The sequence below is a fragment of the Bradyrhizobium ottawaense genome (assembly GCF_002278135.3).
GTDB classification, from domain to species: domain Bacteria; phylum Pseudomonadota; class Alphaproteobacteria; order Rhizobiales; family Xanthobacteraceae; genus Bradyrhizobium; species Bradyrhizobium ottawaense.
Window position 1 is genome coordinate 7,987,891 of record NZ_CP029425.2, and the last position, 57,671, is coordinate 8,045,561.

Consider the following 57,671-nt stretch of genomic DNA (forward strand, 5'->3'; position numbering starts at 1 on the left):
GTGCCCGCGCCGACACCATCGGCCGGAACGATCGTGTATTGCAGCGACAGCGTTTGGCCGGCGCCGAGGAAATCGAACGCCTGTCCGTGCGAATTGAAGTTCCAGGTGAACTGCGTATGAGTCGCGGTACCGTCGAGGATGTAGCCCGAGGGGACAGTGAGATCCGCCAGGAGGTCGGCATTCGACAGCCCGCCGACGCTGTCCGTTTGCAGCACGCCGTCGAGATAGGCCTGCACGTGGCTGACCGACACCGTGACGTGATCGGTCGCATCGACGTCGGAAACCGTCAGCACGCCGTGAGTGTCCAGCCCCTCATTGGTTTCCTTGAGGTCGGCAAGGTCGATGTCGAGGCTTTGGGCGGGGTTGACCGAATTGGCGACCGTGTTGCCGCTGCCGCCGCCGAGCTGATAGTACGCGGCCAGATCCGTCTCGTGGCCGCTGAGCGCGGTGAAATCGATCGACTGGATCTGAACCTGCGTCAGCGCGTCGGTCCAGACGCTGACGTCGGCGATCGAGCCGAAGAAGCCTTCCGAGCCAAAGCCCGCCGCACCCGGCTCGCTCGCGCCGCCGATCATCATGTAAGAGTGCGACGGATTGGACGGGCTGCCGTCGATCGGGTTGACCGACCATGCCTGCGAATATTCGAGATGGCCGTCGAGATAGAGCGAGAAGGTGCCGTTCTCGCGGGTCAGCGCGATGTTGTGCCACTGTGACGCGGCGATTGCCACGCCGGTATCGGCGATCTGGACGCCGCCCGCGAGGATCTGCAGCTCCATCGTGTCGTTGGCATTGACCGTGCCGAGCAGGCCAAAGCCCGTCGTCGAGGTGTTGCCGTTGTAGAACAGGATCTGGCCGTGACCAGCCTCGGCGCCGCCGTTCCAGTTCACCCGGCCGTCCAGCGTCACGTCATCAGTGGCGACCGTCGGCGCGGCGCCGACCGCGATGGTGTGGCCGTCGAAGCCCATGTCGTCCGACGTGGCGTAGGAGACGGTCGGCGCATCGTTGGTGCCGGTGATGGTGACGGTCACGTCCTGGCTGATCTTGCCGCCGTGCTGGTCGTCGAACGTCACGGTGTAGACCTGGGTGATGGTCTGCCCTTCCGCGAGCGACTGCAGCACGGGATCGTTGTTGTCGAGCGTGAAGTGCCAGCCCAACGTCGCACCGTTGTTACCGTCAGTGCTGGATTCGGACACCGCATCGATCGTGAAGGTGCCGATATGCGAGCCGGTCCCGAAGCCCGGCAGGTTCGAGCTGACCGACGAAGATTTGAACGACCACGCCGCCGTGTGGGTGTCGGTCAGGTCCAAATCCTGGATCGCCAGCGTGCCGTCGGCCGTGAGCGAGGCGCACTCATCCTCGGTCACCGCGCCCGTCGCTGCGGCGGCATCGTTCGTGATCGTCGGTGCATCATTGACGCCCGTGATCGTGACGGTGACGTCCTCGCTGACGGTACCGCCATGATGATCGTCGAACGTAACGGTATAGACCTGCGTGATGGTCTGGCCCTGCGCCAGCGACTGCAGCATTGCATTGCTGTTGTCGAGGCTGAAGTGCCAACCCAGCGTCGCGCCATTGCTCGTGTCGGAGTTGTACTCGAGCACCGACTGATCGATCGTGAACGTACCGATGTGCGTGCTGTCGGCATCGAAGCCCGGCAGAGCCGAGCTGATGGACGACGACTTGAACACCGCCTGCGCCGCATGGGTGTCGATCAGGTCGAGATCCTGGATGGCCAGCGTACCGCCGATCGACAGCGTCAGGTCCGCGTCCTCGACGACATGACCTGTCGCCGCCGCGGCACCGCTGGTGACTGTCGGCGCGTCGTTCTTGCCCGTGATGACGACCGTGACGTCCCGGGTGACCGTCCCACCGTGATGGTCGTCGATCCTGACAGTATAGACCTGCGTGATGGTCTGCCCTTCGGCCAGCGACTGGAGCACCGGGTCGTTGTCGTCGAGCGTGAAGGTCCAGCCCACTGACCCGCGGGAGCTGGCGCCCGGGCTTTCAACCACCGGGGCAAGCGCGAACGTGCCGATATGCGAGGTGCCGTCGCTGAAGCCCGGCAGATGCGTGGTCGAAATCGTCGACTTCAGCGAAAAGCTCGCGGTGTGCGTGTCCGTGAGATCAGGATCGTTGAATGTGATGGTGCCGTTGGCGGCGAGCGTGGCCGCCGTATCCTCGGTCACCGCACCGGTCGGCGTGGTCAGATCTTCGACGATCGTCGGCACGTCGTTGGTGCCCTCGACATTGACGTCCGCACCGTTGATCGACACCGTGATCGGGGTGCTGACGACGCCGCCGTGTCCGTCGTCGACCTGCACCACATAGTTGAGGGTCAGTTTCTCGCCTTTGGCGAGGAAATCGAAAAGATGGTCGGGAACGCTGTAGGTCCAGGTGGCCGAGCCGTTGTTGCCGTTCCCCGCGCCCTGTACCACGGTCAGCGGCACCTCGACGGCGGCAATCGCCGCGAGTTGCTGCGGCGTCAGCGTCGACGTGATATCGTTGCCTTCGGCATCGAGATATTTGAACGGCTGCGTGGACGAGAGCGCGGCATTCACGATCGGCCGGTCTGTCAGGTCGACGTCGGTGAAGGTGACGGTGCCTGTGATGGTATCCAGAGTCTCGTTGCCGGTCCCGACCTTCTCGATGACGGTTCCACCCGACGTCGCGACGGTGGGCTTGTCGTTCGTGCCCGTGACCGTAATGGTGATCGGGATGAGCTTCGACTCTGGGCTGACTGAGAAATTGGTGTCGACGCGGACCATGTAGGTCAGCGCCAGCGTTTCGCCGGCGGCGAGGAAGTCGAAGACTTTGTCCGGGATCGTGTAAGTCCAGACCGCCGAGCCGTTGTTTTCGTTGGCAGCGTCGGGGGCGACGTTGATCTGGATCTGCGTCGCCGCGATGTCCTGCTTCTGGAGCGCCGAGAGCGAGCCGGTGACGTCGTGCTGGCCGGCGTCCTTGTAGACGTAGTTCGGCGCTTCGGCGAGGCTGATGCTCACCGTCGGCCGGTCGCCGAGGTTTTGATCGACGAATCTGATCAGGCCGGAAATCGTATCGGAATGCGTGTCGCCGGTCGCGTCAGCACGCTCGGTCAGCGCGAACGCCGTCTTCACATTGCCGCCGGCGTCGAAGCTTTGCACAATCGGCTGGCCGGGGATACGCACGATGGGCGGCGTAGACGCGCCGGGCGCCTCCGATCCCTGCGAATTGAGATTGACGAATGTCGCGGTCGCGACGGCGCCGCCCCCCGACTTGAACACGACGTCCAGGCTCATCGGCGTGAGCGTGTCGGTGAAGTTCGTGGTCAGCTTGGTGTTGGTGTTGTTGTCGGTGAACTTCAGCGTGAACACGTCCGTGATCAGCTTCTGAACGTCCGGCGACATCAGCGCATTGGAGATCGAGACGTTGCCGCCGCTGATCTGGATCATCTGGCCGGCCTGGTTGACCGTCGCGATCGGCAGCAGCGTGACCTTGTCAAACAGGATGTAGGAGCCCGTCGTGCCGTTCGGCTCGACCAGCACCTGGAAGCTCGCCTGCGGCTGCGGATCGCCGCCACCGGCGGGAACGACGAAGTTGATCTGGGTCAGCACGGCGGTGCCGCGGATGCCCATGGTGGCGACCGGCGTGTCGATCTTCATGTCGCCGTGCTTGGCGGTCTCGCCGGCGACGAAGGTGATGGTGCCGGCGACCAGGCTGAGCAGTGAGGAATTGCTCGACCCGTTGGGGTCGTAGACCATCTCGTTCAGCACCATCCGCGCATTCGAGGACAGGCCGAACACGGTACCGTCGATGAAGGTGATGCCGAGCGTGGAATCCGCGCCGGTCGAGACCACGTCACCCTTCTCGACGTTGTCGCCGTTGTTCAGGATGACCGAGACGCCGTTGCGGATCGCGGTCGCGCTGCCCACGAGCTTGGTGACGTGGCCGATGACCTGGGCCGCAGCAGCGCCGCCGGGGGCGGCTTGAGCGACCTGGACATGGCCCGTGAGCGCGTTGACGATTTCGCCGGTGAGATGGGCGCCGTCGGGTGAGGCCAGCGCGGCACGCTTTTCGCCCCGGAAATAATCGTGAACGACGAATTCGTGACCCTCGTGGGACAACACGAGATCGAGACCCGTGCGCTTGAATTCGCCGTTGAAGATCAGGTTGGGGTCGGGAACAACGAACGCGCCCTCAGGCACGTGACCATGCGCCTTCGCCGTAAAGGAATCGACATGACTGCCCGCGGGCGAACGGGAACCCTGGCCGTCCAAGGAAATCGCGGCGTCAAATTGGCCAGCGTAGTTCAACCGGGCACCGTAAAAAGGGTTAAAATTTAAGTAAGTATCGACCGCCTAAGCTTGCATAGCATTAGCAAGTCCTTAGCGATACCATCTATTGCTTGTGTGATTTCGCATCACTTGGCCCCAAGAGGCCCCACGGCTTGGCGCCGCTACAGAGAAGCGAAAGTAATCTCTCAAATATTCGGAAGTCGAGTTCGGCCTGTTTCCACGCATTTCCAGTCATCCAAAGTAATCTGACATAGTAACGAAACAGATACTTGCGTCATCTTTCCTTCGCGAGGTTCCGCGGCATCCTGCGGCAAATACGGAGTTAAATCTGTGACCTAACTAACAGAACCCCATGAAATAGGGGGGCGTTAGCCATAGGACCCAGATTCGGCACCCCCACAACCTGTGTCTGCAATTGGCTCCATTTCGCGGCAGCCGGACACTCCTAGCCGGCGAATCGTAAAGTTTTACGCAATTTGGGCAGGTCCATTTCAGGCTGTTCCCCGGTTTTGGAACCCCAGCCGGGCGCGTTAAGCAGAACAAAACGGCCCGTCTCGCACTATCTCCGCGAAAGCAACAAAGCCCGGCACGTTCAGGTCGAGGGGGATCTGACGAAGCTCGGGAAGGGGATGTCAGATGGAGACCGCTGCTCGCTCGCGCGCCTGGCGCGCAATCCTTGTCCTGTGCGGATTGGTCCTGCTCGGATCAGCCGCCGAGCTTCGCGCCGGCACGCTGCTGTCGCCGGGCGCAGGCCTGCTCGTGCGCAAATCCGCCGAGCCGTTCGGCGTGTTCGCCTTCGCCATCTCCGCCGGCAGCCTGCAACAGAAATGGCTCGCGCTGAAAGACAAGCTCGACGGCGACATGGTGCAGCTCGCGTTATGCGACGGTGACCGGGACAATTGCGCTTCGCCGGCGGCCCTGAAGCTGCTCGCCATCGTCGACCAGGCCCGAGCCCGCGACGGCCGCGCGCGGCTCGGCGAGACCAACCGCGCCATCAACCTTGCCATCCGGGCCGCCAATGACGGCATCGACGACGTCTGGGGCTCGCCGCTAGCGACCTTCGCGCGCGGCGCCGGCGACTGCGAGGACTATGCCATCGCCAAGCTGGCCGCGCTGCGGTTGGCGGGCGTGGCGCCTGAGGACCTCCGCATCCTCGTGGTGCGCGACGTCAGGGCCGGCGAAGAGCACGCGGTTGTCGCCGCGCGCCTCGACGGCCGCTGGCTGATGCTCGACAACCGCCGCATGGCGATGGTCGAGGACGACGCTGCGCGGAGCTACCAGCCGCTGTTCGCGCTCCATCAGTCGGCCGTGATGAAATATGTCGACGAACCGATGCAGGTTTCGATGGTCGCCGCCGAGGCGCGCTGATGGAGCGCAGCGCAATCCGGGGCCGCTGTCGCTTGTCGTACGAGTCCCGGATTACGCTTCTCTCCATCCAGGCTACGAACCTCCGTTCACCAAAAACTCATTCCACCACGCGATCCGGGCGGCTAGCATGGCCACGGCTTTGCGGGGGCGACGGGAATGCGGTTCATCGTGCTGACTGTGATTGCGCTGCTGGCGCTCGCCTTACCCGCGTCAGCGCAGTCCGACCGCTCCATCGCCGATCGGCTGCCGCTGTTCGCCAGGAACAACTGCCAGCAGATTCGCGACCCCGGCAATCAATTGTTCTGCGGTGATGCCACGCTTGCCGCCGCCGCCGAGAAGCTGAACACCGCGATCGAGGCGCGGCTCGCCCGCCTGCCCGATCGCCTTCCCGCGATCGAGGAGAATGCGATCTGGATCCGCCAGCGCAATCTCGGCTGCGGCATCGTCGGCCAGACCGCGATCCGCACTGACGATTTCGAGCGGGTGAAGGCGTGCCTGCTCAAGGTGACCGAGGAGCGCGCCGCGATCCTGCGCGATCCGGATTTCGACTGCCTCGCAGCCAACACCGCGGCGGGCGCGGTGATTTGTGCGGACCCGTCGCTGGCCCTTGCCGAAACGGAGCTCAATGGCCAGGTGCTCGGCCTGATCGGCAAGCTGGACCCGACCGCAGCGCGCTTTGCCTTCGCCGAATATGGCAGGTGGACACGAGAGCGCGATCGCAAATGCAATCTGGTCGGCAAGGAGAACGTGCCGCTCCAGGAGCTCGAATCCGCAGAGGATTGCCTCGCCGATCATTTGAAGCACAAAGCCGACGACATTCGCGCGGCGAAGGGCGATCCCAAGAAGGTGTTCGGCCGGCAGATCGCGGCCCGCATCCCCGACACCGACGCGGTCGACTTCTGCGCGGCGCGGATCCACGCGGCCAATTCGTGCGGCAGCTTCCTCCGCATCAACCGCGTCTACGCGCTCGACAGCCAGGTGACCGAGCAGGAGGCGCAGGTCACCGGCGAAATCGAGATGGCGGTGCTGGCGCCCTTCACCATGTGCAGCAAGGTCGCATCCAGCTGCACCGGCACCTGCTGGGACGCCAGGACGGGTCTTCCGCAGCCCAGCGCCGCCAACAAGGAGCGTTCGGCAGAAGCCTTCAACGTGACGCGTCGCGTGAGGATCCAGCGCACTTTTGCGTTCGTCAAAGCCGCCGACGGCTGGCGCTGCAGGGAAGACGAACTGGCCCCGGTGAATTCGGGGACGGCGAGCGGGGGATCGTAGGTGCTTCTTCCTTCTCCCCTTGTGGGAGAAGGTGGCGCGCGCGAGCGCGACGGATGAGGGGTTCTTTCCACTCGCTAGACTATTCGTGAGGATAGAGACCCCTCACCCGGCTCGACGCGGCGAGCCACCCTCTCCCACAAGGGGAGAGGGTGCACTGAACTCGCCGCGAGAGAGTCCGCATCAAAACATCAGATTGTCCTTCACCAGGACCCAACGGCCGTTCTTCACCTGCTGCACCTGGGTGACCGTGGTGGCGAGATGGTTGGTCTTCGAGAACACGGTCGGCGGCGAATTGAAGATATCCTGGAACTTGTCGCCGGACTCCAGCGCGTCGAGCATCTTCTGGCCAGTGAGATCCTTGCCAGCCTTGTTGGCATAATGCGCAAACGTCATCACCGCATTGTAGCCGATGATCGCCTGAGTGTTGGCGTCGGCGTTGAACATCTTCTTGTAATTGACGAGCCAGTCCTTCACCTTTCCCTTCGCGGTGTCCTCGTAGGGAATTTCGAAGTTCGAAGCGGCATACAAGCCTTCCACCACTTCCTTGCCGAGCGCCGGCACTTCGAGCACGTTGACGGGCGTGGCACCGAGGAAGGTGACCTCCCAGCCGAGCTTCCTGGCCTCGGTCATGGTGCCGATAGGCTCACGAAGGACCGCGCCGAGCACGACGAGGTCGCAGCCGTCGGACTTCATCTTGGCGACCTGCGCCGAGAAGTCGGAGGCGCCGCGCTTGTAGCTCGTGATCGAGGCCGGCTGCACCTTCATGGCGGCGAGCTGCTGGTTAAAACCATCGAGCACATTTTTTCCGTACTCGTCATCCTGATGCATGATGCACGGCTTCTTGAAATTCTTTGCCTCAATCATGTATTTGAGCGCTGCGCGCGTGCTCTCGACATAGGGCAGGAGGTTGTTGAACTTCAGCCGCTCCTGCGGCTTGGCCGCATCGAACTTGAAGGTGAACTCGGCCGCCGTCAGCGGGAAGAGCTGAAGCACGCCGGCGTCGAGCAGGATATCCTGCGCAGCGAGCACGGTCGGCGATCCCATTGGTCCCACCATCGCGAAAATCTTGTCGCGCTCGATCAGCTTTTGCGAAGCCAGCACGGCTTTCTTCGGATCGTAGCCGCTATCCTCGACGACAAGCTTGATCTTGCGACCCTGGACACCGCCCGCCCCGTTGATCTCCTCGACCGCCATCTTCATGCCGTTGGAGACCGGCACGCCCCAGCCCTTGATCGGCCCCGACAGGTCCTGATGCGTGCCGATGACGATCTCGGATGCCGAGATGCCCTCATTGGTGACCTTGGTTTGAGCGGTGGCCGGCAGACAGGTCAGCGCAAGGGCGCTCACCGCGAGGCCCAGCGCCTTCAGCGATTTCGACATTGCAGTCTCCTCCTTCAGTGGCCCGTGTTGAGCGAAGGATCGGGCCTCTCAAGCCTTCGCCGTTTTCTCAAATCCATCTCTCTTGAGCATGATCCTCCGGATCATGCTCAAGCAACCGCGCGCTCGCGATACATCGCCTCGATCTCGGCGGCGTAGCGCTTGTTCACGAAGCCGCGCTTCAGCTTCATGGTCGGCGTCAGCTCCTCGTCCTCCGGGGTGAGCTGGCGCTCGATCAGGTAGAACTTCTTGATGGTCTCGACGCGGGCAAAATTGCCGTTGACCTGCTCGATCTCGCGCCCGATCAGATCCTGGATCTCCGTCGCCCGGCACAGGCTCGCATAATTGGTGAAGGGAATGTCGTGGTCCTGGGCGAACTTCTCGACGTTCTCCTGGTCGATCATCACGAGGCAGGTCAGATACGGCCGCTTGTCGCCGATCACGACGGCATCGGAGATGTAGGGCGAGAATTTGAGCTGGTTCTCGATCTCGGACGGCGTGACGTTCTTGCCGCCGGAGGTGATGATGATGTCCTTCATGCGGTCGGTGATCCGGACGAAGCCTTCATTGTCAATGGTGCCGACGTCGCCGGTGTGCAGCCAGCCGCGCTGATCGATGGTCTCCGCGGTCTTCTCCGGCTGGTTGAGGTAACCCATGAACAGGAAGTCGCCCTTGATCAGGATCTCGCCCTCGGGCGACAGCGTGACCTCGCCCCAGGGCACGGCGGTGCCGACCGAACCGAGCTTGATCCGCTCCGCCGGCATCATGGTGGCGACGCCGCAATTCTCGGTCTGGCCGTAGAGCTCGTGCATGTCGATGCCGAGCGCGAGATACCAGCGGATCAGCTCCGGCGCGATCGGCGCTGCGCCGGTGAAGGCGACGCGGCAGCGATCGAGCCCGATCATGCGGCGGATGTTGCGGAATGCGAGCCGGTAGGCGATCCGGCTTGCGAGGCGCAACGACAGCGGCGGCGCCTTGCCCTCGATCCGGTAGTCGACCATGCGGTAGCCGATGCCGATGGCGCGGCGATAGACCCATTGCTGGAGCGGGGTCGCATCCTTCAGCGCGATGGTGATGGCGGAGTAGAATTTTTCCCAGATGCGGGGGACCGCGAGGAAGACGGTCGGCTGCACCTCGCGCAGATTGTCCGGCACGGTTTCCGGGCTCTCGGCGAAATTCATCACCGAGCCGAGTGCGACCGAGATGTAGTAGCCGCCGATGCGCTCGGCAACGTGGCACAGCGGCAGGAAGATCAGGCGATCCTCGTCCTCCTGCGCCGGGATGAAGTCGTTGGCGTGACGCATCTGGTGCGTGACGCTGCGGTTGGCGTGCATCGCGCCCTTGGGGGGACCGGTGGTGCCGGACGTATAGACCAGGATCGCGAGATCGCCGGCGCTGCGGCTGTCGATCATCTCCTGCCACAGCGCCTCGCGGCCGACCATGTGATTGCGGCCGAGCGCGCGAAACTCGTCGAGCGACATCACCATGTCGTCGGAGAAGCCGCTGAGGCCCTCCATGTCGAACACGATGATCCTCTGCAGGCTCGCGCAGCGCGCGCGGCAGGCGAGGATCTTGTCGAGCTGCTCCTCGTCCTCGGCGAAGATCACTTTCGTCCGGGAATCGTTGACCAGATATTCGACCTGGGACGACGCATCGGTCGGGTAGATGCCCGAAGCGACGCCGCCGGCGCACAGGATGCCCATGTCGGCATGGACCCATTCCGGCACGGCGTTGGCGATGATGGAGGCGACATCGCCGGGCATGAAGCCGGTCGCATGAAGCGCGTAGGCGATCTCTTTCGATATCGCCAGCCATTCGCGCCAGCTTGTCGGCTGCCAGATGCCGAATTTCTTCTCGCGGATGGCCGGCCGATCGCCCCGCGTCTCCGCAGCGCGCAAGAAGCTCTTCGCGATCGTATCAGCGACCGTCAGCACCGCCGGTCGGGCCATGCACGTCTCCTCCTTGTCGCCTGCCTCCGCTGCCTGCCTTGCCGGCGGTCTCTATTGCGGATGGCGAGCTCATCTTACTGCCAGCTCTTCCTCACCGCCACGTCTTCTTCTTTTTCCAGCGGCGCTCGCCTCGCGCGCCCGCTTCCTTGGCGCCAAGGTAGAACTCCTGGATGTCCTGGGAATGCATCAAGCGGTCGCAGGTGTCGTTCATGACGATACGGCCGATCTCCAGCACGTAGCCGTAATGCGCCGTCTCCAGCGCCACCTTGGCGTTCTGCTCGACCAGCAGGATCGACATGCCCTGCTCCTCGTTGACGCGGCGGATGATGGTGAAGATCTCCTTCACCAGCAGCGGCGACAGGCCGAGCGAGGGTTCGTCGAGCAGCAGCAGCGTCGGCCGGTTCATCAGGGCGCGTCCGATCGCGAGCATCTGCTGCTCGCCGCCGGAGAGCTGGCCGGCCGGCTGGTTGATGCGCTCCTTCAGCCGCGGAAAGTAACCATAGACGCGGTCGAGATCCTCCGCGACGCCATCACGGTCCTTGCGCGGATAGGCCCCCATCATCAGGTTCTCGCGCACCGACAGGAACGGGAACACTTCGCGTCCCTCCGGCACGTGGCTGAGGCCCAGCCGCACGATCCGGTCGGCCTCCATGCGCTGGATCGGCCTGCCCAGGAATTCGATCGAGCCCTTCTGCGGATCGAGAATGCCCGAGATGGTCTTCAGCACCGTGGTCTTGCCGGCGCCATTGGCCCCCAGCAGTGTGACGATGCGGCCGCGCGGCACCTCCAGCGAGATGCCGCGGATCGCCATGATCGGCCCGTAATAGCTCTCGATGTTGGAGAGTTTCAGGATGATCTCGGGCGTGACAGCGGCGTCCATGCGTCAAGCTCCCAGATACGCGGCGACGACGTCGGGGTGCTGCTGCACTTCGGCGGGCGAGCCCATCGCCAGCACCCTTCCATAATTCAGCGCGATGACGCGATCGGAGACGCGGTTGACCAGCGACATGTCGTGCTCGACCATCAGCACGGTGACGCCGAGCTCGCTCTTCATGTCGCGGATCCAGAACGACATGTCGTCGGTCTCCTCGACATTGAGGCCGGACGACGGCTCATCGAGCAGGATCAGCTTCGGCTCCGAGCACAGCGCGCGCGCCAGCTCGATCACCTTGCGCACGCCATAGGGCAGGCCGGAGATCAGCTTATCGCGATAGGGTTCGAGATCGAGGAACTCGATGACCTGCTCGACCCTGCGGCGGTGCACCTTCTCGTTGGCCCGCACGCTCGGCAGGAACAAGAGCTCCTGCCAGAGCTGCGTGGTCGAGTGCCGGTGACGGCCGACCAGGAGGTTGGAGAGCACGGTCGCATTCTCGAACAGCTCGATGTTCTGGAAGGTGCGGGCGATGCCGAGCTTGGCGATGTCGTAAGGCGGCTCTTCGGTGATATCCTGATCCTCGAAGAAGATGCGGCCCGAGGTCGGCCGGTAGATCCGCGAGATCAGGTTGAAGATCGAGCTCTTGCCGGCGCCGTTGGGACCGATAATCGAGAGGATCTCGCCCTTCTCGACCGCGAACGAGACCGCGTCGACCGCTTTCAGCCCTCCGAAATGCAGCGACAGATTCTCGGCGCGGAAATAGCTCATCGGTTCCGTTCCGACTTCACGTAGATCTTCTGCCGCTTGAAGGTGGCGCGCTTGTAGAGCGGGAATAGCTGGAAGAAGAGTTTTATCTTCAGCCAGCGGCCATAGAGACCCAGCGGCTCGAACAGCACGAACAGCACGATGATGATGCCGTAGATCGCGCCTTTGAGGCCGTTGAGCGAGGCGAAGGCCGCGACCTTCGACTGAATGTTGCCGGCGGTGGCCGGGCCGGCGCCGAACGTCGCCGCGATCCCGGCGATCATGCCGGGCATGTCGTCCTTGAGATAGGTCAGGAACGGATCGATCATCACGATGAAGATCGCCCCCAGCACCGCGCCGTGCAGGCTGAAGGTGCCGCCGATCAGGATCACGATGATGAACTCGATCGAGAGCTGGAGCGTGAACATCTCCGGCGAGATGAAGGAGAGCTTGTGGGCGAACAGCACGCCGGCAAAGCCGGTGATCGCCGCCGAGATCGCAAATGACTTCACCTTGTAGAGCGCGACATTGACGCCCATGCTGCGCGCCGCCGTCTCGCTGTCGCGGATCGCGACGAAGGCACGTCCCGTCGGCGAGCGCAGCAGATTGAGCGTGCCGACGATGGTCAGCACCAGCACTGAGAGGCAGAGGAAATAGAAGGTGGGGCTATCGCGCGGGACGGTGACGCCGAGCAGCGACAGCGTCTTCACCCGCATGCCCTCGTTGCCGTGGGTGACGCTTTCCCAGCGCGCCAGGATCTCCTCGACGATCAGGGCAAAGGAGATGGTAGCGATGACGAGGTAGATGCCGGTCAGGCGCAGGGCGGGAAAGCCGACCATCGCGCCGATGATGCCGGTCAAACCTCCGGCGGCGAGGAAGTAGATCGGGAACGGCACGTTGTACTTCTGCAAGTATGCCGCCGTGTAGGCCCCAATGGCGAGGAATGCGGCGTGGCCGAGCGAGGCCTGGCCGGTAAAGCCGGTGAGGATCAGCAGCGCGACGCCGACGATCGCATAGATGCAGACGAAGACGAGCTGGCTCATCAGATAGCTGGAGAGCACATAGGGCGCGATCAACAGCAGCGCGAGCAGGATGCCGTAGGAGACCAGATAGCCCGAATGCGGGAACAGCTTGATGTCGTCCTCATAGTCGGTCTTGAACAGGAAGCGCATGCGTTCAGACCTTCTTGCGGACGTGGTGGCCGAACAGGCCTTCGGGCTTCAACAGCAGCACGGCGAGCAGCACGAGGTACGGCGCGACATCCTTCCAGCCTTCGGGCAGATAGAAGCCGGCCATGCTCTCGATCACGCCGATCAGGACGCCGCCGACCACGGCGCCCGGGATCGAGCCGAAGCCGCCGAGGACCGCGGCGGGAAATGCCTTCAGGCCAAGCACGAGGCCGACATTGGAATGGATGAAGGTGATCGGCGCGAGCAGCACGCCGGCGCAGGTCGCGACCGCCGCGCTGATCGCCCAGACGATCGACACCACGCGTTTGACCGGGATGCCCATGTAGTAGGCCGCGAGCATGTTCTCGGAACTGGCGCGCATCGCGGTGCCGAGCGTGGTCTTGTTGAAGAAGAGATAGAGCAGCGTGCACAGGATCATCGTCGCCGCGATCACCGACAGCTTGTCGTAAGCGAGCACCAGCGAGCCGATGCGGAGCACGCCCTGGCTGAACGGGGTCTCGATCTTCAGATCATCGGTGCCCCAGATCATGCCGGCGACCGAGCGCAGGAAATAGCCAAGGCCGATGGTGGCCATGATGATGGAGAATTGCGGATAGCCGAGGATCGGCCGCACCACCACGCGCTCTGCCAGCATGCCGAACAGCGCCATCGCGGCCACCGCACCGGCAAAGCCGATCCAGTAGTTCAGGCCCATCATGCCGATGAAGGTGAAGGCGAAGAAGCCGCCGAGCATCATCAGATCGCCCTGGGCGAAATTGACGACCTCGGTGGCCTTGTAGACGAGCACGAACCCGAGCGCGATCAGGCCGTAGACGCAGCCGAGCGCAACACCGCTGACCAGCTGCTGAACGAAATCCAGCATTGACGCGCGTCCTCCCGATGCAACCGGCGGTTCTTCCCGACCGCCTTGCCGCATCTTGTGTCCAGTCGCTACGCAGTCGTTTCGCTGCGTTAGCGCCATTTGTCCGGAACCAATTCAGCCTGAACCGCTCCTTACTGTCAACAAACGGTGACTTGCCATTAGTCGAAACCGGATGGCGGAATTTGTGGGCCGTAGATTCACGGTGCCGAAATATCTTGGGATCATGGTCGCGAGCGATGCAAAACCGGATAGTGTGGCCGTCATGAAGCGGGACAAGTCGGCGCTGGAAGTCCTGGGGTTAACGAAGCGTTTTGACCGTCTGGCGGTCGACAGCCTCGATCTCACCATCCACGCCGGCGAATTCTATGCGCTGGTCGGCCCCAACGGCGCCGGCAAGACCACCACCTTGCGCATGGTTGCGGGCCTGCTGCGCCCTGATGCCGGCGCGGTCTCGATCTTCGGCATCGATGCGCTCGAAAATCCCGTCGCCGCCAAGCAGGTGATGGCGTGGGTCTCCGACGAGCCCATGATCTACGACAAGCTGACCCCGCTCGAATATCTCGAATTCGTCGCCGGCCTCTGGGGCATCGCGCCATCGATCTCGGAGCCGGTCGCGCAGGACCTGCTCGCCTCGCTCGGCCTGGAGCCGCACCGGCACGAGCGCTGCGAAGGCTTTTCCAAGGGCATGCGCCAGAAGGTCGCGCTCGCCGGCGCACTGGTGCATGATCCCAGCCTCATCATTCTCGACGAGCCGCTGACGGGGCTCGATGCCGTCTCCGCACGCCACGTGAAGGGCCTGCTCAGCGAGCGTGTCCGCGCCGGCTGCACCGTCATCATGACCACGCATATTCTCGAAGTCGCCGAGCGCATGGCCGACCGCATCGGCGTGATCGCCTCGGGTCGCCTGGTGGCCGAAGGCACGCTGACCGAGCTGCGCCAGCAGAACGGCCATGCCGATACCAGCCTGGAAGATCTTTTCATCGCGCTGGTGACGCTTCCGGAAGCCGCATGAGCTCGGCAACCGCGCTCTCCTGGTTCGCACGCCACGAGCTCCGGCTCGCCTGGCGCGAATGGTTCGCCATGATGACCGGCGGACGACGCAAGCGGGCGCGCGCCGCAATCATCGGCCTACTCTGCTTCGCCGCGCTGCTGCATCTGCCGGCCTGGGCGGTGATCGGCCGTTTCGCCGATCTGCAGCTGCCGCTCGACAAATCCTCGCTGATCGTGATCTCGGCGACGATCGTTCTCGCCTGGACCTTGATGCTGTCGCAGGCGATCGAATCGGTGACGCGGGTGTTCTACGCCCGCGCCGATCTCGACCTGATCATGTCCTCGCCGGCGACGCTCGCCAATCTGTTCTCGGTCCGCATCGCCGCGATCGCGCTGACCGTCACCGCGATCGCGCTGCTGTTCTCGACGCCGTTCATCGATGTGCTCGTGATCGGCGGCGGCGCGCGCTGGCTCAGCGCATTCGGGGTGGTCGTCGCCATGGGCCTGTCGGCCGCGGCGGTCGCGATCGCCGTCACCATCCTGTTGTTTCGCCTGATCGGCCCAGCGCGGACGCGCCTGATTGCCCAGATCCTCGCCGCGATCATCGGCGCCGGCTTCGTGATCGCGCTCCAGGTCGCCGCGATCGTGTCCTACGGCACGCTGTCGCGCTTCACCATCCTGACCTCAGGCAGCGTGGCCGCCCATGCCCCCGATGTCGACAGCATCTGGTGGTGGCCGGCACGGGCGGCGATGGGCGACAGCGAAGCGCTGCTGCCGCTCCTGGCGCTCGCTTTGGTGCTGCTCGGAAGCGTCATGGCGATCTTCTCGCACCGCTTTGCCGACACGGCGATCGATGCCGCGGCTTACGGCAGCTCCGGCAGCGAGCGCGCGAAGGAGCGTCCGTTCCGCGGCGGGTCGCGGCAGCAGGCGCTGCGGCGCAAGGAATTCTCGCTGCTCTGGCGCGATCCCTGGCTGATCTCGCAGACCCTGATGCAGCTGCTCTATCTGGTGCCGCCGGCGCTGCTGCTCTGGCGCAGTTTTGCCGACAGCTCCGCGGCGCTGACGCTGATCACGCCTGTGATCGTGATGGCGGCCGGACAGCTTGCCGGCGGGCTGGCCTGGCTGACGATCTCCGGCGAGGACGCCCCCGACCTGGTCGCGACTGCGCCGCTGACGCCATCCGCCGTCGTCCGCGCCAAGATCGAGGTGGTGCTGATCGCGATCGCCGTGATCTTCTGCCCGCTGATCGGCGCGCTGGCCTTCGCCGCACCGATCCAGGCTGCAGTGAGTGCCGGCGCGATCATCCTCAGCGCGGCCTCCGCGACCGCGATCCAGCTCTGGTTTCGGGTGCAGGCCCGGCGCAGCCAATTCCGGCGCCGCCAGACCTCGTCGCGGCTTGCGACCTTCGCCGAAGCGTTTTCCTCGATCGGCTGGGCCGCAACCGCGGCACTGCTGCTTGCACTCCCCATCGCCGGCCTCATCAGCGGCCTGATCACCGCGAGCCTGGTTGCGATCACCTGGAAGTTCAGCCCAAGGCGGGACTGAAGGCGGGACTGATAGCCGGAGTGAGAGGTGCGACACTGACGCGCTGTTGATCGCAGCCCATTGGCCCCGCGCCGCAATGCACGCTAGACTTTCCCTGACATCATCGGGGACGGACTTATGCGGCGACTTGTTTCGACGGCCCTGGCGCTGTTCGGCGCATTCCTGACCCCTGCCCTTGCCCAGCAGCCACAGCGCAGCGAGTGCCTGGCGATGGCGAACGCGGCCCCGCGCGCTCTGCCGGTCGCATTCCGGCCGGCGGCCGGCACAGGCGAGGTCGAGATCACCTATGTCGGCCACTCCACCTATTTCATCGACACGCCCGGCGGCTTGCGCATCGCGACCGATTATAGCGGCGCCTACCAGGTCGGGCGGCTGCCCGACGTCGTGACCATGAACCGGGCCCACAGCACCCACTACTCTCTGTTTCCCGATAAGCGCATTCCTCACGTGCTGCATGGTTGGGGCGAGGACGGAAAGCCGGCGATCGTTTCAGAACGCATCAGTGACGCCTTCATCCGCAATGTCACGACCGACATCCGCCGCTATTTCGGCGACGACGCCGGCACCGACATGATCCGCGACGGCAATTCGATCTTCATCTTCGAAGTCGCCGGCCTCTGCATCGGCCATCTCGGCCACCTCCATCACAAGCTCGACGACAGCCATTTCGCCCAGATCGGACGGCTCGATATCGTGATGGTGCCGATCGACGGCACCTACACCATGTCGCTCGAAGGGATTTCTGACATCACCAAGCGCCTGCGCGCCTCCGTCGTGCTACCGATGCATCGCTTTGCCACCCCGCTCGACGATTTCATGCGCCGGATCGGCCAGCAGTTCGAGATCGACCGGCGCTCCGGGCGGTCCTTCCGGATGTCGCGGGACGCGCTGCCGTCGATGCCGACGGTGATCATCCTCGACGGGGTCTGAGGCGCAACTTTCTCCAAGCCTTCTGCCGTCTTCGGTGCTGATCTCCGCGCAACAGGAGATCGACATGAACGACTTTGCGCGACTATTGCACGCCGATGGACCGAATTCCGAGCACGCCGCGGCGCTGCAGCTCTACGGCCGCTTTGTCGGCGATTGGGACGCCGAGATCACGGCCCACGGCCTCGATGGAACCAAACACACCGCGCGCGGCGAGATCCATTTTGGCTGGGTGCTGGAGGGACGCGCGGTCCAGGACGTCTGGATCATCCCGCGCCCCGCGGGCAGCCCGGCCTTTCCGATTGCGGGCAATTGGTACGGCACGACGCTGCGCCTCTACGATTCGACCATCGATGCGTGGCGGATTTCCTGGTTCGATCCTGGACGCAGCGTCTTCCGCCAGCAGATCGGCCGGCCGCGCGGCGCCGACATCGTGCAGGAAGGCACGACGGAGGCCGGCGAATTGACCCGCTGGAGCTTTACGGAAATCACCGGCGATTCCTTCCACTGGCTCGGCGAGACCAAGCCGGCCGATGCAAGCGATTGGCGGCTTATGGTCGATGTGAAGGCGAAGCGGCGGAAGGGCTAGAGATCTGATGGCTGTTGGTTGAAGCCGTGGGCCCCAGGCTCGCTGCAACCTCTCCCGCTTGCGGGGGAGGTCGGCGCGTAGCGCCGGGTGGGGGCTCTCTCCACATCGGGAGTGTCCCATTGCGGAGACGCCCCCACCCCAGCCCTCCCCCGCAAGCGGGAGAGGGAGCGCACCTGCTCCGCCGCGGCTGTGGTGCTCTGAGCAATGCGCGCTGCTGTGCGTGCGTGTGAGATGTTAGGCTCCTCTCTCAAAAGACAACAGGGAGCGGACACTGATGGCTGCAAGCAGTGTGCCCGGCAATACGAGCGGGCTGTTCGTCGAGCCGCGCGAGGACTGGCTCGCGCTGCATCAGGAGCCGATCATTGATCCCTTGCGGCCGATCGTCGATCCCCATCACCATCTCTGGAATCGCGGCTACCGCTATCTGATCGAGGAAATGGCGGCCGACATCGCCTCCGGCCACAACGTCATCGCGACCGTCTATGTCGATTGCCGCTCGATGTATCGCGCGCACGGGCCGGAAGCGTTCCGGCCCGTCGGCGAAGTCGAGTTCGCCAACGGCGTCGCCGCCATGAGCGCAAGCGGCGCTTACGGCAAGGCGGCGATCTGCGCCGGCATCGTCAGCCACGCCAATCTGCTGCTCGGCGACGCCGCAAGGCCGGTGCTGGAAGCCGAGATCGCGGCCGGCAATGGCCGCTTCCGCGGCATCCGCCATTCCTCGGCCTGGGACGAGGACCCGGTCGTCGCCGGCATGTATGCGAACCGGCCGAAGGGCCTGTTGCAGGATCCAGCTTTCCGCCAAGGCTTTGCCTGCCTGGCGCCACTGAACCTCAGCTTCGATGCATGGCTGTTCCATCCGCAGATCGGCGAGCTGACCGAATTGGCGCGCGCCTTCCCCGACACCAGGATTGTGCTCGACCATTGCGGCGGCCCAGCTGGCGTCGGCCGCTTTGCAGGACGGCGTGAAGAGGTGTTTGCACAATGGCGCGCCTCGATCCGCGAGATCGCGACATGCGAGAACGTGGTGGTCAAGCTCGGCGGCCTCGCCATGTGCCTGCTCGGCTACGACTTCCATTTGCGCGAGAGGCCGCCGTCATCCGAGGAGCTCGCCGCGGCCTGGCGCCCTTACGTCGAGACCTGCATCGAGGCGTTCGGACCCAAGCGCGCGATGTTCGAGAGCAACTTCCCGCCGGACAAGGGCCAGTGCAGCTACCAGGTGATCTTCAACGCCTTCAAGCGCATCGCCTCACCCCTGAGCGAGGCCGAGAAGACCGCGCTGTTCTCGCAGACCGCCACCGACGTCTACCGGCTCGAGCTGCGTCATGACGAGAAGAGGGGCCGGGATGATCCCGCCCCCTCTTCCGTCGTGGCCGCTGGGAAGCGTTCTTGAATTGAGATTATTGTTTGAGCATGATCTTTTCGGAAAACCGCTGCACACTTTTCCGGATCATGCTCTAGCCGGCACCCATCAGGGAGGCCGGACGGCGCTCTCCGGTGGAGGCGAAGATCTTCTTCAGCTTGTTGACGACGCGGATCAGGAAGCCGATCATCACGGGATTGGTCTTGCGGCAGAAGGCGATCTTCTTGACGTGGCCTTCGACATGCCATTTGGCATGCGCGCCGTCGCGGAAGAAGATCACGTCGCCGGGGCCGTAGCGCTTGGGCGGCATGCCGTCGCTTTCGAGCACGATCGATCCTTCCATGATCATGATCGTCTCGTCGATATCGTAGTACCAGTTGAAGCGGCCTTCGGTGCACTGCCAGATGATGGTCGATGCGGTGCCGTCGGCACTGGTGGACAGGATGTGCGAGCGCGACACGGGATTGCCCTCGATGATCCAGGACGGCTCGATCGGCCGCAGCTCAAGCTCGACATTGCAACTACCGATTTCAATCAATGCGCGCGACATCTTCTTCCCCAGCGGGTATAATAAAATATTGCCGGATCTCGGCCCGGATTGCTTCGAAAGATGCCGGGAACGCTAGTCATCGGTTTTTAATTCTTTCTTACGCAGGCCCCGACAATCAGCCGGAAGTTGCAGGCGCGAAGCGGTTAACGCGGCGATTTCCCTGCAAATTCGAGCACATGAACCGATCTTTTCCGGGGTGCGACAAAGTGCGCGGAAGCATAAAATGGAGCCACGCCGATGCCCCTCACGCCCGAGGTTCTGACAGCCAATCGTGAGGCCGTCGCCTGGCTGGTCAGCCTCGATGTCTCCTTCGCGCCGGACGAGGAGCCCTGGTTCACCATCGACGGCATCGAAAACCCCCAGCAGATGGGCAGTGACGGCTCCGGGGGCGCCTTCGTGCTGCTGCCGCCGCAGAATGTGCTTTACGTCTCATCGGAGGGCCGCGCCGGGATTATCGCCGATACGTTCGAAGCGTTCGTCCAGCTCATCGTCGCCCGTCCCTATTGGCTCGACATCCTCAAATTTTCCGGCGGCGGCGACCTCGCGGAGATGCGGCGTGCGGCGGAGGCGCTGGAGGCGACGCTCGACGACGAGGACGAGATCAACGAGGCTCGCGAGGAGATCCTCAAGAGCCTCGACCTGGACGACGCGGACGATCCCGTCGGCGCGCTCTACGAGGCGATCGCCGCTTCCGACGCCATCGTACGAGCCACCGACGGCAGCCCGTTCACGACATTGTTCAACCGCTTCAGCATCGACAACAATCCGATGCTGCGCAACGCGGCGGCGTGAGGGGGCTAGACGCGAGCACTTGGACCTTATTTATTTGCACCGTCATGGCCGGGCTTGTCCCGGCCATCCACGCCTTGCGGCACAAAGAACGTGGATGCCCGGGACAAGCCCGGGCATGACGAGCGGCGGCCTACTTCGCCCACTCGCCCTTGCGGAATACCGGTACCTTGCTGCCATCGGGCAGGATGCCGTCGATATCAGTCTCGGCCGAGCCGATCATCCAATCAATATGGATCAGGCTCTGGTTGCCGCCTTGCGCGGCGATCTGCTGCGGGGTGAGCTGCGCGCCGTTGATGAAGCACTTCGAATAGCACTGGCCGAGCGCGATGTGGGACGCTGCGTTCTCGTCGAACAGCGTGTTGTAGAACAACAGCCCGCTCTGCGAGATCGGCGAGGAATGCGGCACCAGCGCCACTTCGCCGAGGCGCCGGGCGCCCTCGTCGGTGTCGAGCACCTTGTTCAGCACCTCCGCGCCGCGCGAGGCCTTTGCATCGACGATCTTGCCGTCCTCGAAGCGCACCGCGATGTTGTCGATCAGCGTGCCCTGATAGGACAGCGGCTTCGAGCTCACGACATGGCCGTAGACGCGGCGGCAATGCGGCGTGGTGAAGACCTCTTCGGTCGGGATGTTGGCGTTGCAGCTGATGCCGTTCTTGGAGAGCGAGGCGCCGCCCTCCCATTCGTGGCCATCGGCAAGGCCAATGGTGAGGTCGACCCCCGGTCCGTTGTACTGGAGCGCGCGGAAACGCTGGCCGTTGAGCCAGTTGGTACGCTCACGCAACACCGCATTGTGGCTCGCCCAATTGCCCATCGCGTCCTCGCGATCGACGCGGGACGCCGCGAAAATCGCATCCGCGAGCTTGCCGACCGCGACGTCCTCGGGATCATCAGGAAACACCTGCCTGGCCCAGGACAGGCTCGGATAGGCGATGATGTTCCAGTTGGTGTCGAAATTGACGATCTTTTCCAGCGCAGGCTGATAGGCCATCGAATTCGCCTTGCTGGCGCGCGCCACCTTGGAAGGATCCTCACCCGACAACAGCATCGGATTGTCGCCGACGATGGCGAGCCGCGCGGTGTTGTCGGAGAACGCCTTGGCCATGCCTTCGTAGAGCCAGCCGGCGGCACGATCGAAACTGCTGTCGTGGCCGTGGCGGTAGCGCGCCAGCGTCATCTCCTCGTCCGACAGGATCGGTGTCACGATGCCGGCGCCGGCCTTGTAGGCATGAACGGCGATCCGCCGCACCAGCGGCAGCGCGATCGCGGGCGCCGTCAGAAGCAGATCCTGTCCCGGCCGCAAGCCCAGGCCCACCTTCACCGCCACCTCGGCCAGCCGGTCGAGCTTCACGGGATCGATGGGAGTGGCGGAATTGCGGTGATCAGTCATGCGGGGCCCTCTGCCGAAAGTCTGTCGTTCAATCTAAGTCTAGCATCGCGGGACGCAAGTGCGCGAGCACATTGCGACATGGAGAAGATGCGCAGTTTCACGCATTTTGGTTTTCAACGCGTTGCCGATTTCAGCACCCGGTCAACCATGGCGGGCGCGAGGCCGAGGTAATTTTTCGGTGAGGTGAGCGCCTCGATTGTGGCGCGATCGATGCGGCTCGATATCCGGGAGTCCACGGACAGCGCGTCGGCCAGGCTCATTCCCTTCTCGTTGGCCTGACGGCAGGCATCATAGACCACGTCATGGGCCTCCTGCCGGCCGAGTTGTGGCGCGAGCCCCATCATGACCGCCTCGGCCACGATCAGGCCGCGGCTGACCGCAAGATTGTCGTTCATCTTCGCCTCATCCACGATGAGGCCTGCGAGTGCGAACTTCGCCTGGTGCAGCGCGCCGGCAGTCAGCACGAAGCTCTCCGGAATCGCCATCCACTCGGCGTGCCAGGGGCCCGTGGCGCGTTCGAAATCCTGCACCATGGCGTCGAGCATCAGGCCGGCGTGCTGGCGCACCGCCTTGGACGCCGCCAGCATCAGCTCCGACGAGATCGGGTTGCGCTTCTGCGGCATGGTCGAGGAGGCGCCGCGTCCCTTCACGAAGGGCTCGTAGACTTCGGCGAACTCGGTCGAGGCCATGATCATGATGTCGAGTGCGATCTTGCCGAGCGAGCCGGTGACGAGCGCAAGGAAGTTCACGGCTTCTGCAAAGCCGTCGCGAGCGACGTGCCAGGTCGAGGCGGGAATGCCGAGCTTCAGCTCCGCGCAGAGCGCCTCCTGCACCTCAAAACCCTTGTCGCCGAGCGAGGCCAGCGTACCTGCGGCGCCGGCGAACTGGCCGACCAGCACGCGCGGCTTCAATTGCGTCAGCCGCTCGGCGTGGCGGTCGAACATGGCGAGCCAGATCGCGGTCTTGTAACCGAAGGTCACTGGCAGCGCCTGCTGGAGATGGGTACGGCCCGCCATCGGTGTGTCCCGGTATCGCTTCGAGAGGTCGGCGAGGATGCGGCGAAGTTCGGCGATGTCGTGCTCGACGATCTCGAACGCGGCGCGCAGTTGCAACACCACGGCGGAGTCCATGATGTCCTGCGTGGTCGCGCCCCAATGCACGTAGCGGCCGGCCTCGCCGCACTGCTTCACCATCTGATGCACCAGAGGGAGGATCGGATAGCCGACGATGTCGGTCTCCTGCCTGAGCAGATCGAAATCGAAAGCGGCGACGTCGGTCCGCGCCGAGATCTGATCGGCGGCCTGCTGCGGGATCACGCCGCACTTCGCCTCAGCCTTCGCCAGCGCCACCTCGACCTCGGCATAGCGTGCCACCAGCGCGACGTCGGAGAACACCTCCCGCATCTCGGGCGTACCGAAGGCGTCGCGGAACAGCATGGAATCGAGCACGGTGGTGGAGGCAGGAAAAGCAGGCATCGGCGATTCTTCGTGGTTGGTGTTTGTGTGGGCGACAGCTTACGCAGGGCACGCGCTCCGGCAAAGGACATTCGCGGCTCGTCGCACATTCGTCCCGCACGACGACATACGACGCACATCGCACGATCGCCCGTCATCCCGAGGTGCCGGAGCGAAGCGGAGGCCTCGAAGGATGGACGGCCCGGCTGCATCGTGGCCGTCCCACCTTCGAAGCTCCCCACGCGGCGCCTTGCGCCGCGCGGCTCGCCCCTCAGGATGACGGGTCGATTTCGGACGGAACATCCGATCAACAGGTCGCCCACAGCGTCTACCCCAATCGCACGGCATGGCTGCCATCACGCGATCGCGATGAACCAAGCGGCCCCTTCGGCAGACTCACAGTTTTCGACCCAAATTTCATTTTGTTTTTTTGCTAGCCCCAATTCGTAATGAGGCCTGAGTTTCGACGTGCAGTTTCTGTTCCGGGACCACCTTCTCGATACCGACCGGCGCGAGCTGAGCCGCGAGCAGGTTCCCGTTGCCGTAGAGCCGCAGGTTTTCGATCTCGTGGTCCACCTGATGCAGAACCGCGATCGGGTGGTCAGCAAGGACGAGCTGATCGACAAGATCTGGCACGGGCGAAGCGTCTCCGAATCCACCTTGACCAGCCGGATCAACGCGGCGCGCAAGGCCGTCGGCGACAGTGGCGCGAGCCAGGCGCTGATCCGCACCATCGCCCGCAAGGGCTTTCGCTTCGTCGGCCATGTCGAGGCCAAAGGTAGCACGATGGGTGGCGCAATCGCGCCGGAGCCCGGCTACGCCGCGCGGGTGCAGCGCGCCGCACTCACGCTTCCCGAGCGGCCGGCGATCGCCGTGCTGCCCTTCACCAATATGAGCGGCGCGGCCGAGCAGGATTATTTCTCCGACGGCATCAGCGAGGACATCATCACCGCGCTGTCGAAGCTGCGCTGGTTCTTCGTCATCGCGCGCAACTCCTCCTTCGTCTACAAGGGCCGCGCCGTGCACATCCGCGAGGTCGCGCAGGAGCTCGGGGTTCGCTACGTGGTCGAAGGCAGCGTGCGGCGGAGCGGCGAGCGCCTGCGCATCTCAGCCCAGCTCAACGACGTCTCGACCGGCAGTCATCTCTGGGCCGAGCGCTACGACCGCGAGCTCGCCGACATCTTCGCCGTGCAGGACGAGATCACCGAGGCGATCGTCGCCGCAATCGAGCCGCAGCTCTACGCTGCCGAAAGTTTTCGCGCCCAGCAGAAGCCGCCGGGCAGCCTGGATGCCTGGGACCTCGTGATGCGCGCGCTGTCGCATCACTGGCGCAGCACGCGCGAGGACAATGCCGCCGCGCAAGGGCTGCTCGAAAAGGCCGTCGCAATCGATCCCGCCTATGGCAAGGCGCTGGGACTGCTCGCGACCAGCCATATCTTCGGCGCGCATATGGGCTGGGCCGACATGGCCGCGACAGTGCCGATCGCAGAACGCGCGGCGCTCGCGGCGGTGGAGGCCGATCGCGAGGATGCCTGGGCCCATCATGGCCTTGCCTACACCTATCTGTTCCGCCGCCGCTTCGACGACGCGCTGGCGGAGTTCGAGCTGGCGCTGACGCTCAACCCGAACTTTGCGATGGCGCACGCCTTTTACGGCGTGACGCTGTGCTACGCCGGACGATGGCAGGACGGCGATGCCGCCGCACGTCGCGCGCTGCGGCTGAGCCCGCGCGATCCGCTCGCGGCGGTCTATTGCGGGGTTGCGGCCTATGCCAGGTTCGTCGGCCGTGACTATGACGGAGCCGCGCAGATGGCGCGGGAATCGATGCGGCAGCGCGGCGATTTCGTCGGCGCGCACCGCGTGCTGACGGCCGCCGCCGGGATGTCAGGAGATCCGGCGCTGGCAGCGTCCGCCCTGGAAGGCCTGCGCCGCGCCCAGCCCGAAGTCTCGCTCGCCTGGATCACGCGCGAGCTACCGATGCTGCGGGACGAGGACCGTGCGCACTATCTGGAAGGATTGCAGCGCGCGGGAATGAAGTGACCGCGTCGCGCCTTCTCCCATCGCAGGCGCGATCGCGAGCTAATTTAGGCGCTAGTCGTCGTCGGGCCCGAACAGCCTGATCTGCGGGAAGCCGCCGCGCGGCCGGCTGGCGTAATCACGCACATCGGAATCTTCGCGGATGTTGCGCGCGACGTCGTCCCAATCGGTGCGATCGCGCAAGCCGCGCTGCTCGCGGGAATCGTAGTGGCGGCGCTCGGTCCAGCGCTCGCGGCGCTCCATCCGGCGCCGCTCGGACGCAGCGCGCTTGGCGTCGGAGTCCCTCGCCTTGGCATAGGCGTTCTCGGGTGAAGAGGCCGGCTCGGTCGAGGCCTGCTGCTCAGCCGGCTTTACGGCCTGCGGAGGCGATCCGATTGCTGACTTCGACTGTTCCTTGGACTGTTCCCTGGGTGGCTCGACCGCGGCCGCTGGCGAAGGCGGCGGCGCCGGCGGTCCGGCATTCGCCTGAGTGGTCTGCGTGTCGGGCTTTACAGCTTCCGGCTTCGCTTCGGCTTGCGCCGGCGCGGCAATCATTGCGCCGAAGGCTTGCGAGCCGGTGAGATAATTGACGCGTTCCGGCGCGCTCGTCTGTGCCGGCGCGCCCGCGGACTCCGCGCGCTGCGCCATCTTGCTGGTGTCCGGGCCCTGTTTGGACGCGACCGGGTTCATGATGTTGCCGGCAACGATGCCCCCGCCAAGACCGATGGCAATGGCCGCGATAATAGTTCCGGCACCGACGAAATAAGCTGTCGAGGCGCGCATTGATCCACTCCCTCTTTGGGGCGAGCAACGCACGTTGATTGCCAGATGTTCCTGATGCAGGAGCGGTTCCCGGAGGAACCCCGCGTGTCAGATCTGCTGCGCGACTTTTTCGAGCCCGATGAGGCGGGCGAGCTTGCGCACTTCTTCCTTCTGATCGTCACGCAACTGGAACAGCAGCGGCATGGCGGCCGACTTCAACTGCTGGACCTCGTCGCAATTCGGATCGATCTGCGCGTTCGGTGGCGCGTTCGGATTGGAGAGTTTGTTGGCCGAGATCTTGCGGACGACGTTGCGCAGCGCGGTCTCGACCGAAGGCCAGTAATATTCCTGCGACGAAGACAGCTTCAGCCGATCCCGGATGCCAGAGATCTGTGCGTCGGATAGCAGGGTATAGTGTTTCTGCGGCTGCGGCTTGGCGACAACCTTCGGCTTGGCCGGAACTTCGACGGCGGGAACTTCAGCCGCGGCGGGCGCTTCGGATGCATTCAACGACGCCTTGGGCATCGGGAAATCGGATGGCGTGGCGGCGGCAAAGGCCTGGCGCAGCGGCTCGGCCAGCACGGGCGCCCGCGAAAGCCTGTCGGCCGGCACCTGGACCGGCTCGATCGCGGCCGAAGCCAGGGCCAGGGTCGGAACCAGACGGTCGGCCTTGGCGGCGCGGTTGGTGGCGAGCGGCTTGGCTGGAGGCGTCTGCGCGATCATCTCTTCGCTGGCGCTGGGCACGCTGTCCCGGCCAAGAATGGCGGTGGTGGCGGCACCCAGGACGAGGAAACAGGTCAGCACAACGATGGTGATGGCTTTGGACAAACGTCTCTCCGCGCCCAACTTCAAGTCCACGTGATCACTGCCCGACAACTGGGCAATAATTAAGGCTTAACCGTGCCATCGCGGCGGCAATCGCGCGGACTGCGGCGACATCGCCCGGAAAACTCAAGGAAATCAGGCAGCTGCCGAAAGGTCGTAGGCGTCCTGGATGTCGGCGACGATCTCCGAGGCCTCCCACACCGCGCGCGGCTCGACCGATTGCAGCGTCACCGTCCAGTTGCCGCCCCGGCGGGTGCGGGGGACGCTGACGATGTCGAACCGGACGTTGCGGCACAGCGGGTGGCGCGCCAGCGCATGAGCGACGCGGACGCGGATTTCGTCCAGCGAAGCCGCTGTCTTGCTGTTGAGAAAATCGAAGTCCATCGCCTGTCCCTCTCGGCCCTGATTGGCGGGCCGTGAGGGGGATTCTTGGCCGGCGTTGGTTAATCTGCCGTTAAATAAGGGGAGCAGCCCGGGATTAACCGTGATCCACACCGTCGTGGCCCGGCTCGACGGGCTGCGCCTACGGCCCGCCCGCCGCACGATATTCGGCGAGCGTCCGCGCAACCAGCTCGTCAAGCGCCGGCACGTCCGTCACCCCCGAGGTTGAGTGCCCGCCGCTCCAGATGTCGCGCCAGCGCTTTGGCCGGCTCTCGCGCGCGGCAACGTCGATATCCTCAGCGATATCGATCGCGCCGCGTGCCGGGAGATCGTCGGGATCGAGGCCGGCGGCCACGATCGACGGCCTCAGCATGCTGGTCTGCAACCCCGTGAACGCAGTGGTGAGCAGAATGTCGTCGGCGCAGCTCTCGACCAGCATGCGCTTGTAGCGTTCGTCCGCCATGCTCTCGCGCGTCGCGATGAACTTCGTGCCCATATAGGCGAGATCGCAGCCGAGCACTTCGGCCGCATGCAGCGCTTGGCCGTCGCTGATGCCGCCGGCGAGCACGATGATGCCATCGTAGAATGCGCGCACCGCGCGGACGAAGGCGAACGGATTGAGCCAGCCGGTCTGCCCGCCCGCGCCCGCCGTGAGCAGCACGAGCCCATCGGCACCTGCTTCCGCCGCCCGTTCGGCGTGGCGGATCGAGGCGACGTCCGCCAGCACCAGCACGCCGGCGTCATGCAGCGGCTTCAGCACAGGCGCGGGCGAGCCGACCGAGGTGATGACGATCTCCGGCTTGTGCCGCAGCAGCACGGCGAGATCCTGCGCGAGCCGCGCATTGGAGCGATGCACGATCAGGTTCGGGCAGAGCGGCGCAGCCTTGCGGCCGGATTGGTCTTCGTGCCGGCGCAGGCGCGTCGCGATCGCGGTGAGCCATTCATCGAGCTGCTCCGTGCTGCGGCAATTGGCGGTGGGGAAGCTGCCGATCACCCCATTGCGGCAGGCCGCGACCATGAGCTCGACGCCCGACACCAGGAACATCGGCGCTGCGATCAGCGGCAGAGCGAGACGATCGCCGAAGCGTTGCAGTCGATCTGATGGCACGCAAATCTCCTCGTCACGCTTGCCTCCCAGTGCGGGCTTTGTCGTTTCCTCCCGCAGTCTCTGTGCTAGCGTCATCAGCAACATTGGCACGCCAGAAGCCGGTGACAAAGCAACGAGGAAACATATGTCCGATCCGCTCCACGCATCGTCCCCGACTTGTGCGCAGACGCTACGGGCGTTGTCGCGCTATCCCGGCCGCACCGCGTTCGCCTGGCCCGAGGGATCGCTGAGCTATCAGGCACTCTCGACCTGATCGGACGCATCCAGGGCGTGTTCATGCGGCTTGGCCTGCAGGCGGGCGCGCGCGTCGCCTTCCTCACCGCGAACCGCGCCGACAGCTGGTGCGCCGGCGTCGCCGCGCAATTGTCGCGGCTCTGCATCACCTGGCTGCATCCGCTGGGATCGCTGGAGGACCAGCTGTTCCAACTCGAGGATTCCGAGGCCGTGATGCTGGTGGTCGACGCGGCCGCCTTCCGCGACCGCGGCGGCGAGCTCTCCGCGAGGGCAACCCGGCTGAAGGCGGTCTTCACCACGGGGCCGGCCGGTTACGGTGTCGATCTGCTGGCGGCGATCGAGAGCGCGGGACACGCCAGCGCGCGGTGCCTCGCCGGTCTCGACGATCTCTCGACGCTGAACTACACCGGCGGCACCACCGGCAAATCCAAGGGCGCGCTGCGCTATCACCGCGAGAACGCCGGAGCCGCCGCTGCGATCCTCGCCGATTTCGAGATCCCCGACGCCGCCCGCTACCTCACGGTCGCCCCGATCAGCCATGTCGCGGGCACGAAAGTGCTGCCGACCTTGATGCGCGGCGGCACCGTGCACATGCTGAAGGGATTCGATCCAGAGGCCGTGCTGACCACGATCGCGCGCGAGCGCATCAACTTCACGCTGTTCGTGCCGACCATGATCTACGTGCTGCTCGATCATCCCTCGCTTGATAAGACTCACCTGTCCTCGCTCGAGCTGGTGCTCTACGGGGCGTCAGCGATGTCGCCGAGCCGGCTGGTCGAGGGCATCGAGCGGATCGGGCCGGTGTTCTCGCAGCTCTATGGCCAGACCGAATGCTACCCGGTCTCGGTGCTGCGCAAAGCCGACCACGATCTTAAGGCACCCGAGCTGTTCCTGTCCTGCGGCTTCCCGATCGCAGCCTGCGAGGTCAAGATCCTCGACGACAACGACCAAGAGGTGAAGACGGGCGAGGCCGGCGAGATCTGCGTGCGCGCCCCGCACGTGATGGCGGAATACTGGAAGCGGCCCGGCATCACCGCCGAGACGCTGAAGAACGGCTGGGTCCACACCGGCGACATCGCGCGCAAGGACGAGCGCGGCTACATGTTCATCCTCGACCGCAAGAAGGACATGATCGTCTCCGGGGGCTTCAACATCTTTCCGCGCGAGGTCGAGGACGTGCTGTCGCAGCACGCCGATGTCGCCATGGTCGCGGTCGTCGGCATTCCCGACGAGAAATGGGGCGAGGCCGTCACCGCCATCGTCGTGCCGCGCGAGGGCGCAAGGCCTGATCCGGACGAGCTGATCAACCTCGTGAAGACGCGAAAAGGCTCGGCGCATGCGCCCAAGCAGATCCAGTTCGTGAAGCAGCTGCCGATGACCGGTGTCGGCAAGGTCGACAAGAAGGTATTGCGTGCGGGGTTCTGGAGCGGGCGGGACCGGATGGTGGGGTAAAACCCCGGGATTTTACGGTGTGATTGTGGCCCCGGCACCACAACGAGCAACGGAGTATGCGCCGGCGATGGCCGCCCGATTGCAGGCGAATCAGGGAATCACCTAGACCGCTGACGGGGCTGGGAAGCGGAGTAAGCAATGAGAGTCGCTTCCCTGGAAAGTGCAGTCGCCGCGGTCACCTTGATCACGGCTATCGTCGTGGTGCTGTGGGAGATCAAGATCTTCTACGGAATGTGAACTGGCAGGATGCCTCGTCGCACACGATCAAGCATCCCTTCCGCGGCGGCGGAAGCCTGCCGTTCAATCGGCTCACAGAGCGACAGCAGCAAAGGCCGTCACGCTCACCGCTTCTCGATCACCAGGCTCTGCACCGCGCGGCCGAAATAGCCTTGCCGGTCCGCCAGCCGCGACATTGCGAGCCCGGCGCCGTCGGGTCCGATCCAGGAGTCGCCGTCGAGCAGGATCCAATCGCCAATGGGCTGGCGCGAAAAATTCACGGTGAGGTCGGCGTTGATGTAGGTCCAGGCGCGAAAATCGAGCGTCGAGGCGGTGCCGTTGGAAAAATCGGCGGCGACCACGGCGCGCATGGCCTGCGAGATCGCTTCGCCCTCGATGAGCGGATGATCGACGCGAAACCAGATCGCGCCGGCGCCGGCCTGGCCGAAGCGGCCACGCGCGGCGCGCATCGAGACCGAACGCACGAACGGGCTGGTGGCGGCGTGACCGTCCTCGACCAGCGAGTCCTCCGGCATGGGCAGCGTCACCGGCAGCGCCTTGACGTCGGCGGGCAACGACAGCGCCTGGCGCCTGATCTTGAGCACGGTGGCGCCGACGACCTGCAAACCGTCGGCGAGCAGCTTGATTTCGCAGAGCTGGATCTTGCGGCCCTCACGCAAGACGTCAGTCACGATCGTCAGCGGCGCGACCGGAACGGGCCGCATCAGATCGATGGTGACGCGCGCGATATCCATCGGAGCAGGCGTCGGAATGCGTTCGGCCGCCCATGTCACCAGCGAGGCCGGCGCCGAGCCGTGCTGCATGCGCCGATCCCAGGGACCGGCGGCGTCCGGACTGGTGACGACGCTGTCGCCGTCGACACGGTAGATGGGGGGCATGTTTTAATCAGTCTTGGTTGACGTTCCCCGGACGCTGCGCAGCGCGTAGCGGTGCGCAGCTGATCCGGGGTCCGTGCCTTGCGGCGATGGGTCCCGGCTCTGCGGAGCAATGCTACGCACTGCACCGCGTCCGGGACACGAGAAACTACAACGGCGGATCGATCGCCTCGTCGTATTCCTTCTTGAAGCGCGCGATCAACTCGGCGGCAGGCATAACCTTCTCTACGCTGCCGATGCCCTGGCCCGAGCCCCAGATTTCCTTCCAGGCCTTCGGCTTGGCGCGCTCGCCGGAAGCGTCGGTGCCGAAATTCATCTTGGAGGGATCGGAGGTCGGCAGGTTTTCCGGATCCATGCCGGCGGCAAGGATCGAGGGCTTCAGATAGTTGCCGTGCACGCCGGTGAAGAGGTTGGAATAGACGATGTCGTCGGCGGTCGAGCCCGCGATCATCTCCTTGTACTTCTCCACCGCATTGGCTTCCTTGGTCGCGATGAAGGCCGAGCCGATATAGGCGAAGTCGGCCCCTAAGATGCGTGCGGCGCGGATCGCCTTGCCGTTGCCGATCGCACCCGACAGCGCGATCGGGCCGTCGAACCATTTTCGCGTCTCGGCGACGAAGGCCAGCGGCGAAATGGTGCCGGCATGGCCGCCGGCACCGGCCGCGACCAGGATCAGGCCATCGGCGCCCTTCTCGATCGCCTTGTGGGCGAATTTCTGGTTGATCACGTCGTGGAAGACGATGCCGCCCCAGCGGTGCACGGCCTGGTTCAGCTCCTCGCGTGCGCCGAGCGAGGAGATGATCATCGGCACCTTGTACTTGGCGCAGAGCTGCATGTCGTGGTCGAGACGGTTGTTCGACTTGTGCACGATCTGGTTGACCGCGAACGGCGCCGAGGGCTTGTCGGGATGCGCGCGGTCATAGGCCGCGAGCTCCTCGGTGATGCGCGCCAGCCATTCGTCGAGCAGCTCCGGCGGCCGCGCGTTCAGTGACGGAAACGAGCCGACCACACCTGCCTTGCACTGCGCGATCACGAGATCGGGCACCGAGATGATGAAGAGCGGCGAGCCGATCACGGGGATCGACAGGCGTCCTTTGAACAAGGCAGGCATGGACATTGCGGGACGATCCTCTGTTGGCAGGTCAATGGAAGGTTGACCGCCATACCAACAAGGCAATCTTTCCACTGTCAAGTATTGCGTTTTGGCGCCGTAGGCGGCACCCGCGACACTATTCCAAGATGCGGAATTCTTTCCTCGTCATTCCAGGGCGACGCGTCAGCGTCGAACCCGGAATTCATCGGGCATCAATGCGCGTAGCGAGATGGTTCGGGCTCGCGCTACGCGCGCCACGGAATGACAGCGACCGCCTACCCCAGCAGATCCGGATTGATCAGCCGCTCGAACGAGAACATCTCGTCCCACTTCTCTTGCGTCAGCAGCTTGCGTTCGGCCACCACGATCTGGTGCAGCGACTTGCCGCTCTTGTAGCCCTCGCGCGCGATCTCGGCGCATTGCTTGTAGCCGAGCAGCGGCTTCAGCACGGTGACGATGCCGAGCGAGTTGAGCACCATGTTGCGGGTGTGCTCCTCGTTGGCGGTGATGCCGACGACGCAATTCTCGCGCAGGCTGTTGACCGCGCGCTCCATGGTGCGGATCGAGAAGAACAGCGCGAACGAGATCACCGGCTCCATCACGTTGAGCTGGAGCTGGCCGGCGCTGGCGGCCAGCGTCACCGTGGTGTCGAGGCCGATGACGAGGAAGCTGGTCTGGTTGACGACCTCGGGGATCACGGGATTGACCTTGCCCGGCATGATCGAGGAGCCCGGCTGCAGCTGCGGCAGGTTGATCTCGTTGAAGCCGGCACGCGGGCCGGAGGCGAGCAGGCGGATGTCGTTGCAGATCTTGGTCAGCTTGCTCGCGGTGCGCTTCAACACGCCCGAGAGCTGCACATAGGCGCCGGTGTCGGAGGTCGCCTCAACGAGGTCGCCGGCGAGAATGAAGTCGACGCCGGTCAGCGCGCTGAGGTGCCGGACCGCGAGCTTGGGATAGCCGACCGCAGCCGTGACGGAGGTTCCGATCGCGGTGGCGCCGAGATTGATCTCGCGCAGCAGCGCACGCGCTTCCGAGATGCGGTCGACCTCCTCGCCGATCGTGGTGCCCCAGCCCCGGAATTCGGCCCCGAGCGACATCGGCACGGCATCCTGCAGATGCGTGCGGCCCATCTTCAGGACACGATCGAACTCGCGACCCTTGGCGAAGAACGCTTCCTGGAGCTGACGCAGCGCGGTCATGTAGCTCTCGAGCCGCAGGATCAGCGCGAGGCGAAAGGCGGTCGGATAGGTGTCGTTGGTCGACTGGCCGTAATTGACGTGATCGTTGGGGCTGACGTGCTGATAGTCGCCCTTGCCGAAGCCGAGCGATTCCAGCGCGAGGTTCGCGATCACCTCGTTGGCGTTCATGTTGGTGGAGGTGCCGGCGCCGCCCTGGATGAAGTCGGTGACGAACTGGTCCATCATGTCGCCGGCGATCACGCGGTCGCAGCCGAGGATGATCGCGTCCGCGACCTTGGCCTCGATCGCGCCGAGATCCCGATTGGCCATGGCGGCGGCCTTCTTGACGTAACCGAGCGCCTTCACGAAGTAAGGCTCCTGGTTCATCGGAATGCCGGTGATGTGGAAGTTCTCCTTACCCCGGATGGTCTGGACGCCGTAATAGATGTCGTCGGCGATCTCACGCTGTCCGAGGAAGTCCTGCTCCGTACGGCTCATGGGCGCTCCTTGTTGCTCGCGCGACGTCCTCTAGTTCTGGCACAGCGCGCTGGTCACGAAAGTGTCGGTGCGGCAGTCGTCCGGCTTGCGAGCCCTGCCGGGAATCAGGACCTTGGCCGAGCATTTTTCCGCGGAGTCGGCATTCAGGCTCTTGCCGTCCTTGTAGCCCTTGCTCTGGCAGAGCTGGTCGGCGGCCTGCTTGCAATCGGGCGCGCCGTTGGACGAGGGCGGACAGGCCACCCGGCCCGACACCATGGTCGAAGGCTTCGCCAGCCGCGACAGATCGTTCATGGTCTCGCTCGGGCTTTTGATCGGCGGCAGGATCGAGGGCAGCTTGTCGAACAGCTTGCCCATTTCATTGATCAGCCCGGGATTTTCCGCTGCCGCCGGCGGCGCCGATGGAGCGGGCGTCGACGGCTGAGGCGCGGCCTGCGGCCCCTGCTCCTGCAAGCCAAGCACCGGCGGAGCGGATTGCGGCCATCCGGTCCCGGCGGCACCGAGCAGGACCAGCAGCACTGCTGATATCAGCGTCCCGAGCCGCAAGGTCGGATTGCCGGATCGAACCATCATGACGGCAACCGTAGCCGAACCCGGCCCGGCGGCAAAGCGCGGGTTACCAAGTGAGCATGATCTCCGCGCAAACGCGTTCCGCGTTTGTCGCGAGGGAAAACCGCTTCACACCTTGCGCTGACGCGGCCCTTCGGATCCGGATCATGCTCTAGATCAACTTGATCGCCACCACGAAGCCGAGCACCAGCACGGCAGCACCGACCGCCACCACGAGACCGAGATGCTTCTCGATCTGGACCCGGATCCAATCGCCATAGCGGTTGAGCAGGATGGCGACGATGAAGAAGCGTCCGCCGCGCGCGACGATCGAGCAGATGGTGAACAACAGAATGTTGTAGCCGGCAAAGCCCGAGGTGATGGTGACGAGCTTGTAGGGGATCGGCGTCAAACCCTTGAGCAGGATGATCACCGCGCCCCACTCCGCATAGGAGGCACGGAAGGCGTCGACCTTGTCGCCGAGGCCGTAGACCTGGATCAGCCAATGACCGACCGAGTCGAACAGCAGCGCGCCGATGGCGTAGCCCAGGATGCCGCCGAGCACCGAGGTGATGGTGCAGACGGCCGCGTAGAGCCAGGCGCGCTGCGGGCGCGCCAGCGACATCGGAATCAGCATCACATCCGGCGGCACCGGAAAGAAGGAGCTTTCGGCGAAAGACACCGCTCCCATGATCCAGAGCGCGTAGGGCTTGTGAGCGGCGTCGATGCACCAGTCGTAGATACGTTTCAGCATGGCGCCGCGATGAAGCACCATGGGACGGATTTGTCCATGCCGAGATTGAGGCGAATTATGACGTTTCTAGTGGCGCTTGCGCGCGGCACGCCCCTCGAGCGCGACAATTGGCCGCCTGGCAGCCACGCGCGGTGACGCGACCTTGGGCAGCTTCATCGACGATTTCGGCAGCTTCTCGGCAATGCCGAGCATGTCTTCCCGCCGCGTCATCTCGCGCCAGACGTCCTCGGGGCGCACGCCCGCAGAGGCCCAGAGCACGGTGAGATTGTACAGGAGATCGGCGCTTTCCCGGATCACGGCGTCGGTATCGCCATTGACGGCATCGATCACGACCTCGATGGCCTCTTCGGCGAGCTTCTTTGCCATTTTCGAGGGCCCGCGCTGAAACAGCCGGGCCGTACGCGATGTTGCCGGATCAAGATCCCTGGCCGCGAGCACAGCCAGATATAGCCGCTCAAGCGAATCACTCATGGTACTCAAAACTACTCTAAACAAATGGCGAGCGTGTTAACGCGCGGCAATAAAAGCAGAAAACAGGCCGGCGCGGCAAGCGCGACGGCCTGTCATGGTCAACTCCAGCTGCCAGAGCTAGTAGCAGTTCTGGTAGTAACCTTGGCCGCAGAACTCGGACGGAGCGGTGCCGCCGTAGCGCTGATATTGGAAGTTCGGGCCTGGACCATAATAGGGCCCGTAGGAAGGGCCGCTGTAATAGGCGGGACCGCCGTAATAGCCATAGCCCGGACCGTAGTCATAGGCATAGGAGTCACGGGTCGCGGCGATGGCAAGACCGGTGCCGATGGCCGCGAAAGCCGCAGCTGCGGCCGCGCCGCCTCCGCCACCATGCCAGTGACGGCCGCCTGCATAGGATGCGGTCGGGGCAAGCGCGGTCAGCGCCAACACCGCCGCGGTGGCAAGAACGGCCTTTCGGCCCGCAAACTTGGAGAATCGCTCGAACATGTCTTGGGCCCTCCTTGGGACCTGGAATGGACGCCTGCGGACAGGCTCATGCCTTTCAAACCCGCACAGCCTAAGTTGGGTTCCCCAACCCCAACACAAGCTGAACGGGGTTGCGTAATCGTGCCGCAACCGCCGCTCATCTGCCGTTCATGTTGGCGCGGAGAAACTGGCCGCAGCCGGCTGCCGTAAAGCGTCACGAAACCATAACAATGCGGAACCCGGCGCAATCGATGTCAGGATTCAAGACGACCGCCCTGCGTTGCCTGCTGGCTCTCTCGATCTCGCTTGCAACGCTCGTTGCACGCGATGTCAGTGCGGCCGAGACCGCTGCGCCGTCCGTTGCGATCCATTTCACCTTCGACCGCCCGCTCGACGCGAGCATGGCGCCGTTCTTCCTAGCGGCGAAGGACGGCAGGTTCAGCGCCGAACGTCTCAACGTGTCCTTCAACAGCGCAGCCAGCTCGCCGGAGGCGCTCGCACGCGTCGCCAAGGGCGACAGCGAGCTTGCGCTGATCGACATCAACGAGCTGATCCGCCTTCGCGACAAGGAGGACTCGACGCCGGTCAAGGCGGTGTTCGTGCTGTTCAACCGCGCGCCCTACGCGATCGTCGCGCGCAGGAGCCGCGGCATCCATCTCTTGCCCGATCTCGACGGCAAGACCGTCGGCGTTGCCGACGGCGACCTGTCGATGCGGCTGTGGCCGGCGCTGGCGCAGCAGAACGGCATCAAGGCATCGCGCGTCAGATTCCACAAGATTGGCGCTGCGGTCCGCGAGCCGATCCTGTCCGCAGGGCAGGTCGATGCCGTCGCAGGCTTCAACTATCTCTCCGCGGTGAACCTGCGCGACCGCGGCGTGCCCGGAGCCGATCTCGTCGTGCTGCGTTATGCCGACTATGGCTGCGAGGCCTATGGCTTCGCCGTGGTGGTCAATCCCGCCTTCGCCGCGGCGAAGCCGGACGCCGTGAAGGGCTTCGTCCGCGCCTTGATCGCCGGCATCAATGCGACCATCAAGGAGCCGGCACGTGCGGCGGACGAGGCCGCTGGCCGCATCGACGACGGCGACCGCGACCTGGAGCTGGAGCGCCTGCGCACCGTCCTCGTCGACAACATCCTGACCGACGAGGTCAGGCGCAACGGCCTCGGCGGCATCGAGCCCGCGCGCCTGGAACGCTCGATCGACCAGATCGCGCAGGACTTCAAATTCCGCAAACGGCCCACGGCGGGCGACATCTTCGACGACCGGTTCCTGCCGCCGGTGGCGGGGCGGCTGATCAACTGAGCAAAACTGACAGCTTCTGCTATATCTCCCGCGCGATCCCTGCTTAAAATACGGGCTCCGTTACCCCGCTCGAGTTCGTTGCCCGCATGCCCATCCTCCGTCTCTACACACGTGTTCTCGAGCTGCTCGGCAAGGAGGCGCGGCTGGGCTGGCTGCTCGCGGTCGCCAACCTCCTGCTCGCTGCCTCGCAATTCGCCGAGCCCGTGCTGTTCGGGCGGATCGTCGACGTGCTGTCGGGCAAGACGGTGGCCGGGTCGAGCTCGGCCTGGCCGTTCCTGGTAGCCTGGGTCGCGTTCGGGCTGTTCACTATTCTCTGCAGCGCGCTCGTGGCCTTGCAGGCCGACCGGCTCTCGCACCGCCAGCGCCAGGCGGTGCTGACCGATTATTTCGAGCACATCCTGCAATTGCCGCTGACCTTCCATTCCGGCACCCATTCGGGCCGGCTGATGAAGGTGATGCTCAACGGCACCGACGCCTTGTGGCGGCTGTGGCTCGGCTTCTTCCGCGAGCACTTTGCCGCGATCCTCTCGGTCGTTGTGCTGCTGCCGCTGTCGCTCTACCTGAACTGGCGGCTCGCGATCCTGCTGTTCGTGCTCTGCATCGTCTTCACCGCACTGACGACCTTCGTGGTGCGCAAGACCTTCGGCATGCAGATGGCGGTCGAGGAGCAATATAGCGAGCTGTCCGCGCGCGCCTCCGATGCACTCGGCAATGTCGCGCTGGTTCAGAGCTTCGTGCGCGTCGAATCCGAGGTGAAGGGACTGCGCTCCGTCGCCGACGAGTTGCTGGCCGCGCAGATGCCGGTGCTGTCATGGTGGGCGCTCGTCACCGTCATCACGCGCGCCTCAACAACCATCACCGTGCTCGCGATCTTCACGCTCGGCATCGCGCTGCACGACCAGGGGCTGACCTCGGTCGGCGAGATCGTGATGTTCGTGAGCTTTGCGACGCTGCTGATCCAGAAGCTCGAGCAGGTGGTGAGCTTCATCAACAACGTGTTCATGGAAGCGCCCCGCCTGCGCGAGTTCTTCAATGTGCTCGACGCCGTGCCCGCAGTGCACGACAGGCCCGACGCGATCGACGCCGGCAGGCTGTCCGGCCTCGTCGAGTTCAACGACGTCACCTTTTCCTATGACGGCAAGCGGCCGGCGATCGAGGACCTCACCTTCACCGCACTGCCCGGCCAGACCATCGCGCTGGTCGGTCCGACCGGCGCCGGCAAATCCACCGCGATCGCGCTCCTGCACCGCGCCTTCGACCCGCAATCCGGCTTCATCAAGATCGACGGCATGGACGTGCGCGGCGTCACGCTGACCTCGCTGCGCCGGAATATCGGCGTCGTGTTCCAGGAGGCGCTGCTGTTCAACCGCTCGATCGAGGAGAATCTGCGCGTCGGCAAGCCGGACGCGACCGAGGCCGAGATGCGCAAGGCGGCCGAGCGTGCCCAGGCGCTCGATTTCATCGAGCGCAGCGGTGGCTTCGAGACCAATGCCGGCGAGCGCGGCCGCATGCTCTCCGGCGGCGAGCGGCAGCGGCTGTCGATCGCCCGCGCGCTGCTGAAGGATCCCCCGATCCTGATTCTGGACGAGGCTACCTCCGCGCTCGACGCCATCACAGAGGCCAAGGTGAATGCCGCTCTCGACGAAGTGATGAAGGGCCGCACCACCTTCGTGATCGCGCACCGGCTCTCCACCATCCGCAACGCCACGCGGATCCTGGTGTTCGAGAACGGACGGGTGATCGAAAGTGGAACTTTCGACGAACTCGTGGCCAAGAGCGGCCATTTCGCCGAGCTCGCCAGGGCCCAGTTCATGGTTCACGAGACCACACGGGCCAGTGTGACAGCCGCAGAGGCTGCTGCGACTGCTGCCAAATCCCCGTAGCAAGTCCCCACAGGATCGTCGAAATTCGGCCTATTTCATTGCGGAATACCCCGCTCATGCCCCTGTTCTCGACGCACCAGCCGGTATAGGTTTGCGGCGCCGCAAGCGGCGGCGCTGGATTTCAGAACCGACAATCAGATCACGAGCACCGCCCGTATCAGGCGGGTCTCCAAGGACCGGAATCGGATAGTGCACGCCCTACGCCCGCTGCTTCGCAAATCGCTGTTCAACCTGTTCGCTGCCACGCTCGCATGTGCCGCGCTGCTCGCGCCGCGCGGGGCGAGCGCCGAAGCGCTGCTGCTGATCGAGGCCGACACCGGTAAGGTGTTGCAGGCCGATAACGCGACCATTCCCTGGTATCCGGCCTCCGTCACCAAGATCATGACAGCCTATGTGACGTTGAGGGCGGTCAAGGACGGCAGGCTGACGCTCGACACACTGCTCACGGTTTCGCCGACGGCGGCCTCGCAATCACCCTCGAAGATGGGGTTCCGTCCGGGAACGCAGCTCACCGTCGACAACGCGTTGAAGATGATGATGGTCAAGTCGGCGAACGACATGGCCGTGGTGCTCGCCGAAGGCGTCGGCGGTTCGATCGACGGTTTCTCCGCGATGATGAACGATACCGCGAAGAAGCTCGGCATGACGCAGACCAGCTACGTCAATCCGAACGGCCTGCCCGCCGACGGCCAGATCACGTCGGCGCGCGACCTCGGCATCCTCGCGCGCTCGTTCCTGCGCGACCTGCCGGAATACGAATACTTCGTGCACATCCCGGCGATCCGCTTCGGCAAGCGAACCACCGGCAATTTCAACAAGCTGATCGGCCGCTATCCCGGCGCCGACGGTTTCAAGACCGGCTTCATCTGCGCCTCCGGCTACAACCTCGTCGCCTCGGCCACCCGCAACGGGCGCCGGCTGATCGCGGTGGTGCTCGGCGCCAATTCCGGCACCGCGCGCGCGGTGAAGGCGGCGCAGCTGCTGGAGCGCGGCTTCAGCCAGGACAATCTGACGTGGCTGCGCCCCTCGCTCGGCACGGTCGATAACCTCGTGCCGGTCGATGCCTCGCCGCCGAACCTGCGCGACGAGATGTGCGGCGGCCATCGCAAGCGGCCGGCCAGCGACGACGACGATGCGCTGATTGCGGCCAATGGCGGCACCAGCGGATCGGCCTCGGCCACCGGCGGCGAAGCCCAGGTGACCTTCTTCACCGCCGGCCTCCAGCCGCCCCTGATGAAGGCCTCCGAGCTGATGGCCTCGGCTCCCGCGGCGGCCGAGCCCGTGCTGGTCTATACCGGCCCGACCCGCACCGGCACCGCCCTGATCGCGGCGGTCGCGGCCGATGCCGACCAGCAGGCCGCGTCAAAGCCGCGTGGCAAGAAGTCGCGCGTGGCCAAGAAGCCTGACGCGGCCGACAAGCCGAAAGACGCGGGCAAGGACGCCGCCAAGGACACCAAGACAGCGGCCGTGAAGCCTGTCGCCAAGCCGGCTGAGGCCAAGGGCAACGATAAGAGCGACGCGAAGACCGCGGCGAAGCCGGCGGCGCCCAAGCATGCTGCCGCCAAGCACGACGCGGCGGCAAAACCCGCCGAGAAGCCCGCGGCTAGCAGCGATCCGAAGCCCGCCAAGCCCAAGGCCGCGACAAAGCCCGCCGCCAAGCCGGCCAACAACAGTTAACGGCGCGCCGAGCCGGGACCCCGCGCTTCGCACCTGCGGCAGCGCGATAACTCGACGATTCCGGTAGCCACTCCCTGACCGATGTCTTAAGCCTCGACGACTTGCCACCCGTTCCGGCAGGCTCGATACTGGCAGCAATGAGGCAAGCCCGAGACACAGCGGGCTCTGGTAGATGAGGGGAGTTTTCCATGGAGCGCATCTGGCTCAAGCAATATCCGCCCGGCGTGCCCGCCGATATCGAGCCGACCCAATACGCATCGCTGGTCGATCTTCTTGAAGAGAGCTTCACCAAGTTCGCCGACCGCAAGGCGTTCATCTGCATGGACAAGTCCATCAGCTATCGCGACCTCGACCAGATGTCGGTCGCGCTCGCCGCCTATTTGCAGGGCCGCGGGCTGCAGCGCGGCGCCCGCATCGCCATCATGATGCCGAACGTGCTGCAATATCCGATCGCGACCGCCGCCGCGCTGCGCGCCGGTTTCGCGGTGGTCAATGTCAATCCGCTCTACACCCCGCGCGAGCTCGAGCACCAGCTCAAGGATTCCGGCGCCGAAGCCATCATCGTGCTGGAGAACTTCGCCCACACCGTCGAGCAGGTGATCGCCAGGACGCAGGTCAAGCACGTGATCGTCGGCAGCATGGGCGACCTGCTCGGCTTCAAGGGCGTGATCGTCAATCTCGTCGTCCGCCGCGTCAAGAAGATGGTACCGGCATGGTCGCTGCCGGGCTCGATCTCCTTCAACGATGCGCTGTCGGCCGGCCGCGGCATGACCTTCAACAAGCCAAAACTCTCGCCGGGCGACGTCGCCTTCCTGCAATATACCGGCGGCACCACCGGCGTCTCCAAGGGCGCCACCCTGCTCCACCGCAACATCGTCGCCAACGTCCTGCAGAACGACGCCTGGCTCCAGCCGGCGCTCGCCGCGCCGCCGCATGTCGACCAGCTCATGATCGTCTGCGCGCTGCCGCTCTATCACATCTTCGCGCTGACGGCCTGCTACCTGCTCGCGGTGCGCGCCGGCGGCTGCAATCTCCTGATCCCCAACCCGCGCGACATCGCCGGCTTCGTCAAGGAGCTGGCGAAATACCAGGTCAACAGCTTCCCGGCCGTGAACACGCTCTACAACGGCCTGATGCACCACCCTGATTTCAAGAAGCTCGACTTCTCCAAGCTGAAGATCTCCAACGGCGGCGGCATGGCGGTGCAGCGCCCCGTGGCCGATCAATGGAAGGCGATCACCGGCTGCTTCATCGCCGAGGGTTACGGCCTGTCGGAGACTTCGCCGACGCTGACCTGCAATCCGGCAACGGCAACCGAGTTCACCGGGACGATCGGCATTCCCGTGCCGTCGACCTACATCTCGATCCGCGACGACGACGGCAACGAGGTGCCGCTCGGCCAGGCGGGCGAGATCTGCGCCAAGGGTCCGCAGGTGATGTCGGGCTACTGGAACAGGCCCGAGGAGACCGCCAAGGTGATGACCGCGGACGGCTATTTCCGCACCGGCGACATCGGCATCATGGACGAGAAGGGCTACACCAAGATCGTCGACCGCAAGAAGGACATGATCCTGGTCTCCGGCTTCAACGTCTATCCGAACGAGATCGAGGAAGTGATCGCGAGTCATCCGGGCGTGCTCGAATGCGCCGTGATCGGCATCCCCGATTCCAAGTCGGGCGAAGCGGTGAAGGCTTTCGTGGTGAAGAAGGATCAGAACCTCACCGCTGAGGCGGTGATCAAATTCTGTCACGAGCAGCTCACCGGCTACAAGGTGCCCAAGCACATCGAATTCCGGAGCGACCTGCCCAAGACCAATGTCGGCAAGATCCTGCGACGCGAACTGCGCGACGAGAAGAAGGCTCAGGCGGCGTAAGCGCGTCGCCGATTCATGACCGCGGTCGGCGATATCACGCCATCGGGCATTCTCGCCTTCTGGCGCGAGGCCGGCCGCGAGCGCTGGTACGAGCGCAGCGACGCTTTCGACGCGGAAGTCAGGCGCCGCTTCCTTGCTTTGTGGCAGAAGGCGGTCGCCGGCGAGATCGCTTCATGGGAGGCAAGCGATGACGGCGCACTCGCGCTGGTCATCGTACTCGACCAATTCCCCCGCAACATGTTCCGCGGCACGCCCCAGGCCTTTGCCAGCGATGCGCTGGCGCGCGACGTCGCCCGCCGGGCGATCGATCGCGGTGTCGATGCCAGGGTCGATCCGGTCCTGCTCGAATTCCTTTATTTGCCCTTCATGCATTCGGAGCACCTGCCCGACCAGCTGCACTGCGTCGCGCTGTTTCAGAACACCGAGAATGCCGAAAACCTGAAATACGCCCGGGAGCACGCCGACATCATCCAGCGGTTCGGCCGGTTTCCCCACCGCAACCACCTGCTCGGCCGCGACAGCACCGAGGAAGAGCAGGCCTTCCTCGACAAGGGCGGCTTCGCCGGTTGATGACATCACGGTGAAGGGGCCCCACCCTCACCGCTTCGCCCGCCAGCAATATTGTGCAGGCCCGCGGCACGGTCTAATAAGCGGGATCGATATTCAGGGAGACCGACAATGGCGATCCAGACTGGCGACAAGCTGCCCGAGGCGAAATTCCGCGTGATGACGGCGGAAGGCCCGCAGGTGAAGACCACCGACGATATCTTCAAGGGCAAGAAGGTGGCGCTGTTCGCGGTGCCCGGCGCCTATACCGGCACCTGCCACAAGATGCATCTGCCGAGCATCTTCCTCAACGCCTATGCCCTGAAGGACAAGGGCGTCGACAGCATCGCCATCGTGTCCGTCAACGACGCCTTCGTCATGAACGCCTGGAAGCGCGACACCGACCAGCGCGACGAGGCTATCTTCCTCGCCGACGGCAATGCCGATTTCACCAAGGCGATCGGCATGGAGCTGGACGCCTCCGCCAACGGCCTCGGCATCCGCTCCAAGCGCTATTCGATGCTGGTCGAGGACGGCGTGGTGAAGAAGCTGAACCTCGAGGCGATGCCCGGCAAGGTCGAGGTCTCCGGCGGCGATACGCTGCTCGGGCAGCTGTAAGGCGGCCACCGCTTTCAGCCAATCACTCGGTGTCGTCCCGGCGAACGCCGGGACCCATACTCTCAGGGTGGAGTAGCGGAGCGAGCTGGTCACCACGAGTCTTCGCCAAACTCGACCCGGTGGGTATGGATCCCGGCTTTCGCCGGGATGACGGCAGTGAGTGGAGCGCCGGCAGCCCCCTACTCCGCCAGCCTCTGCTGCAACCTAGCCTTCACGATCCCGTCCCGCGCCAGCTGATCGGCACGCTCGTTCTCTGGATGCCCGGCATGGCCTTTGACCCAATGCCAGCGGACCTCGTGCGCCTTCAGCGCGGCATCCAGGCGCTGCCATAGCTCGACATTCTTCACCGGCTTCTTGTCGGCGGTGCGCCAGCCGTTGCGCTTCCAGCCATGAATCCAGCCGGTGATGCCCTGCCTGACATACTGGCTGTCGGTGTAGAGATCGACCGTGCACGGCTTCTTCAGCGCTTCGAGCGCCGAGATCGCCGCCATCAGCTCCATCTGGTTGTTGGTGGTATGGCGCTCGCCGCCGTTCAACTCTTTTTCCTTGTCGCCGAACTTCAGGATCGCGCCCCAGCCGCCCGGCCCGGGATTTCCCGAGCAGGCGCCATCGGTATAGATCGTGACATTGGGAAGCTCGCTCACGCGACCAATCCTGACGGCATCAGCCCGTAATCGCGTACGCTCGTCACGCTCTGGTGGAAGCGCAGCTTGCGGACATATTCCAGCGGATCCTTCGGCTTGACCAGCGCGCCTTCGGGGACGTTGAGCCAGTCGACCAGCCGCGTCAGCAGGAAGCGGATCGCAGCACCCCGCGCCAGCAGCGGCAGTGCGGCCTCTTCGGCCTCGCTCAGCTTTCGCACGCGGCCATAAGCATTGAGGAAGGCGCGCGCCTTGGTGACGTTGAAGGAATGATCCGGCTCGAAGCACCAGGCGTTGAGGCAGATCGCGACGTCATAGGCCAGCATGTCGTTGCAGGCGAAGGTGAAGTCGATGATCCCCGAGAGCTGGTCGCCGAGGAAGAAGACGTTGTCGTTGAAGAGGTCGGCGTGGATCACGCCCTCCGGCAGATCGCCCGGCCAGATCCCGCTCGAGAGATGGTCGAGCTCGGTCGCCAGGAAAGCGCGCAGGCCCGGCTGCACCTCGTCGGCGCGGTTCGAAGCCGCATCGAACAGGGGCCGCCAGCCCGCGACCGACAGCGCATTGGCGCGCCGAACCGCAAAATTCGCGCCGGCCAGATGCATCTTCGCCAGCGCCCCGCCGACACCGGCGCAATGGGCCACGTTCGGCTTGCGCGGCCACATGCCTTCGAGAAAGGTGATGATCGCCGCGGGACGCCCCGACAGCTCGCGCAACGCCTCGCCGTCTCTTCCCTTCACCGGCAGCGGGCAGTTGATGCCGTGCTCGGCCAGATGCGTCATCAGGGCGAGGAAGAACGGCAAATCGTTCTTCGCCACGCGCTTCTCGTAGAGCGTGAGGATGAACGAGCCCTCGGTCGTATGCAGCAGGAAGTTGGTATTCTCGACGCCCTCGGCGATGCCCTTGTAGGAGAGCAATTCGCCGAGCTCGTATTGCTTCAGGAAATCCGCAAGCTCGTCGGCGGCAACGTCGGTGTAGACCGCCATAAAGGTCTACTCGGCGGCGGCTTCGGGGCGCACCTGACGCGGCAGCGGGAAGAACTCGTTCTCCTCCGCGGCCGAGACCGTCTCCACATGCAGCGTGTAGCGCTCGGCGAAGGCGTCCATGATCTCCTCGACGATCACTTCCGGCGCGGACGCGCCCGCGGTGATGCCGAGGCTCTTGATGTTGCCGAACTTGTCCCAGTCGATGTCAGTGGCACGCTGCGCCAGCACCGCAATCCCGCAGCCCTCGCGCTCGGCGACCTCGCGCAGGCGCTGCGAGTTCGACGAATTGGGGGCACCGACGACGATGAGCGCGTCGACCACCGGCGCCACCTTCTTCACCGCGAGCTGGCGGTTGGTGGTGGCGTAGCAGATGTCTTCCTTGTGCGGCCCGTTGATGTTCGGGAAGCGCTCCTTCAGCAGCGCCACGATCTCCGCGGTGTCGTCGATCGACAGCGTGGTCTGGGTCACGAAGGCGAGGTTGTTGGGGTCCTTCGGGGAGATGGTCTTGGCGTCCTCGGCGGTCTCGATCAGGGTCACGGCGCCGGTCGGAAGCTGGCCGAGCGTGCCGACCACTTCGGGGTGATGGGAGTGGCCGATCAGGAAGATCTCGCGGCCACGCTTGAAGTGGATCGCGGCCTCGCGGTGCACCTTGGTCACCAGCGGGCAGGTCGCATCCAGCGAGAACAGATTGCGGGACTGGGCGTCGGCCGGAACCGATTTCGGCACGCCATGGGCCGAGAACACCACCGGCGCGCTGGTGTTTTCAGGGATTTCGGCCAGCTCCTCGACGAAGATGGCGCCCTTCTTCTTCAACCCGTCGACGACATACTTGTTGTGCACAATCTCATGGCGAACATAGACGGGGGCGCCGTACTTATCGAGCGCCCGTTCCACGGTGTCGATCGCCCGGACCACCCCGGCGCAGAAGCCACGGGGAGAACAAAGCACGATCTTGAGGTCTGGTTTGGCTGACATTGAGCGATCTCGGGACCGAATCACCTCGCCAAATGGGCGGGAAGCGGTCGATGGATGGAATAGGGCTTGGGTACGGGCTTACAGGGAATTGGGCCCCCTTTCGGGCGCTGTCAAGGCACTATCTATAGCAGAACCATTGCGTGGCTACCCCCTCCGGGCTTATATAGCGCGAATTCCCAGTCATCGCTGATGACCACCGGTTTCGCCTCCAGAGGGGTGGGCGAAGCACAAAGGAGATTTGCCATGAGCAACGCACCTCTGATGCCCAAGGCGACCGCCGTCTGGCTGCTCGACAACACCGCGCTGACCTTCGACCAGGTCGCCGATTTCACCAAGATGCATCCCCTCGAGGTGCGCGCAATCGCCGACGGCGATGCTGCCCAGGGCATCAAGGGCATGGATCCCCTCTCCAACGGCCAGCTGACCCGCGAGGAGATCGAGAAGGGCGAGAGGAATCCGGATTATCGGCTCCGCCTCCAGGAGAGCAAGGTGGTGCTGCCGCCCCAGCCCAAGCGCAAGGGCCCGCGCTACACCCCGGTCTCGCGCCGCCACGAACGTCCGAGCGCCATCCTCTGGCTGCTGCGCAACCATGCCGAGCTCAAGGACGCCCAGATCATGCGCCTGGTCGGCACCACCAAGAGCACCATCGCGAGCGTGCGGGACCGAACCCACTGGAACACCTCCCAGCTGACCCCGATCGACCCCGTCACCCTCGGCCTCTGCTCGCAGATCGAGCTCGATTTCGAGGTGGCGCGCGCGGCCAAGGAGAAGCCGATCGACGCAGCCTATGGCGGTGCCACGCTGCTGCCGGCCTCCGAGACCACCAAGAAGGACGAGTTCGAGCCGGCCGAGCGATCGAACGACGACCTCAACCTCGACGCCGTGTTCGCCAAGCTGAAGACGCTCGGCGGCAAGAAGCAGGAAGACGAGGAAGAGTAGTTCCTCTCCCTCTCTTCCGTTCGCTTAAAACGCAAAAAGCGCGGCAGGAAACCTGCCGCGCTTTTGTTTTCCCCCTCTCCCGGTGGTCGTCCCCGCGAACGCGGGGACCCATAACCCCAGGGAGAGGTTTGGCGAAGACTCGTCGTTCGGTACTGCGCTTTCTATCGATAGCTTCCGCGGTATGGGTCCCGGCGTTCGCCGGGACGACAGCGGAATTCGTTGCTCTACGCGAGCGCTCCTCAGAACTTGTACGTCACGCCGGCGCCGACCAGCCACGGATCGATATGCGCGGTGCCGGTGACCGGCAGGCCGGAGACGGTGGCGCTGTAGTCCGGACGCAGCCAGAGCTTCTTGACGTCGACGTTGAGACCCCAGTGCCGGTCGATCATGTAGTCGAAGCCGAACTGCACGGCGCCGCCCCAGGCGTTGCTGACATGCAGGTTGGTGGTGGTGGCGACGATCGCGGGCGGACCGGCGATTGCGGCAGGCGAATTGGCCGCGGAATTGTTGAAGAACACGGTGTAGTTCACACCGGCGCCAACATACGGCTTGAAAGCGCCGAACTGGTCGAAGTGATATTGCAGCGTCAGCGTCGGCGGCAGCAGCGTGGTCTTGCCGATCGGCAGGTTCGCGAGCGAGCCGGTGCCGCTGATCGAGTGCCGGGTCACGCCGAGGATCAGCTCCGCGGCGATGTTCTTGGTGAAGAAGTAGCTGATGTCGAGCTCGGGGACGACCTGATCGCTGATCGAAAGGCCGGAGTTCGGCGAGGACAGCGAGGGCACGCCCGCCACATTGACGGTCGAGCCGCCGGCATCCGGCAACACGCCGAGCACGCGCAGACGCACCATCCACGGATTGAACGCCTCCACCGGCGGCGGCGCCTTCTTGTAAACCGGCAAATCGGCAGCCTGCACCGATGCAAACGTGCCCGCGAGCATCGCGCCAACCGTCGCAAGCCGCGCCAGGTTTCTTGTCGTTCTCTGCATTTCAATCCCCTTCAGCCTTCACTCGCGCGTCGTTGCGCGACATGAGCGTCAGAGCAGAAGGGGGGCGCCGAAGGATTTGACTTCGATCAATTCAGCCAGACGCAGCCACGATTTGGCCACGGCGTTGCAGATCTGTCACGGAAATCACGAATGCGGGGTGCGCGGCGCGGCAGGATAATGCCGCACCTCACATCAGGGCCGCTCGGGATGGTTCAGCATGTATTCGCCGAGGTCGCGCTGGCGGCGATCTGCACGGGCGGTGGCGGCGTTGCGCTGAACGTCGCGATCCTTGCGGCAGGCCACGTATTCCGGCGATCCCTGCGCATTGCCCCGGCTCAGGCAGACCGCATCGTCATCGTCGCCGCCCACCGCTACCGGCGTCTGGTAGCGCGCGGAGCAGGCGGAAAGAGCGATGGCAAGCAGCACAGCTGCAAGCAGGCGCGGCGCGGCGGCGAATGGCATACGAGGTCCCCTATTGGCCGGCCCTGTTTAGCGCGGAATGAGGAGATTGTAAGTCGGCAACACCGTCATACCGGGCGATGCGAGCATCGAACCCGGAATGACAGACCAGCTTCGCCTCACACCCGCCCCTTCAGCGCCTCCCCGATCTCGTCGAGCGTCTTGGGATCCTCGATCGTCGCCGGCATGGTCCAGGACTCGCCGTCGGCGATCTTCTTGATGGTGCCGCGCAGAATCTTGCCGGAGCGTGTCTTGGGCAGGCGGCCGACGGTGATCGCGAGCTTGAAGGCGGCGACCGGGCCGAGCTTGTCGCGCACCAGCGCGACGATCTCCTTCTCGATCTCGGCGGGCGCACGCTTCACGCCGGCCTTGAGCACCAGGAAGCCGCAGGGCACCTCGCCCTTGATCGCGTCCTTGACGCCGAGCACGGCACATTCGGCAACATCGGGATGCGAGGCCAGGATCTCCTCCATGCCGCCGGTGGAGAGCCGATGGCCGGCGACGTTGATGATGTCGTCGGTGCGGCCCATGACGAAGACATAGCCGTCCTCGTCCTTGTAGCCGGCATCCGAGGTCTTGTAATAGCCGGGGAATTCGCTGAGATAAGCCTCCCTGAAGCGTGCATCCTGATTCCACAGGGTCGGCAGGCAGCCCGGCGGCATCGGCAGCTTGATGACGATCGAGCCCATGGTGTTGGGCCCGACCGGCTTTGCCGCCTCGTCGACCACGTCGACCTGGTAGCCCGGCATCGGCACCGTCGGCGAGCCGTGCTTCACCGGCAGCATGCCGAGCCCGACCGGGTTGCCGGCGATGCACCAGCCGGTCTCGGTCTGCCACCAATGGTCGATCACCGGCACCTTCAGCTGCTGCTCCGCCCATTCGACCGTCGGCGGATCGGCACGCTCGCCGGCGAGGAACAGCGTGCGGAACTTCGACAGGTCGTATTGCCGGATGAACTTTCCTTCCGGATCGTCTTTCCGGATCGCGCGGAACGCGGTCGGCGCAGTGAAGAACGCGACCGCCTTGTGCTCGGCGATCACGCGCCAGAATGCGCCGGCGTCGGGCGTGCCGACCGGCTTGCCCTCATACATGATCGTCGTCGCGCCGTGCAGCAGCGGCCCGTAGACGATGTAGCTGTGGCCGACCACCCAGCCGATGTCGGAGCCGCACCACCACACCTCGCCCGGCTTGACGCCATAGAGGTTGAACATCGACCATTTCACCGCGACGAGATGGCCGCCATTGTCGCGCACGACGCCCTTCGGGATACCCGTGGTGCCCGAGGTGTAGAGGATGTAGAGCGGATCGGTCGCGGCAACAGCCGCGCAGGGCGCCTTCTTGCCGTCGTTCATCGCCTTGCGGCGCAGGCTCGCCCAATCGTAGTCCCGTCCCGGGGCCAGGTCGCAAGTGAGCTGCGGGCGTTGCAGCACGATGCAGGCCTTCGGCTTGCTGCCGGCAAGCCTGATCGCCTCGTCGAGCAGCGGCTTGTACTGCACGATGCGGCCGGGCTCGATCCCGCAGCTTGCGGAGAGAATGAGTTTCGGCTGCGCGTCGTCGATGCGGGTGGCGAGCTCCTTGGCTGCAAAGCCGCCGAACACCACGGAGTGCACCGCGCCGATCCGCGCGCAGGCGAGCATCGCGACCACGGCCTCCGGCACCATCGGCATATAGAGGATGACGCGGTCGCCCTTGGCGACGCCGAAATCCTGCATGATGGCGCCAAGCGCCTGCACCTCGTTCAGCAGTTCGGCATAGGTGAGCTTGGTGACGCTGCCCGTGAGCGGCGAATCGTGGATCAGCGCGACCTGGTCGGCGCGCCCGCCTTCGACATGGCGGTCGAGCGCGTTGTAGCAGGTATTGACGACGCCGCCGGCGAACCAGCGGCCGTAGGTCCCTTGCGAGGGGTCGAAGATGGTCTTCGGCGGCTCGATCCAGTCGATCTCTTTCGCGGCCTCGGCCCAGAAGCCTTCGGGATCGGCCAGCGAGCGCGCATGGACCTCGTGATAACTGCTCTTGCCCTGGATGTTCATTCCCGCGCTCCCGTTACCTTTATCGGCCTGACCTCGAACCTTGCGGCGCGGCGGTCGCCCCGCCATGACCCGGATCAAGTGTCGGCCTTGTTTGAGAGGTATTTTCCCGGGAACGGGCCGCGGTTCAAGCTGAAAAGGATGGGTTATCTCTCCCTCTCCCCGCTTGCGGCAGGGCTATCGCATATGGGGTATGGGCTAGGGGGGCACGACAGTACCCACATCGTCATGGCCGGGCTTGTCCCGGCCATCCACGCCTTTCCATAACGCACGGAGAACGTGGATGCCCGGGACAAGCCCGGGCATGACGACCTCTGCTAGATGTTCAATTGCCCTGCCGCTCACGGCAGGGAGAGGCGAAGAGCCCGCCTCAGCTCTCCGTCGCGTTCAGCTTCTGCAACCGCTCCTGCATGACCTTCCTCAGATCATAGCCCGGCCGGCCGAAGCTGGCGTTGCGGAGGCTAAGGAAATCGCGCTGGGTCTTGCGCAGCTCGCCAGCCGAGCGCTTGCCCGCCGATTTCAGCACGCGCTCATAGGTCTCGGCGATCTGGCGGTCGAGCGCGCCCAACTGCGGATCGGCGCAGATCACCTTCTCGACCTCGCGCTTCGCGCTCGCGCATGCGAAGGACGGACCATTGCCGGACGCCGCATTCAGCGCCCGCGGCGGCTCATCGCCGAATTTCGCGATCTCCGCGATCATGCTGCGGCGGCCGTTGGCAGCGTTCTCGTTGCCGGGATCGAGCTTGAGCGCCGTCTCGTAATCGGCCAGCGCCTTCCTGCGCTCGCCCATCTTCTTGTACAGCACGGCGCGGTTGTTGTAGGTCAGCGCGAAATTCGGATCGATCTTCAGCGCAGCCTCGTAGTCACCGAGCGCGGCTCCGAACTCACCCTTGAACTGGTAGGAATCGCCGCGGTTGGTGAAGAAGTTCGGCCGGGGCGCGAGGCGCAGCGCCTGATCGTAATCGGCGATCGCCTTGTCGTACTCTTTCATGGCAGCATAGGTGAGCCCGCGATTGTCAAAATATTCGGGCACCTTCGGATCGAGCCTGATCGCTTCGCCGTCGTCGGCCACCGCCTTGTCGAGCTGGCCGAGCTTCTTGTAAGCGGCGCCGCGGTTGGTGTAGGTGCGCGGACGGTTGGGATCGAGCCGCAGCGCCTCGCTGAGATCCTTGATCGCCTTCTCGTTGTCGCCGCCGAGATAGTAGTTCACGCCGCGGTCGGACCATGCCTGTGCATCATCCGGCTTCAGCTTGATGGCCTGGTCGTAATCGGCGAGCGCACGATCAAGCCTGCGCTGGGTGGTGTACACGACACCGCGCAACTCGTAAGCCTCCGCATCCTGCGGATCGAGCTCGATCGCCTTGCTCAGATCCGCCGCCGCGCGGTTGAGATCCCCGTCGGCCTCGCGCAAGAGGTCGCCGCGCAGGCGCCAGGCCTTTGCATTCTTGCCGTCGATTGCGATGGCGCGGTCGATGTCCCGCAGGGCTTGCGTGAGGCCGCCAGAAGTCCGGGCATTGGCGTCGGCGCGAACCAGCAGCGCCGCGGCGCGGTCGGACGCGGGACTTGCGCCCTGGTCGATGATGACGGTGCACGCCGGGATCAGCTCCACGGGAACAGCCTTGCTGCCCATCACGCAATCGGCGCCCGCCGAGGCGGGGGCTGCAAGGACGAGGCTCATCGCCGCCCCGAGAAGAAAAGCGCGAAGCGAGATTTTGGCAAGCGAAAGCGCTTGCGCGGAAGGATGCGTGCCGCACATGGCAGAGTGCTCCGTGACGTCGGGTTCTCACCGTTGTCGCGGCAGGGAAGAAATGGGTTCAAGTCGGCTCTGTCTACGCCGTCATGGCCGAGCTTGTCCCGGCCATCCAGGTCTCACGCGCGGCACAAAGAACGTGGATGCCCGGGACAAGCCCGGGCATGACGAGCTCTCGTGCAGCAACGGGCCTAATATCCGTCTACCCCGTTGAGTCGCAGCAAGCGCTCCTGCATCGCCTTCTTCAGATCATACCCCGCCCGGCCGTACCCGGCATTGCGGCGGGCGATGAACTCATCCTGCTCGCGCTGGAGGTTCTTCGCTTCCGCCGGATTGCGCGCCTCCCGGATCACCCGGGCATTCGATGCAAAGATCTCGCGGTCGAGATCGGCGAGTTCGCGGTTGCCGCAGATCGCCTTCTCCACGGCACGGGCCGCACGCCTGCAGTTGAAGCTGGGCTTGCCGGCGACCGCCATCTGCGCGCCGATCCGCTCCAGCTCGCGCGCCATTGCCTTGTGATTGGCCTTGGCCTTCTCGTGGTTCGGGTCGATCTTGAGCGCCGCGCCGAAATCCTGCACCGCCTTGGGCTTGTCGCCCTTCCTCAGCCAGAGCTCACCGCGAGCGTTCCAGATGTCGGCGAGCGCAGGGTCGAGCGAAAGAGCGCGGCTGTCGTCGGCGATGGCGCGGTCGACCTGGTCGTGCCGCGCATAGAGCGCCGCGCGCGCGATCAGCGCCTTGATCAGATCCCCCTTCGCCGTCTTCTCATTGTCGATCACGCCGGCGCAGGCCGTGGCAGCCTTGTCCACATCGTCTGCCGCGGTCGCCGCGAGGCATGAGGCGACATCGACCTGTATCACCGCAGCCGGTTCGCCGCCGGTCGCAGCCCGGGCGGCATTCAGCGACAGCGCGCAAAACAATACGGCACCTGACAGTTGAATGAGTCTTTGAAAACACATGCTCGTTGCGGTCGGTGTCTTGCTTTGTAGCTTGCCTTACGTCTTGCCTCGGGGCCGTACTATCCATCATACGGCCGGATTGGTGCTAGCTTGTGGCGCCGCTCAGACCGGCTTCGGGGATCATCGTGTCGACATTCGAATGGATCATCGCGCTTCTGCTCGGCGCCGTTGCCTTATCGGCGCTGGCGCGGCGGATCAAGGTCCCCTACCCGACCTTTCTGGCGATCGGCGGCGCGCTGATCGCCTTCGCGCCGTCCAGTCCGTCCTGGGCGCTGGAGCCGGACCTGGCCTTGGCGCTTTTTGTCGCACCGGTGCTGCTCGATGCCGCCTTCGACACCTCGCTGCGCGATCTGCGCAACAATTGGGTTCCGGTCTCGACCCTGGTCGTCGCCGCGGTCGGCTTGACCACGGCCGGCGTCGCCTTCGTCGCGCACCGGCTGATGCCCGATATGCCGTGGGCCGCCGCGGTCGCGCTCGGTGCCATCGTGGCCCCGCCCGATGCGGCCGCTGCGGTCGCGATCCTGAGCCAGGTCAAGCTGCCGCACCGCATGGTGAAAGTCCTGGAAGGCGAGAGCCTGCTCAACGACGCGAGCGCGCTCCTGATCTACCGCATCGCGGTCGGTGCCGTCGCCACCGAGCATCTAACATGGAGCCAGGTCGCGCCGACGATGGCGCTCGCGCTGGTCGGCAGCGTCGTCGCCGGCCTGCTCGCGGGCTACATCATCCCGCTGCTCCTGGAACGGGTCAAGGAAGCACCCAGCGCGATCATCGTGCAGTTCGCCACCACCTTCATGGTCTGGATCGCCGCGGAGCATCTCGGCCTCTCCGGCATCCTCACCATCGTCGTCTACGCCATCACCATGGCGCGCACGGCGGGGGCGCGCATGCCAGCACGGCTGCGGGTGCCGTCTTATGCGGTGTGGGAAACGATGGTGTTCGTGCTCAACGTGCTCGCCTTCATGCTGATCGGCATGCAGATGCGGCCGATCTGGACGCGGCTGGATGCGGACGTGCGCTGGGAATATTGCGTGGCCGCTGGCTGGATCCTGCTGACGGTGATCCTGGTGCGCCTCGCCTGGGTGACGTTCTATCGCACGACCTTGCGGGTGCTGGTCGCGCAGGGGATCTATCATCCGAACGACCCCAGGGCCGTCGCCTCGCCCAAGGGCGGCCTCATCATCTCCTGGTGCGGCATGCGCGGCCTCGTCACGCTCGCCACAGCTTTTGCGCTGCCGGAGAATTTTCCCTATCGCGACTTCATCGTCTTCATCGCCTTTGCGGTGGTGCTGGGATCGCTGGTGATCCAGGGCCTGACGCTGCGGCCGCTGATCCTGGCGTTCGGCCTCAAGGACGACGATCCCGTCGGCAACGAGGTCGCGCGCGCACGCGCCGTCGCCTATCGTGCCGCGCTCGATGCGATCGAGAGCGATCCGTCCGAGGAGGCCGAGATCCTGCGGCTGGAATATCGCGCCATCCTGATGCAGGCCGGGAGCGATCCCAACGGCGGCATCGCCAGTGGCGAGCTGCCCGCCGATCCCCTGCGCCGCCGCGCCATCGCGGCCGCGCGCAAATCGATCTTCGACCTCCGCGCCACCGAAGTGATCGGCGACGATGCCTTCCACCGGCTCGAAGAGGAGCTCGATCGCGCAGAATTGAGCGCGGGGGGATGAGGTAGCGCAGCCACAAACTCGGTGTCGTCCCGGACAAGCGAGCCCCAAGCGCGCGCAGATCCGGGACCCATAACCACAGGACGTCATCGTGACACGAGGTTGGCAACTCCAAATCTTCGCCAAACACAATCCTGTGGTTATGGGTCCCGGGCTCGCGCTACGCGCGCCCCGGGACGACGGCCGGCATTGAACCAAACCCCACCTCCCCAGACTCATTCCTGATGACGACCCTGACCGACGACCGTCGTGTACGCGCGCGTGATGCGTCGCCTGCACGATATTTTTATCTCCACATGGCCCTGGCCTGCGCGGCCACAGCTTTTCTCGGCTTCGCACCGACCTATTGGGTTCCGCTCGCCAACCGGACGTTGTCCGCGAGCCCCGTGATTCACTTTCACGGACTCTTGTTCTTCACCTGGTCTGTCTATTTCGTGCTTCAGACCTGGCTTGCGGCCTCGGGCCGCCTCGTCAATCATCGTTCGCTCGGCATCGCCGGCGTCTCGCTCGCCACCGCGATGACGATCTTCGGCTTCCTCGCCTCCGTGCACGTGATGCAGCATTCCGCAGCCCTCGGACAACGCGAGGCCGGCATCGGCTTCTCGATCGTGCCGATGAGCGGGATTGCGTTCTTCGCAATCGTGTTCGTGCTCGCAATCATGAACACCCGCAGAGGAGAGATTCACAAGCGCCTGATGCTGCTCGCCGCGGTCTCGATCCTCGATGCCGCGATCGCGCGCTGGTTCCTGACCTTCCTGGCGCCTCCCGGGCCACCCGGCCCGCCGCCGGTGCCGGTGACGATCGCGCCCGCCGTCGTCGCATCGCTCCTGCTCGTCGTCGCCATGGTGCGCGACTGGCGCACCGAAGGCCGCGTGCATCCGGTCTACATCTATGGCACGCTCGCGCTGCTGGCGGTGAAGGTCTTGAACTGGCCGATCAGCGAGACGGCTGCGTGGCACGCATTTGCCGGCGGGATACTGGCGCTGGCGCAGTGAGTAGCCAAACACTCCATTGTCGTCCCGGGGCGCGCGAAGCGCGAACCCGGGACCCATAACCACAGGGAGTAGTTACCTTGGTGAGCTGGTCACCGCGAGTCTTCGCCAAACCACGTCCTGTGGTTATGGGTCCCGGATCTGCGCTGCGCTTGTCCGGGACGACAGTGAAGCGTCAGGCGGCGCCTACGCCCCCGCCTTGCACGTGATCCCGCCGTCGACCACGAGCTCGATCCCCGTCACATATTTCGACTCGTCGGACGCCAGAAACAGCGCGGCGTTGGCGACGTCGAAGGCATCGCCCATGTGACCCATCGGCACCTGCGCATCGCGCGCGCGCCACATCGCTTCGACATCGCCCTTGGCGTAGCTGCTCGCAAGACCTGCGGAGTGCTCGACCATCGGCGTCTTCATCAGGCCGGGCAGGATCGCGTTGACGCGGACATGGTGCCGCGCGAACTCGATCGCGGTGGTGCGCGTCATCTGGTTCATCGCGGCCTTCGAGGTGCCGTAGGTGACGTAGGAGATGCCCATGTGGCGGATCGAGGCGATCGAGGAGATGTTGATGATCGAGCCGCCGCCCTGCTTCACCATCACGGGAATGACGTGCTTCATGGCGAAATAGGCGCTCTTGAGATTGACGCTGAAGACGCGGTCCCAGCTCTCCTCGGTCACCTCGACCACGCTGCCCATCTCTGCGATGCCGACATTGTTGTCGAGCACGTCGATGCGGCCATAGGCCTTCAGGCAGGCCGCCACCATCGCCTCGACCTCGCTCGCGCGGGACACATCGGCGGTGAAGGCGGTCGCCTTGCCGCCTTCGCCGGTGATGATCTTCGCGGTCTCCTCGGCAGCGGCACCGTTGCGGTCGACGCAAAACACCTGCGCGCCCTCGCGCGCGAAGGTCACCGCGGTCGCCTTGCCGTTGCCCCAGCCCGGTCCGATCGAGCCGGCCCCCACCACCATCGCAACCTTGCCCTTGAGCCGATCCATCATGTGTCTCC

The 57,671-nt window shown here is 64.7% G+C and carries 48 protein-coding genes and 1 pseudogene (1 of these 49 running past the window's edge); 19 read left to right on the forward strand and 30 right to left on the reverse strand.

What is annotated here, in order from left to right:
• A protein-coding gene (locus CIT37_RS37320; protein WP_095426863.1) for a VCBS domain-containing protein crosses the window boundary here: on the reverse strand, positions 1-4,289 show its 5' portion. The gene continues 1,096 nt to the left of window position 1, outside the view; 4,289 of the gene's 5,385 nt are visible here — the first part of the coding sequence; it begins with the start codon at positions 4,287-4,289; its stop codon lies beyond the left edge, outside the window.
• Positions 4,290-4,907: 618 nt separating this feature from the next.
• Here CIT37_RS37320 and CIT37_RS37325 point away from each other — a divergent pair.
• Both CIT37_RS37325 and CIT37_RS37330 read left to right on the forward strand, forming a co-directional pair.
• Entirely contained in the window at positions 4,908-5,639 is a 732-nt protein-coding gene (locus tag CIT37_RS37325; protein ID WP_028140668.1) for a transglutaminase-like cysteine peptidase, read from the forward strand.
• 156 nt (positions 5,640-5,795) lie between these two features.
• On the forward strand, positions 5,796-6,908 hold the full coding sequence (locus CIT37_RS37330) for a lysozyme inhibitor LprI family protein (RefSeq protein ID WP_095426862.1): 1,113 nt from the start codon (positions 5,796-5,798) through the stop codon (positions 6,906-6,908).
• Positions 6,909-7,088: 180 nt separating this feature from the next.
• Here CIT37_RS37330 and CIT37_RS37335 read toward each other — a convergent pair whose 3' ends face one another.
• The 6 genes from CIT37_RS37335 to CIT37_RS37360 form a co-directional block, all read right to left on the reverse strand.
• Complete coding sequence (locus CIT37_RS37335; RefSeq protein WP_028140670.1) at positions 7,089-8,288, reverse strand: ABC transporter substrate-binding protein; 1,200 nt, start codon at positions 8,286-8,288, stop codon at positions 7,089-7,091.
• Between the two features lie 107 nt (positions 8,289-8,395).
• Positions 8,396-10,234, reverse strand: coding sequence for an AMP-dependent synthetase/ligase (locus CIT37_RS37340; RefSeq protein WP_038973128.1), 1,839 nt, complete (start codon positions 10,232-10,234; stop codon positions 8,396-8,398).
• 91 nt (positions 10,235-10,325) lie between these two features.
• Positions 10,326-11,114 (reverse strand): ABC transporter ATP-binding protein, encoded by a 789-nt coding sequence (locus CIT37_RS37345; protein WP_028140672.1) that lies wholly within the window; start codon positions 11,112-11,114, stop codon positions 10,326-10,328.
• 3 nt (positions 11,115-11,117) lie between these two features.
• The gene (locus tag CIT37_RS37350) at positions 11,118-11,876 is read right to left on the reverse strand and encodes an ABC transporter ATP-binding protein (RefSeq protein ID WP_018321346.1); all 759 of its coding nucleotides are present in this window, start codon (positions 11,874-11,876) and stop codon (positions 11,118-11,120) included.
• On the reverse strand, positions 11,873-13,024 hold the full coding sequence (locus tag CIT37_RS37355) for a branched-chain amino acid ABC transporter permease (RefSeq protein ID WP_028140673.1): 1,152 nt from the start codon (positions 13,022-13,024) through the stop codon (positions 11,873-11,875). Before CIT37_RS37355 ends, CIT37_RS37350 begins: the two co-directional genes overlap by 4 nt.
• 4 nt (positions 13,025-13,028) lie before the next feature.
• On the reverse strand, positions 13,029-13,904 hold the full coding sequence (locus CIT37_RS37360; RefSeq protein ID WP_018321344.1) for a branched-chain amino acid ABC transporter permease: 876 nt from the start codon (positions 13,902-13,904) through the stop codon (positions 13,029-13,031).
• A 262-nt stretch (positions 13,905-14,166) separates the two neighbouring features.
• On the opposite strand from CIT37_RS37360, the gene CIT37_RS37365 reads away from it, so the two are divergent.
• The 5 genes from CIT37_RS37365 to CIT37_RS37385 all read left to right on the forward strand — a co-directional run bounded on the left by CIT37_RS37365 (position 14,167) and on the right by CIT37_RS37385 (position 19,345).
• Entirely contained in the window at positions 14,167-14,916 is a 750-nt protein-coding gene (locus tag CIT37_RS37365; RefSeq protein WP_038973131.1) for an ABC transporter ATP-binding protein, read from the forward strand.
• Positions 14,913-16,439: a permease gene (locus tag CIT37_RS37370; protein ID WP_095426861.1), complete on the forward strand. Its 1,527-nt coding sequence runs from the start codon at positions 14,913-14,915 to the stop codon at positions 16,437-16,439. The genes CIT37_RS37365 and CIT37_RS37370 overlap by 4 nt, the downstream gene beginning before the upstream one ends.
• Before the next feature lie 117 nt (positions 16,440-16,556).
• Entirely contained in the window at positions 16,557-17,369 is an 813-nt protein-coding gene (locus CIT37_RS37375; RefSeq protein WP_028140676.1) for an MBL fold metallo-hydrolase, read from the forward strand.
• A 64-nt stretch (positions 17,370-17,433) separates the two neighbouring features.
• A complete protein-coding gene (locus CIT37_RS37380; RefSeq protein ID WP_161966274.1) occupies positions 17,434-17,955 on the forward strand; it encodes a hypothetical protein in 522 nt (173 codons plus the stop codon).
• A gap of 274 nt (positions 17,956-18,229) precedes the next feature.
• Positions 18,230-19,345 carry an amidohydrolase family protein gene (locus CIT37_RS37385; RefSeq protein ID WP_161966275.1) on the forward strand — a complete coding sequence of 372 codons (1,116 nt, stop codon included), beginning with the start codon at positions 18,230-18,232 and terminating at the stop codon, positions 19,343-19,345.
• A gap of 64 nt (positions 19,346-19,409) precedes the next feature.
• Here the strand turns inward: CIT37_RS37385 and CIT37_RS37390 are convergent, their stop codons facing one another.
• Positions 19,410-19,865 (reverse strand): cupin domain-containing protein, encoded by a 456-nt coding sequence (locus CIT37_RS37390; protein WP_028140678.1) that lies wholly within the window; start codon positions 19,863-19,865, stop codon positions 19,410-19,412.
• Between the two features lie 237 nt (positions 19,866-20,102).
• Between CIT37_RS37390 and CIT37_RS37395 the strand changes: the two genes are divergently transcribed.
• Positions 20,103-20,657 carry a hypothetical protein gene (locus CIT37_RS37395; protein WP_028140679.1) on the forward strand — a complete coding sequence of 185 codons (555 nt, stop codon included), beginning with the start codon at positions 20,103-20,105 and terminating at the stop codon, positions 20,655-20,657.
• 130 nt (positions 20,658-20,787) lie between these two features.
• Here the strand turns inward: CIT37_RS37395 and CIT37_RS37400 are convergent, their stop codons facing one another.
• Positions 20,788-22,044 carry an aminopeptidase gene (locus CIT37_RS37400; protein ID WP_028140680.1) on the reverse strand — a complete coding sequence of 419 codons (1,257 nt, stop codon included), beginning with the start codon at positions 22,042-22,044 and terminating at the stop codon, positions 20,788-20,790.
• A 113-nt stretch (positions 22,045-22,157) separates the two neighbouring features.
• Positions 22,158-23,519: a 3-carboxy-cis,cis-muconate cycloisomerase gene (pcaB, locus tag CIT37_RS37405; RefSeq protein ID WP_095426859.1), complete on the reverse strand. Its 1,362-nt coding sequence runs from the start codon at positions 23,517-23,519 to the stop codon at positions 22,158-22,160.
• Between the two features lie 447 nt (positions 23,520-23,966).
• Here pcaB and CIT37_RS37410 point away from each other — a divergent pair, with 447 nt between their 5' ends.
• A complete protein-coding gene (locus CIT37_RS37410; protein WP_095426858.1) occupies positions 23,967-25,538 on the forward strand; it encodes a winged helix-turn-helix domain-containing tetratricopeptide repeat protein in 1,572 nt (523 codons plus the stop codon).
• 51 nt (positions 25,539-25,589) lie between these two features.
• Here the strand turns inward: CIT37_RS37410 and CIT37_RS37415 are convergent, their stop codons facing one another.
• From CIT37_RS37415 to CIT37_RS37430, 4 genes are all read right to left on the reverse strand, one after another.
• Complete coding sequence (locus CIT37_RS37415) at positions 25,590-26,297, reverse strand: hypothetical protein (protein ID WP_038973136.1); 708 nt, start codon at positions 26,295-26,297, stop codon at positions 25,590-25,592.
• An 87-nt stretch (positions 26,298-26,384) separates the two neighbouring features.
• Positions 26,385-27,104, reverse strand: coding sequence for a hypothetical protein (locus CIT37_RS37420; RefSeq protein ID WP_038948853.1), 720 nt, complete (start codon positions 27,102-27,104; stop codon positions 26,385-26,387).
• A 132-nt stretch (positions 27,105-27,236) separates the two neighbouring features.
• Positions 27,237-27,485 (reverse strand): hypothetical protein, encoded by a 249-nt coding sequence (locus CIT37_RS37425; RefSeq protein WP_028140683.1) that lies wholly within the window; start codon positions 27,483-27,485, stop codon positions 27,237-27,239.
• 139 nt (positions 27,486-27,624) lie between these two features.
• Positions 27,625-28,590: an NAD(P)H-dependent flavin oxidoreductase gene (locus CIT37_RS37430; protein WP_095426895.1), complete on the reverse strand. Its 966-nt coding sequence runs from the start codon at positions 28,588-28,590 to the stop codon at positions 27,625-27,627.
• Positions 28,591-28,714: 124 nt separating this feature from the next.
• Here CIT37_RS37430 and CIT37_RS37435 point away from each other — a divergent pair.
• Positions 28,715-30,276: pseudogene (locus CIT37_RS37435) on the forward strand (AMP-binding protein).
• 341 nt (positions 30,277-30,617) lie between these two features.
• Here CIT37_RS37435 and CIT37_RS37440 read toward each other — a convergent pair.
• The 7 genes from CIT37_RS37440 to CIT37_RS37470 all read right to left on the reverse strand — a co-directional run bounded on the left by CIT37_RS37440 (position 30,618) and on the right by CIT37_RS37470 (position 36,414).
• Positions 30,618-31,391 carry a thioesterase family protein gene (locus tag CIT37_RS37440; RefSeq protein ID WP_038948857.1) on the reverse strand — a complete coding sequence of 258 codons (774 nt, stop codon included), beginning with the start codon at positions 31,389-31,391 and terminating at the stop codon, positions 30,618-30,620.
• Positions 31,392-31,536: 145 nt separating this feature from the next.
• Entirely contained in the window at positions 31,537-32,505 is a 969-nt protein-coding gene (locus CIT37_RS37445) for an NAD(P)H-dependent flavin oxidoreductase (protein ID WP_095426857.1), read from the reverse strand.
• A 251-nt stretch (positions 32,506-32,756) separates the two neighbouring features.
• On the reverse strand, positions 32,757-34,157 hold the full coding sequence (locus tag CIT37_RS37450) for an aspartate ammonia-lyase (RefSeq protein WP_038948858.1): 1,401 nt from the start codon (positions 34,155-34,157) through the stop codon (positions 32,757-32,759).
• Between the two features lie 30 nt (positions 34,158-34,187).
• Positions 34,188-34,727 (reverse strand): hypothetical protein, encoded by a 540-nt coding sequence (locus CIT37_RS37455; protein ID WP_095426856.1) that lies wholly within the window; start codon positions 34,725-34,727, stop codon positions 34,188-34,190.
• 148 nt (positions 34,728-34,875) lie between these two features.
• Positions 34,876-35,478, reverse strand: a complete 603-nt coding sequence (locus CIT37_RS37460; protein WP_080670090.1) for a YqaA family protein — start codon at positions 35,476-35,478, stop codon at positions 34,876-34,878.
• Between the two features lie 45 nt (positions 35,479-35,523).
• Positions 35,524-35,928, reverse strand: coding sequence for a phosphoribosyl-ATP diphosphatase (gene hisE, locus CIT37_RS37465; RefSeq protein WP_028140691.1), 405 nt, complete (start codon positions 35,926-35,928; stop codon positions 35,524-35,526).
• A 117-nt stretch (positions 35,929-36,045) separates the two neighbouring features.
• On the reverse strand, positions 36,046-36,414 hold the full coding sequence (locus CIT37_RS37470; protein ID WP_028140692.1) for a hypothetical protein: 369 nt from the start codon (positions 36,412-36,414) through the stop codon (positions 36,046-36,048).
• A gap of 230 nt (positions 36,415-36,644) precedes the next feature.
• Here CIT37_RS37470 and CIT37_RS37475 point away from each other — a divergent pair, with 230 nt between their 5' ends.
• The 6 genes from CIT37_RS37475 to CIT37_RS37500 all read left to right on the forward strand — a co-directional run bounded on the left by CIT37_RS37475 (position 36,645) and on the right by CIT37_RS37500 (position 44,292).
• On the forward strand, positions 36,645-37,694 hold the full coding sequence (locus CIT37_RS37475; protein WP_095426855.1) for an ABC transporter substrate-binding protein: 1,050 nt from the start codon (positions 36,645-36,647) through the stop codon (positions 37,692-37,694).
• A gap of 86 nt (positions 37,695-37,780) precedes the next feature.
• Complete coding sequence (locus CIT37_RS37480) at positions 37,781-39,577, forward strand: glucan ABC transporter ATP-binding protein/ permease (protein WP_095426854.1); 1,797 nt, start codon at positions 37,781-37,783, stop codon at positions 39,575-39,577.
• Positions 39,578-39,766: 189 nt separating this feature from the next.
• A complete protein-coding gene (locus tag CIT37_RS37485) occupies positions 39,767-41,254 on the forward strand; it encodes a D-alanyl-D-alanine carboxypeptidase family protein (RefSeq protein WP_038948863.1) in 1,488 nt (495 codons plus the stop codon).
• 188 nt (positions 41,255-41,442) lie between these two features.
• Positions 41,443-43,128 (forward strand): long-chain fatty acid--CoA ligase, encoded by a 1,686-nt coding sequence (locus CIT37_RS37490; RefSeq protein WP_028140696.1) that lies wholly within the window; start codon positions 41,443-41,445, stop codon positions 43,126-43,128.
• A gap of 15 nt (positions 43,129-43,143) precedes the next feature.
• Positions 43,144-43,698: a DUF924 family protein gene (locus tag CIT37_RS37495; RefSeq protein ID WP_028140697.1), complete on the forward strand. Its 555-nt coding sequence runs from the start codon at positions 43,144-43,146 to the stop codon at positions 43,696-43,698.
• A 108-nt stretch (positions 43,699-43,806) separates the two neighbouring features.
• A complete protein-coding gene (locus CIT37_RS37500) occupies positions 43,807-44,292 on the forward strand; it encodes a peroxiredoxin (protein ID WP_018321314.1) in 486 nt (161 codons plus the stop codon).
• Positions 44,293-44,471: 179 nt separating this feature from the next.
• Here the strand turns inward: CIT37_RS37500 and rnhA are convergent, their stop codons facing one another.
• From rnhA to ispH, 3 genes are read right to left on the reverse strand one after another with little or no spacing between them, the layout of a single operon-like run.
• A complete protein-coding gene (gene rnhA, locus CIT37_RS37505; protein WP_028140698.1) occupies positions 44,472-44,936 on the reverse strand; it encodes a ribonuclease HI in 465 nt (154 codons plus the stop codon).
• Entirely contained in the window at positions 44,933-45,916 is a 984-nt protein-coding gene (locus CIT37_RS37510) for a homoserine kinase (protein WP_028140699.1), read from the reverse strand. Before CIT37_RS37510 ends, rnhA begins: the two co-directional genes overlap by 4 nt.
• Before the next feature lie 6 nt (positions 45,917-45,922).
• Positions 45,923-46,891, reverse strand: a complete 969-nt coding sequence (ispH, locus tag CIT37_RS37515; protein WP_028140700.1) for a 4-hydroxy-3-methylbut-2-enyl diphosphate reductase — start codon at positions 46,889-46,891, stop codon at positions 45,923-45,925.
• A gap of 243 nt (positions 46,892-47,134) precedes the next feature.
• Here ispH and CIT37_RS37520 point away from each other — a divergent pair, with 243 nt between their 5' ends.
• Positions 47,135-47,830, forward strand: coding sequence for a DUF1013 domain-containing protein (locus CIT37_RS37520; protein ID WP_028140701.1), 696 nt, complete (start codon positions 47,135-47,137; stop codon positions 47,828-47,830).
• A gap of 239 nt (positions 47,831-48,069) precedes the next feature.
• Here the strand turns inward: CIT37_RS37520 and CIT37_RS37525 are convergent, their stop codons facing one another.
• The 5 genes from CIT37_RS37525 to CIT37_RS37545 form a co-directional block, all read right to left on the reverse strand.
• A complete protein-coding gene (locus CIT37_RS37525) occupies positions 48,070-48,816 on the reverse strand; it encodes an OmpW/AlkL family protein (RefSeq protein WP_028140702.1) in 747 nt (248 codons plus the stop codon).
• Positions 48,817-49,008: 192 nt separating this feature from the next.
• On the reverse strand, positions 49,009-49,278 hold the full coding sequence (locus CIT37_RS37530; protein WP_038948868.1) for a hypothetical protein: 270 nt from the start codon (positions 49,276-49,278) through the stop codon (positions 49,009-49,011).
• Between the two features lie 116 nt (positions 49,279-49,394).
• Positions 49,395-51,305, reverse strand: a complete 1,911-nt coding sequence (locus tag CIT37_RS37535; protein WP_028140704.1) for a propionyl-CoA synthetase — start codon at positions 51,303-51,305, stop codon at positions 49,395-49,397.
• A gap of 367 nt (positions 51,306-51,672) precedes the next feature.
• Positions 51,673-53,058 carry a tetratricopeptide repeat protein gene (locus tag CIT37_RS37540; protein WP_095426852.1) on the reverse strand — a complete coding sequence of 462 codons (1,386 nt, stop codon included), beginning with the start codon at positions 53,056-53,058 and terminating at the stop codon, positions 51,673-51,675.
• 185 nt (positions 53,059-53,243) lie between these two features.
• The gene (locus tag CIT37_RS37545; RefSeq protein ID WP_038973146.1) at positions 53,244-54,008 is read right to left on the reverse strand and encodes a tetratricopeptide repeat protein; all 765 of its coding nucleotides are present in this window, start codon (positions 54,006-54,008) and stop codon (positions 53,244-53,246) included.
• A 125-nt stretch (positions 54,009-54,133) separates the two neighbouring features.
• Between CIT37_RS37545 and CIT37_RS37550 the strand changes: the two genes are divergently transcribed.
• Both CIT37_RS37550 and CIT37_RS37555 read left to right on the forward strand, forming a co-directional pair.
• The gene (locus CIT37_RS37550) at positions 54,134-55,678 is read left to right on the forward strand and encodes a cation:proton antiporter (RefSeq protein WP_038973148.1); all 1,545 of its coding nucleotides are present in this window, start codon (positions 54,134-54,136) and stop codon (positions 55,676-55,678) included.
• 221 nt (positions 55,679-55,899) lie between these two features.
• Positions 55,900-56,670 carry a hypothetical protein gene (locus tag CIT37_RS37555; protein ID WP_095426851.1) on the forward strand — a complete coding sequence of 257 codons (771 nt, stop codon included), beginning with the start codon at positions 55,900-55,902 and terminating at the stop codon, positions 56,668-56,670.
• 183 nt (positions 56,671-56,853) lie between these two features.
• Here CIT37_RS37555 and CIT37_RS37560 read toward each other — a convergent pair whose 3' ends face one another.
• A complete protein-coding gene (locus CIT37_RS37560) occupies positions 56,854-57,660 on the reverse strand; it encodes an SDR family NAD(P)-dependent oxidoreductase (RefSeq protein ID WP_038973149.1) in 807 nt (268 codons plus the stop codon).
• Positions 57,661-57,671 lie beyond the last annotated feature (11 nt).

What these genes read in the sequence shown, in the direction of transcription:
- CIT37_RS37325 (WP_028140668.1), top strand. Translation starts at nt 4,908, where the DNA reads ATGGAGACCGCTGCTCGCTCGCGCGCCTGGCGCGCAATCCTTGTCCTG.
- CIT37_RS37330 (WP_095426862.1), top strand. Translation starts at nt 5,796, where the DNA reads ATGCGGTTCATCGTGCTGACTGTGATTGCGCTGCTGGCGCTCGCCTTA.
- CIT37_RS37335 (WP_028140670.1), bottom strand. Translation starts at nt 8,288, where the DNA reads ATGTCGAAATCGCTGAAGGCGCTGGGCCTCGCGGTGAGCGCCCTTGCG.
- CIT37_RS37340 (WP_038973128.1), bottom strand. Translation starts at nt 10,234, where the DNA reads ATGGCCCGACCGGCGGTGCTGACGGTCGCTGATACGATCGCGAAGAGC.
- CIT37_RS37345 (WP_028140672.1), bottom strand. Translation starts at nt 11,114, where the DNA reads ATGGACGCCGCTGTCACGCCCGAGATCATCCTGAAACTCTCCAACATC.
- CIT37_RS37350 (WP_018321346.1), bottom strand. Translation starts at nt 11,876, where the DNA reads ATGAGCTATTTCCGCGCCGAGAATCTGTCGCTGCATTTCGGAGGGCTG.
- CIT37_RS37355 (WP_028140673.1), bottom strand. Translation starts at nt 13,024, where the DNA reads ATGCGCTTCCTGTTCAAGACCGACTATGAGGACGACATCAAGCTGTTC.
- CIT37_RS37360 (WP_018321344.1), bottom strand. Translation starts at nt 13,904, where the DNA reads ATGCTGGATTTCGTTCAGCAGCTGGTCAGCGGTGTTGCGCTCGGCTGC.
- CIT37_RS37365 (WP_038973131.1), top strand. Translation starts at nt 14,167, where the DNA reads ATGAAGCGGGACAAGTCGGCGCTGGAAGTCCTGGGGTTAACGAAGCGT.
- CIT37_RS37370 (WP_095426861.1), top strand. Translation starts at nt 14,913, where the DNA reads ATGAGCTCGGCAACCGCGCTCTCCTGGTTCGCACGCCACGAGCTCCGG.
- CIT37_RS37375 (WP_028140676.1), top strand. Translation starts at nt 16,557, where the DNA reads ATGCGGCGACTTGTTTCGACGGCCCTGGCGCTGTTCGGCGCATTCCTG.
- CIT37_RS37380 (WP_161966274.1), top strand. Translation starts at nt 17,434, where the DNA reads ATGAACGACTTTGCGCGACTATTGCACGCCGATGGACCGAATTCCGAG.
- CIT37_RS37385 (WP_161966275.1), top strand. Translation starts at nt 18,230, where the DNA reads ATGGCTGCAAGCAGTGTGCCCGGCAATACGAGCGGGCTGTTCGTCGAG.
- CIT37_RS37390 (WP_028140678.1), bottom strand. Translation starts at nt 19,865, where the DNA reads ATGTCGCGCGCATTGATTGAAATCGGTAGTTGCAATGTCGAGCTTGAG.
- CIT37_RS37395 (WP_028140679.1), top strand. Translation starts at nt 20,103, where the DNA reads ATGCCCCTCACGCCCGAGGTTCTGACAGCCAATCGTGAGGCCGTCGCC.
- CIT37_RS37400 (WP_028140680.1), bottom strand. Translation starts at nt 22,044, where the DNA reads ATGACTGATCACCGCAATTCCGCCACTCCCATCGATCCCGTGAAGCTC.
- pcaB (WP_095426859.1), bottom strand. Translation starts at nt 23,519, where the DNA reads ATGCCTGCTTTTCCTGCCTCCACCACCGTGCTCGATTCCATGCTGTTC.
- CIT37_RS37415 (WP_038973136.1), bottom strand. Translation starts at nt 26,297, where the DNA reads ATGCGCGCCTCGACAGCTTATTTCGTCGGTGCCGGAACTATTATCGCG.
- CIT37_RS37425 (WP_028140683.1), bottom strand. Translation starts at nt 27,485, where the DNA reads ATGGACTTCGATTTTCTCAACAGCAAGACAGCGGCTTCGCTGGACGAA.
- CIT37_RS37440 (WP_038948857.1), bottom strand. Translation starts at nt 31,391, where the DNA reads ATGCCCCCCATCTACCGTGTCGACGGCGACAGCGTCGTCACCAGTCCG.
- CIT37_RS37445 (WP_095426857.1), bottom strand. Translation starts at nt 32,505, where the DNA reads ATGTCCATGCCTGCCTTGTTCAAAGGACGCCTGTCGATCCCCGTGATC.
- CIT37_RS37450 (WP_038948858.1), bottom strand. Translation starts at nt 34,157, where the DNA reads ATGAGCCGTACGGAGCAGGACTTCCTCGGACAGCGTGAGATCGCCGAC.
- CIT37_RS37455 (WP_095426856.1), bottom strand. Translation starts at nt 34,727, where the DNA reads ATGATGGTTCGATCCGGCAATCCGACCTTGCGGCTCGGGACGCTGATA.
- CIT37_RS37460 (WP_080670090.1), bottom strand. Translation starts at nt 35,478, where the DNA reads ATGGTGCTTCATCGCGGCGCCATGCTGAAACGTATCTACGACTGGTGC.
- hisE (WP_028140691.1), bottom strand. Translation starts at nt 35,928, where the DNA reads ATGAGTGATTCGCTTGAGCGGCTATATCTGGCTGTGCTCGCGGCCAGG.
- CIT37_RS37470 (WP_028140692.1), bottom strand. Translation starts at nt 36,414, where the DNA reads ATGTTCGAGCGATTCTCCAAGTTTGCGGGCCGAAAGGCCGTTCTTGCC.
- CIT37_RS37475 (WP_095426855.1), top strand. Translation starts at nt 36,645, where the DNA reads ATGTCAGGATTCAAGACGACCGCCCTGCGTTGCCTGCTGGCTCTCTCG.
- CIT37_RS37480 (WP_095426854.1), top strand. Translation starts at nt 37,781, where the DNA reads ATGCCCATCCTCCGTCTCTACACACGTGTTCTCGAGCTGCTCGGCAAG.
- CIT37_RS37490 (WP_028140696.1), top strand. Translation starts at nt 41,443, where the DNA reads ATGGAGCGCATCTGGCTCAAGCAATATCCGCCCGGCGTGCCCGCCGAT.
- CIT37_RS37495 (WP_028140697.1), top strand. Translation starts at nt 43,144, where the DNA reads ATGACCGCGGTCGGCGATATCACGCCATCGGGCATTCTCGCCTTCTGG.
- CIT37_RS37500 (WP_018321314.1), top strand. Translation starts at nt 43,807, where the DNA reads ATGGCGATCCAGACTGGCGACAAGCTGCCCGAGGCGAAATTCCGCGTG.
- CIT37_RS37510 (WP_028140699.1), bottom strand. Translation starts at nt 45,916, where the DNA reads ATGGCGGTCTACACCGACGTTGCCGCCGACGAGCTTGCGGATTTCCTG.
- ispH (WP_028140700.1), bottom strand. Translation starts at nt 46,891, where the DNA reads ATGTCAGCCAAACCAGACCTCAAGATCGTGCTTTGTTCTCCCCGTGGC.
- CIT37_RS37520 (WP_028140701.1), top strand. Translation starts at nt 47,135, where the DNA reads ATGAGCAACGCACCTCTGATGCCCAAGGCGACCGCCGTCTGGCTGCTC.
- CIT37_RS37525 (WP_028140702.1), bottom strand. Translation starts at nt 48,816, where the DNA reads ATGCAGAGAACGACAAGAAACCTGGCGCGGCTTGCGACGGTTGGCGCG.
- CIT37_RS37530 (WP_038948868.1), bottom strand. Translation starts at nt 49,278, where the DNA reads ATGCCATTCGCCGCCGCGCCGCGCCTGCTTGCAGCTGTGCTGCTTGCC.
- CIT37_RS37535 (WP_028140704.1), bottom strand. Translation starts at nt 51,305, where the DNA reads ATGAACATCCAGGGCAAGAGCAGTTATCACGAGGTCCATGCGCGCTCG.
- CIT37_RS37540 (WP_095426852.1), bottom strand. Translation starts at nt 53,058, where the DNA reads ATGTGCGGCACGCATCCTTCCGCGCAAGCGCTTTCGCTTGCCAAAATC.
- CIT37_RS37545 (WP_038973146.1), bottom strand. Translation starts at nt 54,008, where the DNA reads ATGTGTTTTCAAAGACTCATTCAACTGTCAGGTGCCGTATTGTTTTGC.
- CIT37_RS37555 (WP_095426851.1), top strand. Translation starts at nt 55,900, where the DNA reads ATGACGACCCTGACCGACGACCGTCGTGTACGCGCGCGTGATGCGTCG.
- CIT37_RS37560 (WP_038973149.1), bottom strand. Translation starts at nt 57,660, where the DNA reads ATGGATCGGCTCAAGGGCAAGGTTGCGATGGTGGTGGGGGCCGGCTCG.